Origin of the sequence: Actinoplanes sp. SE50/110, from assembly GCF_900119315.1 — a bacterium.
In the GTDB taxonomy this organism is placed as follows: Bacteria; Actinomycetota; Actinomycetes; order Mycobacteriales; family Micromonosporaceae; genus Actinoplanes.
Genome location: NZ_LT827010.1, coordinates 4239339 through 4295249, shown reverse-complemented (window position 1 = coordinate 4295249; position 55911 = coordinate 4239339). Strand labels below are relative to the sequence as shown.

General features: G+C 69.4%; 57 protein-coding genes (2 of these 57 running past the window's edge). 37 read left to right on the top strand and 20 right to left on the bottom strand.

The features are described from left to right. The 5 genes in view from ACSP50_RS18845 to ACSP50_RS18825 are tightly spaced (each overlapping or abutting the next) and all read right to left on the bottom strand, a layout consistent with a single transcriptional unit that may run on beyond the window. Positions 1–1891, bottom strand: the 5' portion of a protein-coding gene (locus ACSP50_RS18845; RefSeq protein ID WP_014690841.1) for a cellulase family glycosylhydrolase. 590 nt of this gene lie to the left of the window's left edge; 1891 of the gene's 2481 nt are visible here — the first part of the coding sequence; the start codon lies at positions 1889–1891; its stop codon lies beyond the left edge, outside the window. Next, a complete protein-coding gene (locus ACSP50_RS18840) occupies positions 1888–4281 on the bottom strand; it encodes a glycoside hydrolase family 2 protein (RefSeq protein ID WP_014690840.1) in 2394 nt (797 codons plus the stop codon). The genes ACSP50_RS18845 and ACSP50_RS18840 overlap by 4 nt, the downstream gene beginning before the upstream one ends. Continuing rightward, positions 4278–5183: a carbohydrate ABC transporter permease gene (locus tag ACSP50_RS18835; RefSeq protein WP_014690839.1), complete on the bottom strand. Its 906-nt coding sequence runs from the start codon at positions 5181–5183 to the stop codon at positions 4278–4280. Before ACSP50_RS18835 ends, ACSP50_RS18840 begins: the two co-directional genes overlap by 4 nt. Then, on the bottom strand, positions 5180–6115 hold the full coding sequence (locus ACSP50_RS18830) for a carbohydrate ABC transporter permease (RefSeq protein ID WP_014690838.1): 936 nt from the start codon (positions 6113–6115) through the stop codon (positions 5180–5182). The genes ACSP50_RS18835 and ACSP50_RS18830 overlap by 4 nt, the downstream gene beginning before the upstream one ends. Then, on the bottom strand, positions 6112–7425 hold the full coding sequence (locus tag ACSP50_RS18825) for an ABC transporter substrate-binding protein (RefSeq protein WP_014690837.1): 1314 nt from the start codon (positions 7423–7425) through the stop codon (positions 6112–6114). The genes ACSP50_RS18830 and ACSP50_RS18825 overlap by 4 nt, the downstream gene beginning before the upstream one ends. Before the next feature lie 176 nt (positions 7426–7601). Between ACSP50_RS18825 and ACSP50_RS18820 the strand changes: the two genes are divergently transcribed. The 5 genes from ACSP50_RS18820 to ACSP50_RS43415 all read left to right on the top strand — a co-directional run bounded on the left by ACSP50_RS18820 (position 7602) and on the right by ACSP50_RS43415 (position 13477). After that, positions 7602–8759 carry an ROK family protein gene (locus ACSP50_RS18820; protein ID WP_014690836.1) on the top strand — a complete coding sequence of 386 codons (1158 nt, stop codon included), beginning with the start codon at positions 7602–7604 and terminating at the stop codon, positions 8757–8759. A gap of 14 nt (positions 8760–8773) precedes the next feature. Further along, positions 8774–9625 (top strand): LacI family DNA-binding transcriptional regulator, encoded by an 852-nt coding sequence (locus ACSP50_RS18815; protein ID WP_043511692.1) that lies wholly within the window; start codon positions 8774–8776, stop codon positions 9623–9625. A 31-nt stretch (positions 9626–9656) separates the two neighbouring features. Further along, the gene (locus tag ACSP50_RS18810; RefSeq protein ID WP_014690834.1) at positions 9657–10856 is read left to right on the top strand and encodes an AGE family epimerase/isomerase; all 1200 of its coding nucleotides are present in this window, start codon (positions 9657–9659) and stop codon (positions 10854–10856) included. Then, positions 10853–11779: a carbohydrate kinase gene (locus ACSP50_RS18805; protein ID WP_014690833.1), complete on the top strand. Its 927-nt coding sequence runs from the start codon at positions 10853–10855 to the stop codon at positions 11777–11779. The genes ACSP50_RS18810 and ACSP50_RS18805 overlap by 4 nt, the downstream gene beginning before the upstream one ends. A gap of 438 nt (positions 11780–12217) precedes the next feature. Next, the gene (locus ACSP50_RS43415) at positions 12218–13477 is read left to right on the top strand and encodes a ricin-type beta-trefoil lectin domain protein (RefSeq protein ID WP_231956972.1); all 1260 of its coding nucleotides are present in this window, start codon (positions 12218–12220) and stop codon (positions 13475–13477) included. Positions 13478–13554: 77 nt separating this feature from the next. Here ACSP50_RS43415 and ACSP50_RS18795 read toward each other — a convergent pair whose 3' ends face one another. Continuing rightward, entirely contained in the window at positions 13555–15714 is a 2160-nt protein-coding gene (locus tag ACSP50_RS18795; RefSeq protein ID WP_172898775.1) for a LamG domain-containing protein, read from the bottom strand. Between the two features lie 273 nt (positions 15715–15987). Between ACSP50_RS18795 and ACSP50_RS18790 the strand changes: the two genes are divergently transcribed. Beyond that, on the top strand, positions 15988–16665 hold the full coding sequence (locus ACSP50_RS18790; protein WP_043511687.1) for a hypothetical protein: 678 nt from the start codon (positions 15988–15990) through the stop codon (positions 16663–16665). Between the two features lie 72 nt (positions 16666–16737). On the opposite strand, the gene ACSP50_RS18785 is transcribed toward ACSP50_RS18790, so the two are convergent. Further along, positions 16738–17436, bottom strand: coding sequence for a hypothetical protein (locus ACSP50_RS18785; RefSeq protein WP_014690829.1), 699 nt, complete (start codon positions 17434–17436; stop codon positions 16738–16740). Positions 17437–17609: 173 nt separating this feature from the next. Beyond that, complete coding sequence (locus tag ACSP50_RS18780; RefSeq protein ID WP_157432785.1) at positions 17610–18080, bottom strand: S24/S26 family peptidase; 471 nt, start codon at positions 18078–18080, stop codon at positions 17610–17612. Positions 18081–18431: 351 nt separating this feature from the next. On the opposite strand from ACSP50_RS18780, the gene ACSP50_RS18775 reads away from it, so the two are divergent. From ACSP50_RS18775 to ACSP50_RS18745, 7 genes are all read left to right on the top strand, one after another. Next, a complete protein-coding gene (locus ACSP50_RS18775) occupies positions 18432–19052 on the top strand; it encodes a hypothetical protein (protein WP_043511682.1) in 621 nt (206 codons plus the stop codon). Between the two features lie 114 nt (positions 19053–19166). Continuing rightward, the gene (locus ACSP50_RS43410; RefSeq protein ID WP_080127908.1) at positions 19167–20240 is read left to right on the top strand and encodes a hypothetical protein; all 1074 of its coding nucleotides are present in this window, start codon (positions 19167–19169) and stop codon (positions 20238–20240) included. 68 nt (positions 20241–20308) lie between these two features. Continuing rightward, positions 20309–21829 carry a GGDEF domain-containing protein gene (locus tag ACSP50_RS18765; RefSeq protein WP_155123549.1) on the top strand — a complete coding sequence of 507 codons (1521 nt, stop codon included), beginning with the start codon at positions 20309–20311 and terminating at the stop codon, positions 21827–21829. A gap of 104 nt (positions 21830–21933) precedes the next feature. Further along, a complete protein-coding gene (locus ACSP50_RS18760) occupies positions 21934–22392 on the top strand; it encodes a hypothetical protein (protein WP_080127907.1) in 459 nt (152 codons plus the stop codon). 131 nt (positions 22393–22523) lie between these two features. After that, positions 22524–24698, top strand: a complete 2175-nt coding sequence (locus tag ACSP50_RS18755) for a chromosome condensation regulator RCC1 (protein WP_155123548.1) — start codon at positions 22524–22526, stop codon at positions 24696–24698. A gap of 472 nt (positions 24699–25170) precedes the next feature. Further along, positions 25171–26601 (top strand): glycosyl hydrolase, encoded by a 1431-nt coding sequence (locus ACSP50_RS18750; protein WP_197688159.1) that lies wholly within the window; start codon positions 25171–25173, stop codon positions 26599–26601. Positions 26602–26762: 161 nt separating this feature from the next. Beyond that, complete coding sequence (locus ACSP50_RS18745) at positions 26763–28271, top strand: GGDEF domain-containing protein (protein ID WP_014690821.1); 1509 nt, start codon at positions 26763–26765, stop codon at positions 28269–28271. Positions 28272–28342: 71 nt separating this feature from the next. Here the strand turns inward: ACSP50_RS18745 and ACSP50_RS18740 are convergent, their stop codons facing one another. Continuing rightward, positions 28343–29521: an ROK family transcriptional regulator gene (locus ACSP50_RS18740; RefSeq protein WP_014690820.1), complete on the bottom strand. Its 1179-nt coding sequence runs from the start codon at positions 29519–29521 to the stop codon at positions 28343–28345. Between the two features lie 81 nt (positions 29522–29602). Here ACSP50_RS18740 and ACSP50_RS18735 point away from each other — a divergent pair, with 81 nt between their 5' ends. The 6 genes from ACSP50_RS18735 (at position 29603) to ACSP50_RS18710 (ending at position 35356) form a co-directional block, all read left to right on the top strand. Further along, entirely contained in the window at positions 29603–30430 is an 828-nt protein-coding gene (locus ACSP50_RS18735; protein WP_014690819.1) for a LacI family DNA-binding transcriptional regulator, read from the top strand. 189 nt (positions 30431–30619) lie between these two features. Beyond that, positions 30620–30802, top strand: coding sequence for a hypothetical protein (locus ACSP50_RS42015; protein ID WP_155123546.1), 183 nt, complete (start codon positions 30620–30622; stop codon positions 30800–30802). Positions 30803–31000: 198 nt separating this feature from the next. Further along, entirely contained in the window at positions 31001–32122 is a 1122-nt protein-coding gene (locus tag ACSP50_RS18725; protein WP_014690817.1) for a sensor histidine kinase, read from the top strand. Beyond that, a complete protein-coding gene (locus ACSP50_RS18720; RefSeq protein WP_014690816.1) occupies positions 32119–32769 on the top strand; it encodes a response regulator transcription factor in 651 nt (216 codons plus the stop codon). Before ACSP50_RS18725 ends, ACSP50_RS18720 begins: the two co-directional genes overlap by 4 nt. Before the next feature lie 143 nt (positions 32770–32912). Next, positions 32913–34556, top strand: a complete 1644-nt coding sequence (locus tag ACSP50_RS18715; protein ID WP_014690815.1) for an aminotransferase class V-fold PLP-dependent enzyme — start codon at positions 32913–32915, stop codon at positions 34554–34556. Between the two features lie 110 nt (positions 34557–34666). After that, complete coding sequence (locus ACSP50_RS18710; RefSeq protein WP_014690814.1) at positions 34667–35356, top strand: alpha/beta fold hydrolase; 690 nt, start codon at positions 34667–34669, stop codon at positions 35354–35356. A gap of 9 nt (positions 35357–35365) precedes the next feature. Here the strand turns inward: ACSP50_RS18710 and ACSP50_RS18705 are convergent, their stop codons facing one another. After that, complete coding sequence (locus ACSP50_RS18705; protein WP_043511678.1) at positions 35366–36121, bottom strand: ElyC/SanA/YdcF family protein; 756 nt, start codon at positions 36119–36121, stop codon at positions 35366–35368. Between the two features lie 90 nt (positions 36122–36211). Here ACSP50_RS18705 and ACSP50_RS18700 point away from each other — a divergent pair, with 90 nt between their 5' ends. From ACSP50_RS18700 to ACSP50_RS18685, 4 genes are all read left to right on the top strand, one after another. Then, the gene (locus ACSP50_RS18700; protein ID WP_014690812.1) at positions 36212–36745 is read left to right on the top strand and encodes a GNAT family N-acetyltransferase; all 534 of its coding nucleotides are present in this window, start codon (positions 36212–36214) and stop codon (positions 36743–36745) included. After that, the gene (locus tag ACSP50_RS18695; protein ID WP_014690811.1) at positions 36742–37170 is read left to right on the top strand and encodes a pyridoxal-phosphate dependent enzyme; all 429 of its coding nucleotides are present in this window, start codon (positions 36742–36744) and stop codon (positions 37168–37170) included. The genes ACSP50_RS18700 and ACSP50_RS18695 overlap by 4 nt, the downstream gene beginning before the upstream one ends. Before the next feature lie 44 nt (positions 37171–37214). Beyond that, on the top strand, positions 37215–37940 hold the full coding sequence (locus ACSP50_RS18690) for a hyaluronoglucosaminidase (RefSeq protein ID WP_099344112.1): 726 nt from the start codon (positions 37215–37217) through the stop codon (positions 37938–37940). A gap of 91 nt (positions 37941–38031) precedes the next feature. Beyond that, positions 38032–38226: a hypothetical protein gene (locus ACSP50_RS18685; RefSeq protein WP_014690809.1), complete on the top strand. Its 195-nt coding sequence runs from the start codon at positions 38032–38034 to the stop codon at positions 38224–38226. Between the two features lie 46 nt (positions 38227–38272). Here the strand turns inward: ACSP50_RS18685 and ACSP50_RS18680 are convergent, their stop codons facing one another. Both ACSP50_RS18680 and ACSP50_RS18675 read right to left on the bottom strand, forming a co-directional pair. Next, positions 38273–39970, bottom strand: a complete 1698-nt coding sequence (locus ACSP50_RS18680) for an endo-1,4-beta-xylanase (RefSeq protein ID WP_014690808.1) — start codon at positions 39968–39970, stop codon at positions 38273–38275. A gap of 137 nt (positions 39971–40107) precedes the next feature. Continuing rightward, positions 40108–40308 (bottom strand): hypothetical protein, encoded by a 201-nt coding sequence (locus ACSP50_RS18675; protein WP_014690807.1) that lies wholly within the window; start codon positions 40306–40308, stop codon positions 40108–40110. On the opposite strand from ACSP50_RS18675, the gene ACSP50_RS42010 reads away from it, so the two are divergent. Next, positions 40307–40498 carry a hypothetical protein gene (locus tag ACSP50_RS42010; protein ID WP_099343810.1) on the top strand — a complete coding sequence of 64 codons (192 nt, stop codon included), beginning with the start codon at positions 40307–40309 and terminating at the stop codon, positions 40496–40498. The genes ACSP50_RS18675 and ACSP50_RS42010 overlap by 2 nt on opposite strands. On the opposite strand, the gene ACSP50_RS18670 is transcribed toward ACSP50_RS42010, so the two are convergent. Continuing rightward, positions 40476–41015, bottom strand: coding sequence for a restriction endonuclease (locus tag ACSP50_RS18670; protein WP_052311628.1), 540 nt, complete (start codon positions 41013–41015; stop codon positions 40476–40478). The two genes, ACSP50_RS42010 and ACSP50_RS18670, sit on opposite strands and share 23 nt — an antisense overlap. Positions 41016–41590: 575 nt before the next feature. Here ACSP50_RS18670 and ACSP50_RS18665 point away from each other — a divergent pair. Beyond that, complete coding sequence (locus ACSP50_RS18665) at positions 41591–42328, top strand: hypothetical protein (RefSeq protein WP_231956971.1); 738 nt, start codon at positions 41591–41593, stop codon at positions 42326–42328. A 291-nt stretch (positions 42329–42619) separates the two neighbouring features. On the opposite strand, the gene ACSP50_RS18660 is transcribed toward ACSP50_RS18665, so the two are convergent. Together ACSP50_RS18660 and ACSP50_RS18655 are read right to left on the bottom strand one after the other, a co-directional pair. Then, complete coding sequence (locus ACSP50_RS18660; RefSeq protein WP_231956970.1) at positions 42620–42967, bottom strand: VOC family protein; 348 nt, start codon at positions 42965–42967, stop codon at positions 42620–42622. A gap of 3 nt (positions 42968–42970) precedes the next feature. Continuing rightward, positions 42971–43744, bottom strand: a complete 774-nt coding sequence (locus ACSP50_RS18655) for a GyrI-like domain-containing protein (protein WP_014690803.1) — start codon at positions 43742–43744, stop codon at positions 42971–42973. 89 nt (positions 43745–43833) lie between these two features. On the opposite strand from ACSP50_RS18655, the gene ACSP50_RS18650 reads away from it, so the two are divergent. Next, positions 43834–44616, top strand: coding sequence for a TfxG immunity protein against TfxA peptide (locus tag ACSP50_RS18650; protein ID WP_014690802.1), 783 nt, complete (start codon positions 43834–43836; stop codon positions 44614–44616). A 9-nt stretch (positions 44617–44625) separates the two neighbouring features. Here ACSP50_RS18650 and ACSP50_RS18645 read toward each other — a convergent pair whose 3' ends face one another. From ACSP50_RS18645 to ACSP50_RS18635, 3 genes are all read right to left on the bottom strand, one after another. Next, entirely contained in the window at positions 44626–45060 is a 435-nt protein-coding gene (locus ACSP50_RS18645) for a VOC family protein (RefSeq protein WP_014690801.1), read from the bottom strand. Between the two features lie 34 nt (positions 45061–45094). Then, positions 45095–45547: an SRPBCC family protein gene (locus ACSP50_RS18640; RefSeq protein ID WP_014690800.1), complete on the bottom strand. Its 453-nt coding sequence runs from the start codon at positions 45545–45547 to the stop codon at positions 45095–45097. Positions 45548–45657: 110 nt separating this feature from the next. Then, a complete protein-coding gene (locus ACSP50_RS18635; RefSeq protein WP_197688158.1) occupies positions 45658–46209 on the bottom strand; it encodes a TetR/AcrR family transcriptional regulator in 552 nt (183 codons plus the stop codon). A gap of 63 nt (positions 46210–46272) precedes the next feature. On the opposite strand from ACSP50_RS18635, the gene ACSP50_RS18630 reads away from it, so the two are divergent. The 3 genes from ACSP50_RS18630 (at position 46273) to ACSP50_RS42005 (ending at position 48278) form a co-directional block, all read left to right on the top strand. Continuing rightward, positions 46273–47091 (top strand): alpha/beta fold hydrolase, encoded by an 819-nt coding sequence (locus ACSP50_RS18630; RefSeq protein ID WP_014690798.1) that lies wholly within the window; start codon positions 46273–46275, stop codon positions 47089–47091. Next, on the top strand, positions 46985–47530 hold the full coding sequence (locus ACSP50_RS18625) for a GNAT family N-acetyltransferase (protein ID WP_231956969.1): 546 nt from the start codon (positions 46985–46987) through the stop codon (positions 47528–47530). The genes ACSP50_RS18630 and ACSP50_RS18625 overlap by 107 nt, the downstream gene beginning before the upstream one ends. A 559-nt stretch (positions 47531–48089) precedes the next feature. Continuing rightward, positions 48090–48278, top strand: a complete 189-nt coding sequence (locus ACSP50_RS42005; protein ID WP_155123545.1) for a hypothetical protein — start codon at positions 48090–48092, stop codon at positions 48276–48278. A gap of 237 nt (positions 48279–48515) precedes the next feature. On the opposite strand, the gene ACSP50_RS18620 is transcribed toward ACSP50_RS42005, so the two are convergent. Beyond that, on the bottom strand, positions 48516–48995 hold the full coding sequence (locus ACSP50_RS18620) for a hypothetical protein (RefSeq protein WP_014690796.1): 480 nt from the start codon (positions 48993–48995) through the stop codon (positions 48516–48518). Between the two features lie 99 nt (positions 48996–49094). Here ACSP50_RS18620 and ACSP50_RS18615 point away from each other — a divergent pair, with 99 nt between their 5' ends. The 3 genes from ACSP50_RS18615 to ACSP50_RS18605 all read left to right on the top strand — a co-directional run bounded on the left by ACSP50_RS18615 (position 49095) and on the right by ACSP50_RS18605 (position 51847). After that, positions 49095–49709 carry a TetR/AcrR family transcriptional regulator gene (locus tag ACSP50_RS18615; RefSeq protein ID WP_014690795.1) on the top strand — a complete coding sequence of 205 codons (615 nt, stop codon included), beginning with the start codon at positions 49095–49097 and terminating at the stop codon, positions 49707–49709. Positions 49710–50059: 350 nt separating this feature from the next. Further along, positions 50060–50575 (top strand): DUF4265 domain-containing protein, encoded by a 516-nt coding sequence (locus ACSP50_RS18610; RefSeq protein ID WP_014690794.1) that lies wholly within the window; start codon positions 50060–50062, stop codon positions 50573–50575. 378 nt (positions 50576–50953) lie between these two features. Then, positions 50954–51847: a hypothetical protein gene (locus ACSP50_RS18605; protein WP_155123544.1), complete on the top strand. Its 894-nt coding sequence runs from the start codon at positions 50954–50956 to the stop codon at positions 51845–51847. Here the strand turns inward: ACSP50_RS18605 and ACSP50_RS18600 are convergent. Next, a complete protein-coding gene (locus ACSP50_RS18600; protein WP_014690792.1) occupies positions 51791–52300 on the bottom strand; it encodes an NUDIX domain-containing protein in 510 nt (169 codons plus the stop codon). The two genes, ACSP50_RS18605 and ACSP50_RS18600, sit on opposite strands and share 57 nt — an antisense overlap. Positions 52301–52355: 55 nt before the next feature. Here ACSP50_RS18600 and ACSP50_RS18595 point away from each other — a divergent pair, with 55 nt between their 5' ends. The 5 genes from ACSP50_RS18595 to ACSP50_RS18575 form a co-directional block, all read left to right on the top strand. Further along, on the top strand, positions 52356–52913 hold the full coding sequence (locus ACSP50_RS18595; protein WP_014690791.1) for a hypothetical protein: 558 nt from the start codon (positions 52356–52358) through the stop codon (positions 52911–52913). Between the two features lie 47 nt (positions 52914–52960). Then, the gene (locus ACSP50_RS18590) at positions 52961–53521 is read left to right on the top strand and encodes a DUF1697 domain-containing protein (protein WP_014690790.1); all 561 of its coding nucleotides are present in this window, start codon (positions 52961–52963) and stop codon (positions 53519–53521) included. Positions 53522–53646: 125 nt separating this feature from the next. Beyond that, positions 53647–54180: a PadR family transcriptional regulator gene (locus ACSP50_RS18585; protein WP_014690789.1), complete on the top strand. Its 534-nt coding sequence runs from the start codon at positions 53647–53649 to the stop codon at positions 54178–54180. Beyond that, the gene (locus ACSP50_RS18580; protein WP_014690788.1) at positions 54177–54860 is read left to right on the top strand and encodes an ABC transporter ATP-binding protein; all 684 of its coding nucleotides are present in this window, start codon (positions 54177–54179) and stop codon (positions 54858–54860) included. Before ACSP50_RS18585 ends, ACSP50_RS18580 begins: the two co-directional genes overlap by 4 nt. Beyond that, on the top strand, positions 54857–55911 hold the 5' portion of the coding sequence (locus tag ACSP50_RS18575) for an FtsX-like permease family protein (protein ID WP_014690787.1). 1132 nt of this gene lie beyond the right edge of the window; the window shows 1055 of its 2187 coding nt (coding positions 1–1055); its start codon is at positions 54857–54859; the stop codon falls past the right edge of the window. Before ACSP50_RS18580 ends, ACSP50_RS18575 begins: the two co-directional genes overlap by 4 nt.

The window sequence follows — 55911 nt, the reverse complement described above, 5'->3', positions numbered from 1 at the left end:
GCCCGTGTGCCGGGGTGTGAGTGGTGGTGGCCAGCCCGGTCGCGGTGAGCACCGGGTCGCTCAGGTCGGGATGCCGCGAGACGGTGAGTGTGTAGTAGCCGGCACCCGCCGACGGTTCCCAGGCGAAGGCCTCCGGGCCGATCACGTCGGTGGCTCCGGCGGCCGGCGCGGTCACCCCGAAGGCCGCGGGCCGGCCGGTGATCGGCGCGGGGTCGGCCGCCCAGAACGTCGCACCGGTGATGCCGGCGCGCCCCCGTCCGGTCCAGAGGACCCGCACGTGGGCGGAGCCGGCCGTGGCCGCCGTGACCGAGTCCCGGTCGGCGTGCGACCCGACGGTGCGCCAGATCACCCCGTCATCGGAGACCTGGATCGCCAGATCGTGGTGCCGGTCTGCGGCAATGTCGAACCGCACCTTGCGGGTTCCGGCGTGCTGCCAGCTCACCCAGGCGGGCCCGTTGCCGGTCGGCCGCACGGTGGCGTGGTCGGTGCCGGGGTGAATCTCCACGCCGGTGTGGCCGCTGGTCAGGCCGAAGCTCTCCAGCGGGTCGACCAGCACGGTGTCGGTGGCGCCGACGTACTGCGGCTGCGACCGCCGGTTGCCGGCAACAACGCGGTACCAGGCGTTGCCGGGCGCGGTGAGGTCGGTCCACGGGGTGTCGTCGTCGGTGAGCAGCCCGTTGTAGGCGGGCTGCCAGGGGCCGCGCTCGGTCGGCGCGCGTTCCACCCGGTAGCCGGCGGCGCCGGCGGCGCCGCGCCATTGCAGGACATTGAGGCCGCCGCGCTTGTCGATCGCAGTGATCAGCGGGGTACCGGCGGGCTGCTTGGGGATCGAGGCGCCGAGGGCTTTCGCGTACGCGATCTGCGCCTGGTTGGCAGCGGTCATCCGCGCGTCGTCGCCGGGGTAGTGGAAGGTGAACCCGTCGTCGTGCTGCACGAACCCGGAGCGGTCGTGGTGGCCGAACAGCGACCAGGACAGCATCCCGGTGACGTTGCGGTCGGTGACCAGGGGGTCAAGCAGGGCACTGCCGGCGGCGGTCGAAGCGTACTCCCCGGCGATGTAGACCTTGCCGGCCGCGGCGACGGTGGCCGCGTCGGCTTGCACCTTGGCCGCGGTCGGCGGGTAGTAGTGCACGTCGACGATGTCGACGGCGGCGGCGCCGAGGGTGTCCGGGTCGATGTCGAACCGGCGGCCGGCGGCGATCAGTTGCCGGGGTGCCCAGCCGGCGAAGGTCGCGGCGTTGGCGCCGATCCACTCCGGGGTCATGCCTTCCAGCTCGTTGCCGAGCTCCCATGCCATGATCGTCGGATCGTCGATGTAGCGCTTGCCGGTGAGCGGGTTGACGTGCTGCATCACGTGCCAGACGTAGGCCTGGTAGTCCGCGATGACCCGGGGGTCGGTATAGAACGCGGCGTCGGGCAGCCCGTACGGCTTGGTGAAGTCGGCGTGCCCGCCGTGGTAGTACGCCCAGTTGTCGGTGAGCGGCAGGATCAGCCGGATGCCGGCCTGACCGGCGTACGCGATCGCGTAGTCGATGGTTTTGAAGGCGTCGTCGTTGTAGCCGGTCTCCTTCGACGGCAGCAGCGTCTTGGGGTGGCCGGAGGACACCAGCATGTGTGACCGGATGACGGTCATCCCCATGCCCTTGGCGGTGTCGATCGCGTCGCGGATGCGGAAATAGGTGGGGTAGTCGATCCCGCCCACGTTCTCGTCGAGGCCGAGCCAGTAGGCGTTGGTGCCGGCGAAGCGGAACGGCTTGCCGTTGAGCCGCAGTTCCGCGCCGGCGCGGGTGACGAAGCCCTGACGTGGTGGGGTGGCGTAGGCGGCGGACGGAACGGTGAACACGCTGGTCACGAGGGTGAGGACGATCGTCGCGGCACGCAGCAGTCTCAATTCTTACCCCGGTTCAGGACGGAGGAGAGGTCGGTGAGCACCCACGGGGTTTTGACCAGCGTGGGGTCGAGCTCGATCGGTGCGCGGACGTGGAACACAGTGGACTCGCCGGCCAGCAGGGTGACGAAGCCGCGGTCGACGGTGGCTTGCGGGTGGATCCGATCGGGCTGCAGCAGCAGGTCGCGGGCCAGCCCGACGGCGCGCACGTGCACGTCGAGACCGCCCGGGACGGACTCGACGTCGATGGTGAGCGCCGGGTCGTCGGACGAGTATTCGGTGGGGAACCAGAGCGCGCGAGCGTCGTCGAGTCGAGCCACCAGCACCTCGCCGACCAGGTCGGCGGGCACCGGGATCAGGGTCACCGATCGCGCGGCCACCGACACGTGCTGGACGGTGGAGGCGAGCACCGCGCCGCCGGTGTCCTGCCGCTCGATCAGCACGGTTCCGGTCCACGCGGCAGGGTGGTCGTTGAGCACCGCCACGACCAGGGCACGGTCACGGGGCTGGATGGTGAGCGCGCGCGGGGCGTAGAGCTCGTGCAGCGCGTGGTAGAGCGGCTTGTGTCGGCCTGCGCCGTCGATCGCGGCCCACGAGGTGACCGGCCACAGGTCGTTGAGCTGCCAGAGGATGCTGCCGCCGGTGTGCGGCCAGTGCGACTGCCAGTGCTCAACCCCGGTCCGGATCGCACGGACTTGGTTGAGCTGGGTCAGATAGTGCCAGGCCTCGACGCTCAGCGATGCCGGGTCGCCGAAGTGCGGGGCGAGGCCGCGGGCCAGTTTGCCGTTGCCGTCCTCGGCCTTCTGGTGGTGCAGCACGCCGGGCGAGTCGGGCAGCATCGGCTCGTCGGAGACCGCGTCGCGCAGCGTCGTCCACGCCGGCGGCGCCTGCCAGCCGAACTCGGCGACGAACCGCGGCGTCGAGTTGCGGTAGTTGAGGTAGTCCTCGCGGTTCCACACCTCCCAGGAGTGGAAGGTGCCGTGCTCGGTGTCGTTGGGCGCGTGGTCCCAGGAGCCGGACCAGGGGCTGCCGGCCTGGTAGGGCCGGGTCGGGTCGAGCTCGGCCACGATCTCGGGCAGCGTCTCGAGGTAATAGCGGGAACCCCAGGTCTCGTACTTGCCGTCGGCGTTCCACGGCATGGCCAGGTGCAGCCACAGGTTCTCGTTGTTGCCGTTCCAGGTGATCAGGCTGGGGTGCGGGGCGAGGCGCGCGACGTTCTCCCGGGCCTCGGCGACCACCTCGGAGAACAGCGGCTCCTCCTCGGGATAGTCGGCGCACGCGAACAGGAAGTCCTGCCAGACCATCAGGCCCAGCTCGTCGCAGACCTCGTAGAAGTCACGGCTCTCGTAGAGACCGCCACCCCACACCCGGATCAGGTTGACGCCGGCGTCGGCCGCCTCACGCAGCCGAAGCTCGTAGCGCGCCCGGGTCATCCGGGACGGGAAGATGTCGTCCGGGATCCAATTGACGCCCTTGACCAGGATCGGCGCGCCGTTGAGGTGGAACACGAACCCGCCACCGGTCTGGTCGATCGCGACCGTGCGGAACCCGGTACGGCGCTGCCAGCGGTCCAGCACGGTGTCGCCGTCGAGCAGCTCGACGCTCAGCTCGTAGAGAGCCGGTTCGCCGTGCCCGCGCGGATTCCACGGCGTCACCGCCCCGGCATCGACGATCGCTTGCGCGACCGTTTCCCCATCCCGGATCTCCAGTACGGCGATCTCGTACCCGTCGAGCAGCACCCGCGCGTGCAGATCGCGATCTCGGGTCCGTTCGACGCCGACGGTGAGGTCGAGCCGGCCGAGGCCGTCGGCGTAGGTGGCGAGAGGGCGGACCTCGGCGAGGCGGGCTGTGCTCCAGCCTTCCAAGCGGACCGGGCGCCAGATGCCGGCGGTCACCAGCGTCGGCCCCCAGTCCCAGCCGAAGCTGCAGGCCATCTTGCGGATGAAGTTGAACGGCTCGGGGTACGCGTTGTCGCGCGCGCCGAGCAGCTCGCGGACCCGTTCGGCCTCGGTGTAGGCGGACTCGAACCGGACGGCCAGCGGCCGCGGATCACCGTCGAGCAGATCGGTCACGTCGTACCGGAAACTGCGGTGCATGTTGCGGGAAGAGCCGAGCGTGGTGCCGCCGAGTTCAACGGTCGCGACCGTGTCGAGGCCCTCGAAGACCAGGTCGATCCGTTCGTGCGCAGGCCCGGTCCAGGCCACCTCGCGGCGGTAGGTCCAGTCGGCGCGGCCCACCCAGGCAACCGCGTGCTCGTTGTCGTCCTGGAACGGGTCCGGGATGCGACCCGCGGCGAGCAGGTCGGTGTGCACGCAGCCGGGCACCGTGGCGGGGAGGTCGACGCCGTCGCCGTGCAACTCCCAGGAGCCGGCCAGGTCTTGCACTGAGGTCATTTCGTGGCTCCCGCGGTGATGCCGTTGTAGATGAAGCGCTGCAGCAGCAGGAAGATCACCACGGTCGGGACGATGACGATCATCGTGCAGGCGGCGATGGTCTCCCACTGCGCTCCGTAGGGGCCCTTGAACCGGAACAGCGCGGTGGAGATGACACTGAGGTTTGGTGAACGCAGATAGAGGAAGGGGATGTAGAACTCGTTGTAGATGGCGATGCCCTTGATGATCACGACGGTGGCGATCGCCGGTTTCATCAGCGGCAGGATCACCTTGCGATAGATGGTGAACCGGCCGGCGCCGTCGATCATCGCGGCCTGGTCCAGGCTCTGCGGAATCGACTGCATGAACTGGATGAAGATGTAGATCGACACGATGTCGGTGCCCATGAACAGCACGATGGCCGACCATGAGGTGTTGACCAGGCCCATCGACTTGACGATCTGATAGGTGGCCACCTGCGTGGTCACTCCGGGCACCAACGCGGCGACCAGGAACAGGCCCAGCACCAGGCGCTTGAAGGGAAAGACGAAACGACTTATCGCGTACGCCGCAAGCGTGCCGATCGCGACGGTGCCGGTCAGCGACACCACCAGGATGAAGGTGGTGTTCCAGAAGCCGCGCAACATGTCCCCCGCGGTCCACGCGGTCGCGAAGTTGTGGAAGTTCAGCCAGTTGTGCGGCGGCGTGAGCGGGCCGGTGCTGTTGTACTCGACGTGCGTCTTGAGCGAGGCGAACAGGACGACCACCAGCGGGATCAGTACCACCAGCGACGCCAGTACCAGGGAGACGTATTTCGCGGTGGTCGCCGTCCGGGCGACGGCCAGGTCGCGGCCGCCACCGCGCTTGACCGGGGCCGGCGGCCTCGGGGACGCGTGCCGGGGTGTGCGGGTCGCAGTGGTCACGACAGGGTCACCTCCTCGTCGGGCAGGACCCGGCGCTGCACCCAGGTGATCAGCAGGACGATCAGCAGCAGCACGACCGCCATGGCCGAGGCCAAGCCGATCTGCCGGAACTGGAACGCCGTCTGATAGGCCTGGACGACGAACGTGCGGGTGCCGTTCGCGCCGCCGGTCATGATGAACGGGATCTCGAAGACGCTGAGGCTGCCGGAGATCGCCAGGATGAAGGAGAGGCTGATGATCCGCCGGATGCCGGGCACGATGATGTGCCGGAACTGGTGCCACCGGTTCGCCCCGTCGATCTCGGCGGCCTCGTAGATCTCGCCCGGGATCGACTGGATCGCGCCGAGGAACAGCACGAAGTTAAGCCCGGTGAACCGCCACACCGAGGTGCCGGCCAGCGAGATGTTGGCAATGTCCGGGTCACCGAGCCAGAGCTGGGTGTGCCCGCCGAGCCCGACCGCACCGAGCAGCGTGTCCAAAGTGCCGTCCGGCTGGAACAGGTAGAGGAACACGAAGCCGACCGCGACCCCGTTGAGCAGGTACGGGAAGAACAGGATGCCCTTGAACAGATTCTTGAACCGGACCTTGAACGAGAGCACCACCGCGAAGTACAGGGCGATCGCGATCTGCGCGAACGACGCGACGAAGTAGTAGAGGCTGATCAGGAAGACGTGCCAGTACTGCTCGTCGGTGAACACCCGGACGTAGTTGTCCAGGCCGACCGGGTCCATGGTGACGTCCAGGCCGTCCCACTTGTGGAAGCTGTACCAGATCATGTTGCCGACCGGCACGTACGTGAAGACGATCAGCAGGATCAGCGCCGGCGCGACGTACACGTAGGGGGTCTGCCAGAAACGGCGCCGGCGGGGCTTGCCGGCCGCCCGGCCCGCCGTGGTGGCGGGCCGGGCACCGGGAATGACCTGGCTCGTCACTTCATGACCTGGCTCTGGGCGGCACTCCACCGCTTGTTCAGGTCGGCGAAGTAGGACTCCTTGTCACCCTTGGCGGCGCCGCGCGCGATGTCGACCAGCTTCTGCCGGTAGATCGGGCCCTTCAGGTCGATCTCCGACGTCCGGATGATCTCGTCCTCCTTGCCGGCGTTCGTAGTGGCGGCCGGCACCTCGATCAGCTCGACGCCGGTGGCGGTGAACTCCTGCAGGCCCTTGGGTAGCGGCTGGGAGACGGCCGGCGGGATGGCCTGCTGGTCGGCGGCGAAGCCGGACTCGTTGACGAAGAAGTCGAGCCAGGCCTTGGCGGTCGCCTTGTTCTTGGAGTTCTTGCTGACCGCGGCGAGCTTGTCACCGTCGATGGCGGTGTGGAACTTGCCGCCGGTCTGGTACGGGAACGGCCAGAAGCCGATGTCGGCCGGGTCCGCCTTGGCACTCTTGGCGGCTTCCTGGATCTGCGGGACGGCCCACGAGCCGAGCAGCATGGTCGCGACCTTGCCGCTGGCGAGCATCGGCTTGGAGCTCTCCCAGTTGGTCGTCAGCGGGTCCTTCTCGCTGAGCTTGTTGTGCACGATGTCGTAGAGCAGGCTGTCGGTGATGTACTGGATCTTCCCGGGCTGCCAGGGGCTGGCATCGGCCGGGAACTTCTCGTTGATCTCCGGGTCGCCGAGAACGGCCCGATAGCTGTTCCACTCCCCCAGTGGCCAGCCGTCCTTGTAGTTGGTGTAATACGGGATCGCACCGGTCTTGGCGGCGATCGCCTTGAGCCCGTCGACGAACTCCTCCGGGGTCTTCGGCGGGGTGGTGATCCCGGCCTGCGCCCAGATCCGCTTGTTGATCACGAAGCCCTTGGCGATGCCGCCGACCGACAGTCCGTACACCTGACCGTTGTAGGTGGCCGGGCCGAGGAATCGGTACTTGGCCTTGAGCTCGTCCTGGGTGCCGAGCGGCTCGAAGAACTGGCTGTACTGGTCGACGGCGGCGGTGCCCGGGATCATCAGCACGTCGCCGTAGTCGCCGCTGCTGAGCTGGGTGGTCACGTCGTCGTCGTAGTTGGTGACGCCCTGGAAGGTGACCTTCGTACCGGGGTACTTGGCCTCGAACTTCTTGGCGTATTCCGGCAGCGTCGTGCTGACCAGGTCGGTCCGGTTGGTCAGAACAGTGATGTTGCCCTTGATGTCGCCGGAGAAGTCGCCGCTGGTGCCGGTGTCGTCGCTCGCGCCGCCGGTGCACCCGGCGGTGAGCGCCAGGGCCGCGACCGTGCCGAGGCCGAGGAACGTCCTTCTATTGATCATGCCGATATCCGTCCTGCTGGATCAGCTCGCTGTGGAGCGCCCAGCATGAGACGGACGTTACGTCGGTGTCAAGATTAGATTATTAATTTATTCGGTGCTGTAATCTGACCGTCTCGTGCGGGAGCGGTTCTCCCTCCGCGCCGCGTTCGGGACAGAAAACGGAGGTGGCGCGCCCCATGGCACGTCGAGAAGCGCCCGCCGCGGGGCCCGGAAGCCGCGCCCTGATCGTCGACGTCATCCGCTCCGCGGTGACCATCAGTCGGGGTGAGCTCGTCGACCTGACCGGCCTCACCCAGCCGTCGATCTCCAACATCGTGCGCGAGCTCATCACCGACGGCATCATTCACGAGATCGGCTCGCTCGACTCGGCGCACGGCCGGCCCCGCAAGCTCATCGCGATCAACCCGGCCAACCGCTTCGGCATCGGCTTCCACCTCGGCCCGGAGACCGTCACCTGCGTCGCGGTCGACCTCACCGGCGGCGTGGTCGGCCGCGAGGTCGTCCCCCTGCTACCCGATGAACCGTGGCACGCCGACCGGCTGGCCGACCGGTTCGAGCACTTCACCGCCGGTCTCGACCTGCCCCGGGACCGCATCGAGGGCCTGGCCGTCGTGGCGCCCGGCGCCTGGCCGCCCGAAGTGCGCCCTGGCCTGGTGGACCGCATCGGGGTGCCGGTTCTCGTCGAGAACGACGCGGCGGCCGCGGCGCTCGGCGAGTTCTGGAGCCGCCGGGTCTCCCGCGACCAGGTGTTCGGCTGCGTCTACCTGGGCAACGAGATCAGCGCCGGGCTGGTCTTCGGCGGCGCGCTGTTCCGCGGCGCCAGCTTCGGCGCCGGAGCGTTCGGCCACATGTCGATCCACCACGAGGGCCGCCCCTGCCCGTGCGGCAACCAGGGCTGTCTGCAGCAGTACGCGTCGACCCGGGCGATCGTCGAGGCTGCCCGCGAATTGCCGGAGCTGCGGGCCCGGCTGCCCTTGGACGGCACCGAGTCCGCCGCGTACGAGGCGATCGCGCGGGCCGCGGTCAACGGCGACACGGATGCCTATGCCGTACTGGATCAGGCGGCCGGGTGGCTCAGCACGGCCGCGACCTCGGTGGTCAACCTGCTCGATCTCGGCCGGATCGTGCTCACCGGGCCGGGCGTCGCGCTCGCCGGATCGATCTTCGCCCGCCGGCTGCGCACCCACCTGGACCGGACCGCGCACTCCCGGCACCAGCACAGCGTGACCGTCGAGATCTCCGCCCAGCCCCGCGACGCCGCCGGTATCGGTGCCGCGGTGCTCGTCATCCAAGCGTCCGTCGCACCCGGCCACACCCCAGGACGCTCCTCATGAGAAACATTCCCAAGATGGAGGAACCAGTGACACCACGGCCACGGCGCGTCGGCCTCGTGCTGGCCCGGGCCTCGCAGGTGCTCGGCGAGGAACCGTACTACCACGAATTCATCGAGGGCCTGGAACGGCTGCTGATCCCGGCCGGAATCTCGGTGCTGGTCAAAGTGGTCACCGACCACGCCGCTGAGAAGGCCACCTACGAGCAGTGGTCGGCCGAACAGCGAGTCGGCGGCGTCATCATGGTGGACCTCAGCCCCGGCGACGACCGCGTCGAGCTGGTCCGCAAGCTCCGCCTGCCGGCCGTCGTGATCGGCGACCCGTCCACCGCGGACGGGCTGCCCACCGTCTGGACCGACGACGCCGGATCGGCGCGCGAAGCGATCCGCTTCCTCGCCGACCGCGGCCACACCGTCGTCGGCCACGTCAGCGGACCACGCTCGCTCGCACACACCCAGCTGCGGCTCGGCGGCTTCCAGGCCGAGGCTGCCGCCCGGGGCGTCACGCTGATCGGTGCCGAGGGCGACTACTCGCAGGAGTCCGGCCGGGTCACCACCGCCCGATTACTGGCCGCGCATCCGGTCCCGCCGACCGCGATCGTCTACGACAACGACGTGATGGCGCTCAGCGGACTGGAGACGATGATCAAGCGGGGCCTCCGCGTCCCCGGCGACCTCTCCGTCGTGGCCTGGGACGACTCCGCGCAGTGCCAGCTCGCCCGGCCGGCACTCTCCGCGATGAGCCACGACGTCGGACGGATCGGCGAGATCGCGGCCACCGCCGTTCTCGACGCGATGCGCCAGAACTCGGCAGACAACGTCTATGAGGCGCCCCAGGCCCACATCGTCGAACGCGACAGCACCGGCTGACCGCGCTTCCCGCTTGAAGGAGCGACCTGCATTGAGCACCACACCTCCGGCGGACACCGTCCAGCGTCTGCTCGACTTCGGCCGTGCCTTCCCCCATCCGCTCGGCGGCGCGGCCTGGCTGCGGACCGACGGAACCCCCGATCTCGACGCACCCGTGCACACCTGGATCACCGCCCGGATGGCGCACGTCTACAGCCTGGGCGACCTGCTCGGCGTACCGGGAGCCGGTCCGCTGACCGACGCCGCGCTGGCCGGCCTCACCGGCGTTCTAGCTGACCGCGAGCACGGCGGCTGGCACCCCTCGGTCTCCCCGGACGGGCTGCCAGCCGCCGGAAAGTCGTGCTACGACCACGCCTTCGTCGTCCTGGCAGCGTCGACCGCCACCATCGCCCGGCGTCCGGGCGCGCCGGCCCTGCTGACCAGGGCGCTCGACACTCTGGTGCGCCACTTCTGGGACCCCGTGCACCAGATGTTCGCCGACGCCTGGGACACCGGCTGGCAGCGCCTCGACGACTACCGGGGGCTGAACGCCAACATGCACGCGGTCGAGGCGATGCTCGCCGCGTACGACGCCACCGGGCGGACAGACTGCCTGGACCGTGCGCTGGCGATCAGCGAACGAGCCGTCAGCCGGGGGCGAGAACACGGATGGCGGCTGCCGGAACACTTCGACGCGCGATGGAACGCGCGGCTGGACTATCACCGGGATCGGCCGGACGACCCGTTCCAGCCGTACGGGGCGACCGTCGGGCACGCGCTGGAATGGTCGCGGCTGATCTTGCACCTGGAAGCCGCGCTGGGCCCGGCGTCACCGGACTGGCTGCTGCCGGCCGCTCGAGCCCTGTTCGCCCGGGCGGTCGAGGACGGATGGGCGGTCGACGGCGCACCCGGCTTCGTCTACACCACTGACTGGGACGGCACGCCCGTGGTGCGGCAACGGATGCACTGGGTCGCGGCCGAGGCGATCGCGGCCGCGGCAGCGCTGCACACACGTACCGGCGAAGAGGATTTTGCCCGGTGGTTTTCGATCTGGTCGGACTATGTGCGAGGGAACTTCGTGGACGTGCAACAGGGCTCGTGGTGGCACGAGCTGGACACCGACAACCAGCCGGCCGCGACGACGTGGTCCGGCAAGCCGGACCTCTACCACGCCGTGCAGGCGATGCTGCTCCCCCGGGCGCCGCTCTCCCCAGGTCTCGCCGCGGCGTGCGCGAACGGAGCGGTCCGATGAGGCGATTCCTGGTCGTCGGCGAGTCCATCCTCGACGTCATCTCCGACGAGCAGCGGGAACTGCCCGGCGGCAGCCCGGCCAACGTGGCGGTCGGGCTGGGCCGGCTCGGCAACGACGTCGGCCTGTGGACCCACCTGGGCGCCGACCCGGCCGGTGACCTGCTGCGCGCGCACCTCACCGGCTCGGGCGTCGACCTGCTGGCACCGATCGCCGGAGTGACCTCCCGGGCGCTGGCCGCAATCCAGCCGGACGGGTCGGCGCGCTACGACTTCGCCGTCGAGTGGCCGCGCTGGCCGGGCGGTCCGGCACCCGCCGAGACCGCTCGGCATCTGCACACCGGGTCGATCGCGGCGCTGATGGCACCGGGCGGCGGCGACGTCGAGCGGTTGCTGGTGGACCGCCGGGACGCCATGACGGTCAGCTACGACCCGAACATCCGGCCGGCGCTGATCGGCGACCCGGACGACTGCCGCACTCGAGTGGAGTCGATCGTCGCCGGATCCGACGTGGTAAAGGCCAGCGACGAAGACCTGGCCTGGCTCTACCCCGGCATGCCGGCGCTCAACGCGGCCCGGCACCTGCTCGCCCTCGGACCCGCCCTGGTCTGCGTGACCCTGGGAGCCCAAGGCGCGCTGGCGATCGCCGGGGAGGTCCAGGTGACTGTCCCGCCGGTGGCCGTCAGCGTCGTTGACACCGTCGGGGCCGGGGACGCCTTCATGTCCGGGCTGCTCGACGGACTGGGGGAACGAGGGCTACTCGGCGCCGCCGCCCGGCCACGGCTGCACGCCATCACCGGCGAAGACCTCCGAGCGGTGCTCAGCCATGCGGCTCTGGTCGCGGGGCTCACGGTTGCGCGGGCCGGCGCCACCCCACCGACCAGGGCGGAGCTCATGGTCAGAAATGAGCGAGCCTCAGCGACTTAAATTATTTAATAGCGCATTGACAGGTCCGCCGCGCGGCCCCATGATGAGTCCGCCAGGAGCTGCCTCGGTGGGCGGGGACCGCTGTAGGCCAGGCCGCCAGCCCCGGATCACACCCGCGGCCCGGCCCGTTGGAACATCACCCGGGGCCTGGATGGCAGCCGCCGGGCCGCAAGCGACCTCAATGCCGCACCCCCCCCGTCCACCACGTCCTGAGGCGTGGCGCTCCGGCGCGCATCGCACCGGAGCGCCGGGGCCGTCGTGGACATCGCGACGAGCCAGCTCGTCTTACAGCGTTCAGGAGACCGTCACGTGAAACGCCGACCAGTCCTTGTCACCCTCTCCGTCCTGTTGGCCGGCGGCGCCGCAGTCGCCGTGACTCTGCCGGCATCAGCCGCCGCCACCGGTGCCCTTACCGGCCTGGCGGGCAAATGTGTCGACGTGGCCGCAGGGGGCACCGCCAACGGCACCAAGGTTCAGCTGTGGACCTGCAACAACTCCGCTCAGCAGCGGGTGTCCGTGGCGGACGACCGTACCATCCGGGTATTGGGCAAGTGTCTGGACGTCACCGGCGGCGTCAACGCCGACGGGACCAAGGTGCAGCTGTGGGACTGTTTCGGTAACGCCAATCAGCAGTGGGTCTACAACAGCGCGACGAAGGACATCGTCAACCCGGCGACCGGTCGGTGCCTCGACGCCGCCGGCCAGTCCAGCGCGGATGGCACGCCGTTGCAGATCTGGACGTGCAACAGCCAGACCAACCAGGACTGGGTACTGCCCGGCGGCGGTGGACCAGTCACCCCATCGCCGTCGGCCAGCGGGGCGGCCTGCAACCGGACCGTGCAGCCGGGCGAGCGCACCATGCCGGTCAGCTTCGCAGGCAAGCAATACCAGGTGGCCGTCTACGTTCCGGCGGGCGCTCAACCCGGCACCCGGCTTCCCCTGGTCATGAACCTGCACGGCTCCGGCGGCACCGGATCCGGTCAGCTGCAGTACAGCAACATGAAGCCGACCGCCGACGCCAACCAATTCCTGATCGTCGCACCCAGCGGGGCGATCCCCAATGCCAGCGGCTTCGCCTGGAACGTGCCCGGTGTCGGCACAGCGCCGGCCGGGGCACGAGACGACATCGGCTTCCTCGAGCAGGTGCTCACCACGGCGACCTCGACCCTGTGTGCCGCTCCGACCCGCGTCTACGGCGCCGGATACTCCGGAGGCGGCCGGATGACGTCGGCGTTCGCCTGCGCACGACCGGACCGGCTGGCTGCCATCGCCCCCGTGGGCGGGCTCCGCGCCGGCCGGCCCAACCCGCAGAACACCGCGCAGCCGGATCCCGCCTCCTGCAACCCGGCCCGGCCGGTCCCGGTGATCGCCTTCCATGGGCAGCAGGACACCACCAACCCGTACCCGGGCGGCGGCTCCGAGTACTGGCAGTATTCGGTACCGGTCGCGCAGGCACGGTGGGCGGCGATCAACCGGTGCACCACCGGTCCGACCACTGCCCCGGTCACCACCCACGTCACAAGAACGAACTACCTCGGTTGCGCCAACGGCGCCGACGTCGTGCTCTATTCGATCAGCGACGGCGGTCACACCTGGCCGGGGACACCGGTCTCCAACGGAAACGGCAACACGACGCAGGAGATCAACGCCAACACGCTGATGTGGCAGTTCTTCCAGCGCTTTCAACTGCCGGCCTGATTCCTCTGGGCGCGGAACTCCTCACGACCGCCCGCCACTGTTCGTGAGGGGTTCCCTCCGGTACCGACGCCCGCTGGTCACCGATTGGCGTTGAAGTCCCGCGAAACCTGCAGAGCGGTCAACTCGGTCTGGTAGTAAGCCACCTCGTCGATCATGCCGACGAAGTAGTCGTGGCCCGGACGGTTCGGCCAGCCGGTGAGGTGACCGCCGCCCCAGCGCCAGAAACCGGTGTAGTTCCCGCCGGCCGTTCCCGTCGCGTCGGAGGCGACCAGCGCACCGTCCAGATACAGCCGGATGCCGTTGGCCGGGCTCATCGTGGCCGCCACATGGTGCCAGTTCTTCCAGGTGGCCGCCGACCCGGCGTACGCGGCGGTGACGATCGTGCCCGCTTTGTTGACACCGAAGACCAGGCGTTGTGCGCTGTCGATGTAGACCATCCGGTCGGTGGTGTAGGTGGGAAAGAACGACGTCTGGTCGGCGTTGAACGCCAGGATCTGCCCGCCCCGGTTGTCCGAGCCCTTGAACCAGCACTCGATCGTGAACGTCGTCGGGTTGGTGAACGAGATCGGGTTGAAGCCACTGCCCGACCCGTTGAAGGCGACCGCGGTGTTCCCGGCCTGCCCGCCCAGCGGACCCTGCAACGCGCCGCTGCCACCGGCGGTCATACCGGTCGGGATGGTTCGCCCGTACTTGTAGAGCTGGCTGATCTGATTCGGCGTCAACGCCGCCTGGTAGGTCCGGACATCATCGATGCTTCCGGAAAACGGGTTGGCCCAAGCGCCGTAGTTCCGCGACCGGCCGATCTGCAGCCGATTGGTAATGGCCCATTCGACGGCGTCGGTGCGCGCGGTCGTGCCGCTCTGCACCCCGTTGACGTACAACCGCAGAAGATCCGCCGCGTCGTCGTACACTCCGGTGATCATCTGCCAGGCGTCTTTCGTCGCCACCGCCGCTGACTTGGCGCCCGCGGCGTTGGAGGCGGAGTTGTCGTTGTCCCACATCGCCAACTCCCAGCGGTCCGGTGCCGCCTGGTTGTACTTCAATTCGAAGGCAGCGGCGTTGCCACCGTTCTCGCTGAGGATCGCGCGGGTGATGGTGGCTGCCGTCGACGGTAGGTACACCCAGGCCGAGACGGTGAAAGCCTGATCGGTGGCGACAGCCCGGCTGTTGCTCAGCGCGGCAGCGCCGGACCCGTCCAGCGTCAACGCCCCTCCCCACCAGCCCCCGGGGTTCCAGGTGGCGGTTCCTGAGGTGCTGCCGTCGTTGGCGTTGCCGGAGCTGTCCGCGACACTGGTGCCGCCGGTTTCGTCGAACCGGTAATGAACCGTCGGCGCCTCGGTCGACATGCCCAGGATGTCGGTGCTGGTTACCGCGGACTGATAGACCCGGACGTCATCGATCCGGCCGAGCCAGTACGCGGTCGCCCAGGCGGTGTTGTACCAGGTTCGCCCCAGTTGGAGAGTGCCCGACGGGGTCCATTCATTGGCGTCGGCGTGGGCGGCGGTGGTGGCCGACGCGACCCCGTTGACGTAGAGCGTCAGCAGGTTCGACGCGTCGCTGTAGACCCCGGCGAGGTGCGTCCAGGTGTCGAGTGCCGGAGCACCGCTGCTCTTGGCGGCGTCCGGCGTCGGGGCGCCGATGTTCGACTGCGCCATCTCGAATTCCCACTTGTCGTCCGAGTCATCGAACTTGAGCAGGAATGCGCTGGTGGCCGATCCGGAAAGGCTGACGACGGCGCGGTCTTGATTGTCGGCCCCGGTGGGCAGGTAGACCCATGCCGAGACGGTGAAGTCCGTGGTGACGCTGATGCCCGCCCGCGCCGCGTCGGCATGACTCGCCGTGCCGTCGAAGCTCACGGAGCTACCGGGGTGGCCCGCCACTGTCGTGGTGCCGCTCAGCGTTGCGCTGTTGCCGTTGCCGGACTCGTCGGCGACCGCCGAGCCGGCGATGTCCTCGAAGTCGTACCAGGTGGCCGGGCCGTCGGTGCGCCCGTCGTAGGTGCCGGTCCGGGTGCCGTTCGAGCTGGAGTCCGCCGCGTTCGACGTCGCACTGGAGGTCTGCGCCTCGGCCAGCCGGTGATAGAAGTACGCGCCGTCGTTGCTGATCGTGGTGGGATAGTCAGGAAAGCTCGCGGCGGCGCTGAAAGTGTTCGTCCCGGTTGCGGTGGAATCGGTGAACACGGCCCGCACGAGACGGAAATCGGCCAGACCAAACGCCAGTGCCAGCACGGCGAACACGGCGACCACCCGAGTGCCCGCGCGGACGATGCGGCCTCTTACCCGATCTGCTGGCATCGCTTTCCACTTTCCCGGGCACCCCTCGGACGTGCGGCTTCCGAATCCTCGGCATGTGGATCGGAAATTTGGTAGAGGGTGGAACCGAGGGACTTTCGCCATTCAGTCTAGGTGCCGAGCCACCGGTGATCCGGGCGTTTCTCTCATCCGGCGCACGGCGACCCGTGAGAATGGGGGTGACCCACTTCTCCGCGGAACGGCATGATCTGGCTATCCATGGGCTTGCACCAGAAGAGCGTGCGGCGGGCGCGACGGCGTCGCTGGCCCCTGCGGTTCTGGCTGATCGGCATCCTCGTCGCCGTCCTGGCCACGGTGCGGTCGACGAACGCCGTCTTCACCTCGCGCAGCAGCAGTACCGGGAACAGGCTCGGAGCCGGCACGGTCGCCATCACCGACAACGACGGCGGATCGGCTCTGTTCAGCACCGCGTCGCTACTGCCCGGCGACAGCGCCACCGTGTGCACGGGCGTCTCGTACACCGGATCGGTGACGTCCGCGCCGATCCGTCTCTTCGTCGACAAGACGGCCGCGCAGGAGTCCGACAGTGGAGCTGTTTACGGTGCGTGGGCGGACAGTACCGCCTCGATGATGGACGACAACCTCACCATGCGGATCGAGGTGAGCAGCAACGACCTGGCCGCCAGCCCCGGAAGCAACTGCAACCCGGCAGGTGTCGGCTCCTTCACCGACGTCGCCGGAACTTTCGGCACGAACATGCGTACGCTCATCGCCACCAACTACGATTTCGCCACCGGCCTGGTCTCGCAGTGGGGCACCGTCGTCCCGAACACCTGGCGGGTCTGGCGGTTCACGTACACCTTCTCGCTCGCCGCGACTGCCGCCGCGCAGAGTGATGGACTGAAATGCGCCTTCACCTGGGCGGCGCAGAAGTGATCAGCCGCTGATCGGGATGTCGACCGGCTCCGGTGGCGAGCGCCACCGGAGCCGCTCACACCTCACCGTCGACTACCTCTGGGCTTCCCACATGGCAGTGAACTCGACACCGTCGCCCTGAACGTTGTTACCGGCGCCGGCGCCCAACGTGTAGGTGAACCGGTACGACCGGTACTTGCCGTTGCCCATGGTCGGCACGGTGTACGACGTAGTCGCACCCCATGCGCTCTTGGTGCTGATCAGCGTCCGCAGGTTGGTCCCCGCCGCGATGACGTCGCCGAACGTCCCGGTACAGACGCTGCCAGGGTCGGTGGCCAGGTCCGCGTTGTTCACCTCCACCTGCAGGGTGACATTGTCGTCCATCTCCGCTCCGCCCGCGACAGCGCTCTGCCAGGCGTTCCATGTGCCGCTTCCGGCGTCCATCTCCTTCGCCTGCGTCGCGCCGTTGGGAAAGTACAACGCGACCGAGGTGGGAGCCAGAGTGCCGGTGTACCCGACCCCGATGCACACCGAGCGCGACGCACCAGGCGCCAGAGCCGTGTCGCCTCCGACGGTGGAGAACATCGCCGCACCGCCGTTGTTGACGTCGATGGTGACCGTACCGGCACCGATCCGGTTGCCGGAGCTGCTCGTCGTGGCGGAGAACGTGGCGTGCGAGGACTGCCAGACCACCGCCGCGCAGGCGATCACACCGACGGCCACTGCAATCCCGCGGTGGCGACGATGCCTCTCGACCGATGCGAAGGTCGCTTGATTGCTCTGGCGGCCCATCAACACCCCTTTCAACCGTCTCCTTGAGCGGCCACCCCCTGTGACCCTCGGCGTCAAGTTCGACTCCTCGCCGGATCCCCTCGAGTTTCGGGTAAGTGCAGTTGGGTTGCGGACGGGTTGAAGGGACAGCAAAGCGCTTCGACGGCGCCTGCGTAAGGCCGGATCCGAAGCTTCTACTCCTCCGCCGAGGTCTGATCGGGCACAGTGTCTCGCGTCATCTGGGGGCGCCGCGGCTGCCAGACGACAAGGAACAGCAGCAGGAAACCGGCCGCTACCACCGGCACGAACCGGCCTTGCTGCACCCAGAGGAACGGCAGGCCGATGAACGGGACGCGCAGCCGCGGAACACCACGCAGGCTCTCCAGCGTTACCGGCGTACTGTCCGGCGACGCGTTGGCATCGCCCTTGAGGATCATCCGGCCGTCAGTGTCGTATCGCATCAACCGGTGCATCAGGAGTTCATCGGGCAGTGCCGGATCATCAACCAGAACGACCCGTCCGGGCTTCACCCGCGACCGGGGATCGTCCGGCACGGGCGCGGCGACGACCACATCGCCCGGGCGGATGGTGGGAAGCATCGAACCGGAGACCACGACCGTGGGTTTCCATCCCAGCAGCGCCGGCGCGACGGAGATCAGCAGCATCCCGAACAGGCAGGCGACCACCGCGTCCCGGACGTCGGACAGCAGATTGACCGCCCGGAGTCGTCTGCGCTCTCGGGCGCCGGCACGATCGCTGGGCAACGCCGCAGACCACGGACGCTTCAGAGAGACACGCATCTCCTGCCCCTTTGTTCAGGCTCCTCAAGTATCTTCGGCGGCCTCCCCGGCACGCCTGAGCCGACACCGTCGCGCACCGGAATCCTCATCAGGGCTCGGCGCCGACCGATACTCGCGGGCAGCCACACAGGCCGGCGATTCGCGTTCCGGTCTGGTGTTTTTCCCCCGACAGCGAGGACGACCGTGAACTGGACCAGGCGACTACGAGCCCCCGGCGTGACCGCCCCGCTCGCGGTGCGGCCGGAGACATCGCCGGTCGCCGATGTGCGGCCCCGCGCCAAGCTTCCGGCAGCCCTGGTGGCGGGCATGGTGGTGTCCGCCGGGTTGGTGTGGCAGGCGAGCCACGCCTCGCTCGAGGACACGGTCACCAACCAAGGCGACTCGTGGCAGTCCGGCATTGTGGCACTGACCGACGACGACAACGGTGCCGCGTTGTTCACCAGCTTCGGGACCGACCTGGCGCCCGGAACCGGATCGACGAAATGCATCGCGGTGACCTATGCCGGCGACGTCGCGGCCGACGTCCGGCTCTACCTTGCCCGGCTCGACGACCACGGCGAAGAGCTCGACACGTTGCTGACCATGAGGATCGACATCGGGTCCGGCTCGTCCTGCGCGTCGCCGGGCAACTGGACGCAACTGAGCGACACCGACCTTCGTGCCACCGCGAATTCCGCCGGGACCTGGGCTGCCGGATTGACACCCGGCGCGTGGAGCCCATCGGGTGACCAGCCGGAGACGCGTCCCTATCGCTTCATCCCCACCCTCGCCGACGACAACGCCGCCCAGGGCGACCAGGTCGAGCTGGACTTCGTCTGGGAGGCACACAGCACCTGAACGACCGGGTGACCGGCGCTCATTAAGATCAGTGCGGAAAATGCCGACAGGAAGGCTGTGACCCGGCCGGACCGCCCGCCGCACCCTTCGCTTCTGCGGCGAGGGATCGGCGCGGTGCTCGTGGCCGTCATCGCGGTCGCGACCGCCCTGCTGCTCCAGCACAAGCACACCCGGACACCCGCACCGCAGGCCGATCGGGTCCTGGCGTCCATGCCGCTCACCGGAGCCGCACTGACGGCGGGCTCGAATGCCCCGCTGTTCGACGTGCGACGGATGGCGCCGGGACACCGTGTCGAGCGCTGCATCGTCATCGCCGCCGCCTCGGGGGGCTCGGTCGTGCGATTCGGTGCCAGCGGAGTGTCCGGTGCGCTGGCACCGTGGCTGCGGGTGGAGGGCACCATCGGAACGGGGACGTCGCGGGACTGCAGCGATTTCGCGGCCGACGCCACGTCGTTCTACACCGGCTCCATCGCCGCGCTGGGCAGCGCGGGAACGGAGGGCGTACCCACCGGCTGGGTTCCCGGGCATGCCGAGAGCCGCACCTTTCGCATCGCGGTCGAGGTCGCCGACGATGCCCGCGCTGCGGGTTCGTCGGCGCTCGCCACGCTGACCTGGCGATCGCAGGCTCCGGGGGTGACGCCCACGACCGGTCCGGGGACGAGTGCGCCTTCCCTGCCCGGTACTTCCAGCGCGGCCCCGACCACCACACCGCCGACCACCACACCGCCGACCACCACACCGCCGACCACCACACCGCCGACCACCACACCGCCGACCACCACACCGCCGACCACCACACCGCCGACCACCACACCGCCGACCACCACACCGCCGACCACCACACCGCCGACCACCACACCGCCGTCCATCACGGCGCCGGCTGCCGCACGACCATCCGACTCGGCCGTTCCGCCGGCGGGTGGTGGCTTGCCGTCGGGGACGGTGCCCGGTGACTCCATGGCGGCGGCTCCCTGCCCGCCGACGACCGCCGCCCGGGTGGGCGATCTCCTGGCCGGAGTGGCCCGCTTCTCCTGGCTCGCTCTGCTGCTGTTGCTGCTGGTCCTGCTGTTCCTGCTGGTGCAGGACCGGCTGGACCGCGGCGATCCGAAACTCGCGCACGCTCCGCTGTACGGCGAGCCGCACCAGGCCTTCCCGGACAACGGCTCGATCCCGTGGAGGACGCAGTGACGCTCCAGCCTCATCCCTCGCGGTTCGGCTTGCTGCCGTTGGCGGATCGGATCAGATGGTCGACCTCGTTGCGGCTGGGTCTCGCCGCCATGGTGGCCGCGTTCTGGATCTTCCTGCCGGGCCAACGCCGCACCGACGGGAAGGATCTGTTCGCCGTCGCGCTGCTGTGCGCCTGGGCGACCGTGCTCACCGTCGCGGCGCCCCGGGTCGGCCGCAGGATGGCCATCGTGGCGGTCAACATCGCCCTGCTCGTCGACGGGCTCGGCCTGGCGACAGCCCTGCACGCATACGGCGGCGTGAGCGGACCGATCAGCGTCCTGATGGTGCTGCACGTCTGCGGGGTGAGCCTGCTGACATCGTTTCGGTCCGGCGGCAAGGTCGCGGTCTGGCATGCCCTGCTGGTGTTGTGCGTGCTACAGGCGGAGCAGGTCGGGCTACTGACCGTCAAGCAGCCGGCGCCACTACCGATGGCCGGGTACGTCACTTTTGTCGCCCTGCTTGGTGCCGCGGCCTTGGCCACCTCGCTGTACGCCGCGCTCAATGAGCGCGAACTGCGCCGCCGACGGTACGACGCAGAGGTGCTGCGGAGCCTGGCCGTGCATCTGGAAGCCAGCAACGACCTGGGCGAGATCGCCGCGGCGTTGACCCGCCTGGCCGTCGAGGATCTACTCGCCGTCCGCGCATTGGTAGTCATCGAACCCGCCTCGGACGAGGAGGGTCGTGGGCTCCGGTTCGTGGAGAAGGGATGGCCGCCTCTGCCGGCCGCCCTGGACACCGGCAAAACGGCGCATGCTCACGGGTCGCTGCTGGCCGACACTGAAGCGGGCCCCGTGCTCGTCCGCAATCTCGACAAGCAGCGGGATTCCTACGTCGTCAGCCGGCTGCCCGGCGCGGAGCGCCTGGCCGTGCTGCCCATCCCGCTCGGGCCGGCGGGGCGCGGTCACCTGGTCCTGGACATGGGCCGGAGCAAGCGCGTCGAGCACCGGATGATGTCCACCCTGATACAGGCGACCGCGCATGTCGGGCTCGCGCTCACCCGCGCCGGACTCGTCGAGCGGCTGCGGCTGGCCGCCGAAACCGACGGCCTCACCGGCGTCGCCAACCGCAAGTTCTTCGACGCGGCCCTTGCCCAGCACATCGACCACGCCATGCGCACCGGTGAGCCGTTGGCGGTGACGCTGGTCGACCTCGACTTCTTCAAAAAGGTCAACGACACGTACGGGCACCAGACCGGCGACGAAGTCCTGAAAGCCGCGGCCGCCGCACTCAGGAGCACCGCCAGGGAGGGCGATGTGGTGGCCCGTTATGGCGGGGAGGAGTTCGCCGTCATCCTGCCCGGCGTACCGGTCGACGATGTCTGGCAAACGGCCGAGCGATTCCGCAACGCGGTCCGCACCTGTCCGGCTCCTGTCCCCGTCACGTGCAGCATGGGTATCGCCAGCCTTCCTCCTGGCGGGGTGCCGCCCACCGTACTGCTCGAGGCCGCCGATCAGGCGCTCTACCGGGCCAAGGAAGCCGGCCGCAATCGCGTGGAGATCGGCCACTTCACCGACGAATCGCTCGGCACGGCAGTGGGTCGGGGGCATTGATGGGTGCGGCACCGCCTCTGCGACGCCGGCGCCGCACAACCTGCCTGTGGGCGGCCGGGCTGCTGACCGCTGCCGGAATGGTCGTGCAGAGCTCCCGGGCAACGTTGACCAGCACCACCTCGAGCGGCGGTAACAGCCTCTCGGCCGGGACCGTCGCGCTGTCCGACGACGACAGCGCAGGCGCGATGTTCTCTGCCACCGGCATCAAACCCGGTGACAACGGGCAGAGGTGCATCACGGTGACCTACAACGGTACCGTCGCCTCGCTGGTGAAGGTCTATGCCGCCACCTCGATCAGCACTCTCCATCCGTACCTTGACATGGTCATCGAGCAGGGCAACGGTGGCTCCTTCGCGAACTGCGGTGGCTTCACCGGGTCAGCGATTTACACCGGGACGCTCAGTGCGCTGGGGACCAGCTTCGCGGGCGGTGCCGGCACGTGGGCTCCCGCCCTCAGCGGTAGCACGCAGGTCTACCGGATCAGCTGGACTCTCCTGGACAACTACGCCGCCCAGAGCAAAGCGGCCATCCTTGCCTTCACCTGGGAGGCACAGAGCACGTGAACCGCGTGGTACGCCTCTACTCCAGGCGTCCGGTGCCGGCATGCGTACAGAAACGACCGATGCGCATGAAGTGGGCGTTCAGGGCGAGGGTCAGCCTCACCCGCCGACCGGCGTGCCGCATGCTGGCGACGATGACGGCGCTGGTTCTGCTCCTGGCGGTACCAGCGTTCACCTGTCGCCGCGTCCGGGCAGTCTTCTCGGCCACCACAGCCAACTCCTCCTCCTTCACGGCAGCGGCAAACTTCGACGCCGGCCAGATCTGGGCCAACGGCCGGGCACTCGGCAGCCTGGTTCCGGCGCAAGTGGGCACGGCCACCTGGGCTCAACTGACCGACGGCACCTTCCACAACTGCGGCATTCAGACCGACGGGACCCTGTGGTGCTGGGGATCGAACACCAGAGGGCAACTCGGGCAGGGCGACACCACCTACCGGTACGACCCCACCAAGGTCGGTTCAGCCACGTGGACCCAGATCTCGGCCGGCTATGAGCACACCTGCGGCATCCAGACCGGTGGCACCCTGTGGTGCTGGGGTTCCAGCTTGTGGGGTCAGCTCGGCCAAGGCAATCAGACGAACCTCAGCACACCGGCCCAGGTGGGTTCCGCGACCTGGAGCCAGGTCTCCACCGGCGGTTATCACACCTGCGGGATTCAGACCGATGCCTCGCTGTGGTGCTGGGGGTACAACGAGCGGGGCCAGACCGGCAATCCCGCGACCCTGACCGACCGGGACGTGAGTCCGTTCAACGTGACGTCCGTGGCCGGGCCGTGGCGAGCGGTGACCACCGGCTCTGGCCACACCTGCGCCGTGAAGACCGACAACACCCTGTACTGCTTCGGCGACGGCGGCGACGGCCGGCTCGGAAACAACAGCACGGCCAACAGCGTCGCCCTCCAGCAGGTGCCCGGCACGACGTGGCTCACGCCGTACGCCGGGCGTAACCACACCTGTGCCACCAAGACCGACAACACTCTGTCGTGCTGGGGACGCGGCACCTCCGGTCAGCTCGGCGACGGCACGTGGAACACCTCCCTCACCCCGGTCACGGTGGCCGGGGCGGCGACCTGGAAGTCGGCCGGCGGCCGCACCGTCTCCACCTGCGGCCTCAAATCCGACGACACCATCTGGTGCTGGGGCGACAACTTCGCCGGTCAGCTCGGCGCCGGGGACCAGAACGCGCGCAACAGTCCCACCTCGTCAGGTGCCCTCACCTGGGCTTCGCTGGCCTCCGGGTTCGGATCCCAGGGGACGTGCGCGATCCGCAAGACTCTGAACACCCTCTGGTGCTGGGGCTTCACCCATCACCAGTCGAGTACGCCGGTGGCATACCCGGGGACGACCTACACCGCCGTGGCGGCCGGCAACGACTTCGCCTGTTCGGTGCGTACGGACGGGACGTTGTGGTGCTGGGGGCCCAACGACGTCGGCCAGGCGGGATGGAACCTGCCGTACGGATATCCCAAGCAGGTGACCGCCGCGACGACCTGGCGGACAGTGACCGCGGGTGACCGCCATGCCTGCGGCACCCAGACCGACAACACGCTGTGGTGCTGGGGATATGCGTCCTCCGGCCAGACCGGCCAGAACAACACCGCCACGCAGACCGTACCGGTACAGGTCAGCCAGGCACCCGCCACCTCGTGGAGCGCCATCTTGTCGGCCGGCGACAACCACACCTGCGCCATCAAGACCGACAACACCCTGTGGTGCTGGGGGAACAACTCCGCCGGCCAGCTCGGCATGGCGGCGGGAGACACCACGAACCGGCTGGTTCCCGTCAAGATCGGCTCTGCCACCTGGAGCGCGGTCGCCGCGGGCGCCCAGCAAACCTGCGGGATCCAGACCGACGGGTCGCTGTGGTGCTGGGGCAGCGGCGCCAACGGCCGCCTCGGTCAGGGTGACACCACCGGCTATCAAGCGCCGAAACAGGTTGGGACACTCACAACGTGGAGCAGGGTCACGGCCGGCGGCGGCCATGTCTGCGCGATCCAGACCGATGGCACACTGTGGTGCTGGGGCCTGAACAGCTCCGGTCAGCTCGGCGTGGCCGTCGGGGACACCACCGACCGGCCCTCAGTGACCCGGGTCGGGACCGCCACGTCCTGGAAGTCGATCAGTGCCGGGCAGGGACACACGTGCGGCACCCAGACGCTACGCACGGTCTGGTGCTGGGGCCAGAACGGGTACGGCCAGCTGGGACTGGGCGACACCATCAACCGGACCGTGCCCACCCAACTGGCGGGGATCAAACGCCGGCCGATCACGTCAGGCTCGGCGGCGAACACCACCTACGCGATCGAATGAGCCGGCCTTCGCGCGACCGCCGGGCTAAGCGGGTCTCGCGCTCCGAACGGCATCTTGCCGCACTTTGCTGTCCGCGGCGTCGGCTGGAGTGCTAGTAATTTTCGACTTTTGCCCGAGTTGTGGCAGCAGGAACGACGCGGTCAACTTCAGGTCTTCCATCGGCGTCAGCCGCCCCGAGGAGAACCTCCATGTCGTCACCACTCGGCTCACGCCCGGCCGCCATCACCCTGTCCCGGCCCCGACGTACGGACTTGGCAAAACCTTAAATTAATAATCTTAGCCTTGACGTGTACACATGTAGCTTCCATGCTGGCTGCGTCCTACCGGAAAGACCCCTCCCCCCGCACGCCGGCGGATCGCCGCGACGATGTCCCCGTGGGTGGACGTCCGTTGCCACGCCACCCCCTCCGGCCCGCTCTCATGGAGTCCTCCCTTGACGAGAAAGACCCGTTCTCGCCGCGTCATCGCGGCCGTGACGTTCGCTGCTGCGGCGGCGGTGCTGGGCACCGTGATGCTCCGTCTACCAGGAACAGCGAGCGCGTTCTCCGTGACGTCGAAGGCCACGGTGATCAGCTACCTGCAGTCGATCACCGGGAAGAACATCATCTCCGGGCAGCACAACAAGGAACCAGCCAGCAGCCCGACCCAGTACACCCAGCAGGCTCGCGCCGCGTCCGGGCAGTTCCCTGGCCTGTGGGGCGGCGACATGATGTTCAATCCCGCGGACGTCGCCAACCGGCAGACCGTGATCAATGAGGCGAAGACCCAGTGGGCGGCCGGTTCGATCGTCGCTTTGACCTGGCACGCCTGCTCCCCGACCGTCGCCGCCACCTGCGCCTTCGACGGCGGGGTGAAGACCAGCATCACCAATGCGCAGTTCACCGAGATCGTCACCCCCGGCACCACCCTGTACAACACGTGGCGCAGCCGGATGGCTGCCGTCGTCCCGTTCCTCAAGCAGCTCAAGGACGCCGGCATCCCGGTGCTGTGGCGACCGTTCCACGAGATGAACGAGACCTGGAACTGGTGGGGCGGACGGCCGGGCGCGAACGGCGGCGCCAAGATCTACCAGCAGATGCACGAGTACTTCGACAGCCAGGGCCTGGACAACCTGATCTACGTGTGGAACGTGCAGGACAATCCGACGGCCAACTGGGCTCAGTACTATCCCGGCAGCAACTATGCCGATGTGGTGTCCCTCGACGCCTGGTACAAGAATTATCCATCGGCGGCCGACTACGCGCAGATCCAGTCGATCGCGGGTACGAAGCCGATCGCGATCGCCGAGATGGGCAAGGTGCCCACCGCGGCCTTCCTGACCAGCCAGCCCAAGTGGGCCTACTTCATGATCTGGTCCGAGCAGCTACTGGGCAGTAATACCACCGCCGAGATCCAGAGCGCCTACGCGAACGCCCGCGTCCTCAACCGCGGCCAGATCACCATCGGATCCGGTGGCGGCACCGCCGCCCCGGCCACCACCGCCCCGAACACCGCGCCTGCGGCCGCGGGCGCCACCGGCAAGATCCGCGGCGTGCCCAGCAAAAAGTGCGTCGATGTCACTGCGGCCGGCACCGCGAACGGCACCGCCGTGCAGCTCTACACCTGCGACACCGGCGGAAGCGCCCAGGCGTGGACCCGGGCCGCCGACGGCACCGTGCGGGCTCTCGGCAAATGCCTCGATATCACCGGCGGTGTCAACGCCGACGGGACCCGGCTGCAGATCTGGGACTGCACCGCAAACAATCCCAACCAGCAATGGCGGTACAACGCCACCGCGCAGACCTTGGTGAACCCGGCGACCGGAAAGTGTGCCGACGCCGTCGCGGAAGCCATCGCCAACGGGACCCGGCTGCAGATCTGGACCTGCAACGGCAAGGCCAACCAACGCTGGGCCATGAGCTAGACAACGGCCCAGGAGATCCTGCCCGGGGCGGGATCGACGCGGTAACCGAGCGTCGATGCCGCCCCGGACCTGTTCGCCGGCGCCAGTCGCCGATCCTCAGGTCCGCCCGTGCCCAACCGATGAGAAAGCATCGTCAGCCGTGCCGGGTTCGAGGAGAACGAATGATCGCGACAAGCCTGGCCATGATGAGGCATCGCTGGTCGCGGTCGGGCCTGCTTCCCAAAGTCCGCGGCCTGTTCCTGATCAATCTGCTGGTCAGCGTGGTGACCACCGTGCAGCAACTCGCCTTCGTCAGCACCACCAACGGATTGATCCGTACGGCATCCGGCATGAGCATGCTCTGGCTGGGCGCCTCGGCCGTGTACGGCTGGCGCCGGCAGCGGCTGTCCGCCGTCACCGAGCCACTCGAATGGCTCGTGGTGTTGTTCGCGGGCATCGCCATCGGCCGCGTCAATCCGGCGCTTGCCTCGTTCTACGCCGTGCTGGTGTTCCGTCCGCTGTACGGCACCCGGTCCAGCGCGGTGACTCGCCCGCTGATGGCGGTCGCCGTGCTGGCGATGCTGCCGGTCGTCGTCGCCGCGACGGGTGGCGTGAGCGAGCTGGACACGCTGGTCCAGATCCCCGGCGTCGTCATCATCGCTACCGTCACCTTCCTGCTGGGCAACGCGCTCGCCGGTCAGCAGCGTGCCGAAGCCCGGCAGCAGGCGCTGATCCGTACCGGAACGGCCCTGAACGCCCTGGACAAGCGTGAGTCCGTCCATGCCGAGGCGGTAGCGGCCGGACTCGCCCTGCTCGGCGACAGCCCTGGCTACTGCGCGATCGTCGTGTGCCACGACGGGACACCGCGGGTCGCGGCATTCCAGGGCACCACCCGGGAATCCCTTCCCGGCACCTCCGTCCTGTCGTCCGACGACACCCTGCGGGCGGCTTTCGCCGATCAGCCTGACTCCGCGACCGATCAGCGGGTCGGCTCGGTGAACGACGAGCTGCTGCTGCCACTGCACGGTAAACGCGGGATCAGCGGCCTGCTCGTGGTGGGCGCGGCGCGCGGCGTCCGCAAGGAGGCTCGCGCCGACCTGAGCACGCTCGTCAACCAGGTCGTCTCCAGCCTCGACGCGGCGCAACTCACCGCCGAACTGGTGCAGCGAGCCAGCTATGACGCGCTGACCGGACTGGCGAATCGCGCCCTGCTGCACAGCCGGCTCGACGCGGCCGTCGCCGCGACCGGCCCGGACCGCCCTCAGGCCGCCGTGCTGCTCATCGACATGGATGGCTTCAAACAGGTCAACGACACGCTCGGCCACCATGTCGGCGACGGCTTGCTGATCGGGGTCGGTGACCGGCTGCGCCGCGTCGTCCGGGACGTCGACACCGCGGGGCGACTCGGCGGTGACGAGTTCGCGGTCGTCCTTGCTGGTGTCACCGGCGCTGAGGAGGCTGTCGCGGTCGCGGAGCGCCTGCTGCACACCCTCGATGAGCCGTTCGAGGTGGCCGGCCACCTCGTGGTGGCCCGCATGAGTATCGGTATCGCGCTGGCCGGCGGCTCGCGCCAGGTCGACGGCGCGGATTTGTTGCGCGACGCCGATGCCGCGATGTACACGGCGAAGCGCCGTCAGACCAGCAGCTGGCAACTGGCTGACGAGCGGAGCCCGCACGCCGCGTTGACCTGAGAAGGATCCGCGGGCGCCGGGGACGACGGGACAGCGCCGACGTCTCCCGCCGGGTGGATGCCCGGCCGGGCTCAGGCGTCGTTCGTGGCGGGCAGGCCGGCGGTGTGCCCGGGCGCGATCGACGCCTGCACGACCAGCGCCGCCGCGCCGATGCCGGCCGCATCGCGGGGCTGCGCCGACAACTCGACGACGACCTCGTGGCGGTGCCGGGCATGGGCGGTGCGGGCCAGCGTTTCCCGCAACCGCCGGGCGTAGATCGAACCGGCGATCGCCATGCCCGGCCCGGTCAGCACGACCCGGCCCAGGTCGAGCAGATTGACCATGGAGGTGACCGCCACGCTCAGGTAGCCGGCCGCCTGGTCCACCACAGCGAACGCATCGGGGTCGCCGCTGACGGCGGCGCGCGCGATCGCGTCGTACGCACCGAAGACGCTCTGTTGCTCCAGCGCCAGGCCGGCGGCACGGGCCGCGTCCACGGTCGCCACCATCGACGCATAGCGCTCAACACAGCCACGGTTGCCGCACGGGCAGGGCAGCCCGTCGTACGCAATCGACATGTGTCCGAGCTCGCCGGCATCGAAGCTCGCGCCGCGGTGCAGAGCGCCGCCGAAGACCAGGCCGGCGCCGATCCCGGACGACAGGTAGACGCTGCCGAACGCCTGCTCTCGCGACACCCGCCGGCTCCAGAACTCGCCCAGCGCCGCGGCCGCCGCATCGTTCTCCACCAGCACCGGTATACCGAGCCGCTCAGCCAGAACGGCGCGCACCTCGGTCCACGGCGGGACGGTGGCCTCGTCGCCGGGACGGACGGCAGGCGTCACGATCGCCAGGCCCTCGATCCGGTCACGGGCCAGGTCCAGATCGGCCATGAAGTCGTCGAACCGCTCGGTCAGCTGCTCCGGCAGGTCCGCACCGTCGAACGGAACCACCTCGCGGCCCACCACCCCGCCGGTCAGATCGATGGCCACACACGTCAGCGTGTCCGGTCCAAGTTGAAAGCCGATCCCGAACCGGCTGGCTGCGGTGATCGCCAGCAGTCTGCGAGGCTTGCCGCGCGCCGAATCGGCCGAGCCGGTCTCGTGAATGACACCGTCCCCGATCAGGTCGCGCACTATGTTGGAGATCGACGGCTGGGTGAGACCGGTTCGCTCCGCCAACTCCACCCGGCTGATCGACACCGCCGACCGGACCACGTCCACGATCAGCGCGCGGCTGCCCGGCCCGGCAACGGAGGTTTCTCGACGTGCCATGACGTAAGGATTCTCCGTTTCGCGTGCCACCGGTTGTCAGGCGATACCGTACCTGTCGGCGAAACGAGTGCGGAGGAATCGGTGACGCAGGCACAACGGCGGGTCGGACTGGTTCTCGCACGAGCCTCCCGGGTGCTCGGCGAGGAACCCTACTACCACGAATTCATCGAGGGACTGGAGCGCGTCCTCACCCCCGCCGGCGTCTCCGTGCTGGTCAAGGTCGTCACTGGTCGGCCGGCAGAGAACGACACCTACGACCGCTGGGCCGAGCGGGGCCGGGTCGACGGCGTCATCCTGGTCGACCTCGCGCCCGACGACGAGCGGGTCACGCTGGTACGGCGGCTGAACCTGCCCGCGGTGGTGCTCGGCGACCCGTCGACCGCATCCGGGATGTCGACGGTGTGGACTGACGACGCCGGCTACGCCCGCGAGGTGGTCCGCTTCCTCGCCGAGGGCGGGCACCGGGTGATCGGGCACATCAGCGGGCCGCTCATCTTCGCCCACAGCCAGCTGCGCCGGCAGGGGGCGCAGGCCGAGGCCGCGGAGTTGGGCGTCACACTGGCACAGGCCGACGGCGACTATTCGTACGAGTCGGGCCGCGCCGCGATCGCCGAACTCCTCGCCGGGAAGCCCACCGCGGTGTTCTGCGACAACGACCTGATGGCTCTGGCCGTGCTCGACGCGCTTCGGGAACGCGAGATCGCCGTTCCCGCGGACATGTCAGTGGTCGCTTGGGACGACTCCGCGCTGTGCCAGCTCGCCACTCCAGCCCTGTCCGCGATGAGCCACGACGTCGTCCGGGTCGGCGAAATCGCCGCAAACGCCATGCTCGACGCGATCACCGGCAAACCACCGACGGTCTACCAGGTGCCGTACGCCCACATCGTGGTGCGCGACAGCACGAACTGAGCCGGCTCTCGACGCCTCATCACGCTCTCCTGGGTCGAAGCGAACCTGACCCACCCCGATCGCCTGCTCCCGGTAGCCGATCAACTCGTCGACGTTGTCAACGTCCTGGAAGACGGAGTCAGCGTCCAGGATCAGCAGCACGATCGCGCCTTCAGGGTGGGCGCCGACCCAGTAGCGGGTGACGAAGACATGGCCTTCGCCCTCGTCGGCGTCCGCACCGTCGAGCTGCTCCAGGAGGCGGTCCAGCAGCGATCCGACGCCTTCGGTTTGCAGCGGGTCGAGGTGTGTTGCTTCCGGGGCGGGTTCAGCCCCTTCTGCGGCGGCGCTCGCGCCGTAGTGGCGCGGCATGTCGGCCGACGACCAGCCGAGTAGGAGCATCAGGTCACCGGTGTTGCCGCCGGCCCGGTGCCACTCGTGGGCATAGTTGTGCCGCCACCGGTGCGCGTGCACATGCGCTGGTCGATGCGACAGCGTTCCTGATCCCCCGGAACAAGGGGGCGTCGGGGTCGGACAAAAGGCTTACGTCCGCGGGCTGATGTCCGGGCGATCTCAGCTCCCTACGATCGGGCCATGACTCGCTGGGCCTACAGGGCGCTGGACGGGGCCGTGATCGTCGCGTACCCCCTCCTCATGGTCGTCGCCGTCCGAAGCGTGCAGGTCAACGACGACGGATTGCGCGTGCTCTGGCCGGCGGTCGTCACCCTGCTGCCCGCCGTCCTGGTCGGACGCCGGCCGGTGACCGCGCTGCTGCTCATCCTGGTCGGCACGGTGTTCGGATTCACGGTGATCGGGGCCGGCGACTCGGCTTTCGGGCTGCGGCTCATCACCGCGTTCGGCGTCGGGGCGGTGGCGGCCGCACGCCGCACCCGGGTGGGCGTCGCTGCCGCGGCCGTGGCATGGGTCGCTCTGGTCGGTGGCGAGATGTCCGGGTGGATGATCGCCACCGGCGAACCGGTCATGGAACGGGTCCAGGACGCACTCAGCGCCGCACTGCTCACCTTCGACGCGCTGCTGGTGGCCGTCGGACTGACCGTCGGGCTGCTGCTGCGGCAGCGACGCGAACATGCCGGGGCGATCCGGGCGCGGGCCGCCGAGCAGGCCATCACCGAGGAGCGGCTGCGGATCGCCAGGGAGCTGCACGACTCGGTGGCCCACCGGGTCGGGGTGATCGCGCTGCAGGCGGGCGCCGCCAACCGGGTGTTCGAGACACAGCCGGCGCGGGCCCGGCAGGCGATCGGGGTGGTGGAGAATTCCAGCCGGGAGGCCCTGGCCGAGCTGCGCCGGATGGTGGGCGGTCTGCGGTCCGCGGACGGTGCGATGCCGGGCGCCGGGCTCGCCGGCCTGCCCGACCTGGTCGCCGCCACCGCCGAGGCGGGCGTGCAGGTGGAGGTGCTGTGGCTGCCGACCGACCTGCCGGCCGACATCGACCGGTCGGCGTTCCGGATCGTCCAGGAGGCGGTGACCAACGTGGTGCGGCACGCCGGGGTGCAGGCCTGCCGGGTCACCATCGAGCAGGATGCGGAGATGCTGACCATCGAGGTGACCGACGAGGGCCGCGGCGGGACCGGCGTGCCCGGGCACGGGCTGGCCGGGATGCGGGAACGGGTGTCGCTGCTGCACGGCGAGTTCGAGGCCGGGCCGCGTCCGGAGGGCGGTTTCCGGGTCTTCGCCCGGCTGCCGGTGGCGGCATGACGGTCCGGGTCCTGCTCGTCGACGACCAGCCGCTGATCCGGGCGGCCCTGCAGATGGTGATCAGCGAGGCGCCCGACCTGGAGGTCGTCGGCGAGGCCGGCAACGGCGGCGAGGCGGTCCGGCTGGCGGCCGAACTCCGTCCCGACCTCGTCGTCATGGACCTGCGGATGCCCGGCATGGACGGCATCGAGGCGACCCGCCGGATCGCCGGGCAGACCCGGGTGCTGGTGCTGACCACCTTCGACGACGACGAGAACGTGCACCGCGCCCTGCGCGCCGGGGCCAGCGGCTTCCTGGTCAAGGACATGGCGCTGGACGACATCCTGGACGCGGTGCGGGTGGTCGCGGCCGGCGACGCGCTGCTCGCCCCCGGCGTCACCCGCCGCCTGCTGCAGGAGTTCGCCCGCCGCCCGGCCGTCGCGGCGCCCCGCGCCCCGGAGGGTCTGACCGACCGCGAGGTGGAGGTGCTGGCGGAGGTGGGCCGGGGACGCTCCAACCCGGAGATCGCCGCCGACCTGCACATCACGGTGGCGACGGTGAAGACCTACGTCTCCCGGCTGCTGGCCAAGCTGGGCGCCCGTGACCGCATCCAGCTGGTCATCATCGCCTACGACGCCGGCCTGGTCACCGCCCGCGACGCCGCCTGACCCGGACCGCCGTCGCCCGACCCGCGGCATGCCGCGAAACGACCGTTCGAGGCAGGCTGCGGCCGGTTCAGGGCGCGGAGTCCGATTCGTTTCGCGCCGGATCGTGGATGGTGTTCATGTTTGCCGGCCGGGAGGATCTTGGCATGGACGTAGCCATCTTGCAGCGGATCCGCCAGGGCCTGATCGGCGCCGGCGTGATTCTCGACGGGCCGTACGGGCCGCGGCGTACCACGCATGCGGACTACACGGCCTCCGGCCAGGCGCTCGATTTCATCGAGGATTTCATCCGGTTCCGGGTGCTGCCGAAATACGCGAACACCCACACCGAGGCGTCGGCGACCGGCGCGCAGACCGGGTGTCTACGGGAGGAGGCCCGGGCGCTGGTGCACCGCAGCGTCGGCGGCGGGCCGGACGACGTGGTGCTCTTCTGCGGATCGGGGGCGACCGCGGCGGTCAACAAACTCGTCGGACTGCTCGGCCTGCGCATTCCGGAGAACCTCGATGAGGTGTACGGGCTGTCGCCGCTGATCCCGCGGGCCGAGCGGCCGGTGGTGTTCGTCGGGCCGTACGAGCACCATTCCAACGAGCTGCCGTGGCGCGAGTCGATCGCCGAGGTGGTGCCGATCGGCGCCGACGCGACCGGGCACGTCGACCTCGCCCAGCTGCGGGCGGCCCTGGAACGCCACGCCGACCGCCCGCTGCGGATCGGCAGTTTCTCGGCGGCGTCGAACGTGACCGGCATCCTGACCGACGTGTCCGCGGTGTCCGCCCTGCTGCACGAGCACGGCGCGCTGGCGGTGTGGGATTACGCGGCGGCCGGGCCGTACGTGCCGATCAGCATGGCCGACAAGGACGCGGTGTTCCTGTCGCCGCACAAGTTCGCCGGCGGCCCGCAGACCCCGGGCGTGCTGGTGGTCCGGCGGCAGCTGATGACGAACCGGGTGCCGGTCGTGCCCGGTGGCGGGACCGTCGCGTTCGTCGACCCGACCGGCCACAAGTATCTCGACGACCCGGTCGCCCGGGAGGAGGGCGGCACCCCGGCGATCGTCGAGTCGATCCGGGCCGGTCTGGTCTTCAAACTCAAGGACGAGGTGGGTGCCGAGGTGATCGGTGCCCGGGAGCACGAGCTGTGGCAGCGGCTGCTGCGGCGCTGGGCCGGCGTGCCCGGCATCGAGATCCTCGGCGATCTGCGCGCCGACCGGCTGCCGATCGTGTCGTTCCAGATCCGGGCCGGCGACCGCTACCTGCACCACAACTTCGTGGTGGCGCTGCTCAACGACCTGTTCGGCATCCAGGTCCGGGGTGGCTGCTCGTGCGCCGGCCCGTACGGGCACCGCCTGCTCGGCATCGACGACGCGCACTCGCGGGAGTTCCAGACCGAGATCGCGGCCGGCTGGGAGGGCATCAAACCGGGCTGGGCCCGGCTGAACCTGGGCTACTTCATCTCGGACGCGGTCGCCGACTATCTGATGGAAGCGGTCGCCCTGATCGCCACCCACGGCGACCGGATGCTCGCCGACTACCGCTTCGACCCGCGTACCGCCAAATGGTCGCATGTGAATGCGGCGCAGCCGCGGGTGCATCTGAGTGACCTGCGGCTGGGCGACGAGATCCCGGGTCCGGCGCCGACTCTCGGCGAGGAGGTGCTGCCGTCGCACCTGGCGCAGGCCCGGTCCCTGATGGAGTCCCGCCCGGCGGCCGTCGACGGCGACGGGCACGGCCTGCCGCCCAGCTTCGAGAAGCTGCGCTGGTTCCTGCTGCCCGCGGCATGCCTGGCACAGCACTGAGCTCGGCCGGCCGGATCCCGCTGTTCCGGGGGATCCGGCCGGAGCCGACGGATCAGTGCGGGTAGGCAGGTCGCTGAGCGGATCGCGCCACCGGCGGGCACAATCGGGCGATGGATCTACTGCTGCTGCACGGGCTGGGTGCGACCGGCGAGGTCTGGTCGGGGTGGGATCCGGTGCTGCGGGATCGGTGGCCCGGCCGCTGGCAAGCCCCGGACCTGCCCGGCCACGGTGCCGCGGCGGAGTTGGACGAGTACACGTTCGACGCGCTCGCCGAGGCGCTGCTCCCGCTCGTCGACCCGGCCGGACAGACCGTGGTGCTGGGACATTCGCTGGGCGGGGTGGTCGCGCTGGCGCTGGCCGCCCGGGTGCCGGTGGCCGCGGTCGTCGGGCTGGGCATCAAGGTGGAGTGGACCGACGAGGAACTCGCCCGGGCCCGGGGGCTGGCCGGGCGGCCGGTCGCCTGGTTCGACACCCGGGAGGAGGCGCTCGCCCGGCACCTGCGGGTGTCCGGCCTGGCCGGGCTGGTCGCCGACGATCCGGGCGGGATCCGTGCCGACGGCGGCCGGTGGCGCCCGGCCCTGGATCCGCGTGCCTTCGGCGTCGGCGCGCCCGACATGGCCGGGTTGCTCAGCCGCTCCTCCGGGCCGGTCCTGCTGGCCCGCGGCGAGCACGATCCGATGAGCACCGGCGAGCAGCTGGCCAAGCTGGGCGTGCCGGTGGCGACACTGCCCGGGCTGGGCCACAACGCCCACGTGGAGAACCCCGCACAATGCTTCAGCCTGCTGGCGGCGTACCACTGAATCGGCCGGTCAGGCCCACCGCTGATCGGCGACCCGGGGCGCCGCCACCCCGGCCTCCCGCAGAGCCGCGAACGCCCGGGTGACCTCGTCCGGCACGTCGACGTGGGCGATGAACCCGCGCCCGGCCGGGCCGTATTCGGCGAACCGCGGGATCTCCCCCATCAGCAGCGCGACGTACCGGTCCACCGGCCACATCCCGGCCGGCGGCGACCGGAACCCGAACTCACCGTCGATCAGGTCGACCGTCGTCCGGTGCGCGGCGAAGTTCACGATCTGCGCGCCGGGCGCGTGCCGGCGGAACCCGGCGTCCATCCGCCGCTGCATCGACGCGTCCTGGACGAGCAGGATCCGCCGGTGCGGGACACCGCGGGCGGCCAGCAGTGCCAGCGCGTTGCGCACGTTGCTGCCGCAATTGGTCGACTCGTGCTCCAACAGGTCGGCGTGAACGCCGTACCGCCGCCGGAGATAACGATCGAACAGGCCGGCCTCGCTCAGCGCCGGCACGTCATCCCCACCCAGGTGGGAGCGCATCGCCGCGCGCAGCACGTCGGAGGAGTGGCCCTCCCCGCCGACGATCATGAAATGGTCGGCGACCCGGTCGGTGATCGCTCGCGCGAACAGGTCGCCGCCGGCGAGGATGCTGCCACCGAACAGGATCGCGACATCCACCGGCCCGAGCGCCTCGCGGCTGAGCACACCGACATCGCGCACCGCGCAGAAGTCGGCGAGGGTGGTGAGGTGCGCGACGTCGCGCGGGCTCGGCATCAGCCCAGTGTGCCCCTCCCGCATCCGCCCGGGGCGCCGGCCGCGCCGCCACGTACCTCAGGCGTTCTCCGGGTCGGCGAGAATGACGCCATGCCCACCATCGAGACCGCCCGGCTCACCCTGCGCGAGTGGCGCGACGAGGACCTCGACCCGCTCGCCGCGATGAACGCCGACCCGGAGGTGATGCGCTACATCCTCGACGGCGAGGTCCGCGACCGTGACCAGAGCGCCGCGGGCCTGCAGAAGATGATCCGCGACTGGCGGCAGCAGGGTTTCGGCCTGTTCGCCGTCCAGGTCCGGGACACCGGCGCGCTGATCGGCTGGGCCGGGCTCGCCGTGCCGACCTTCCTCCCCGAGGTCCTGCCCGCGGTCGAGATCGGCTGGCGGCTGTCCCGCGCCGCGTGGGGGCACGGCTTCGCCACCGAGGCCGCCACCGCCGCCCTGCGGTTCGGCTTCGACACGATCGGCCTGGACCGGCTGATCAGCATCCGCCACGTCGAGAACGTCCGCTCCGCTCGGGTGATGGCCAAGCTCGGCCTGCTCCAGGAGTTCGAGACGGTCATCCCGGGCTTCGACCAACCGGTCGCGGTCCACGCCCGGTCCGCTGTGCCGCGCCTGGGATGAGCGCCGTGCTGTCCCCCTTCCCGGCCCAGGTTGGTGCCGGAGCAGACGACGGGCTGCCCCGGCTGCTCGTCGGGCAGCCCGAGCGCTGGGCCACCATCGCCGACACCGTCAACGGCGTCGACCGGGCCGGACGCGGTGAGCGGGTGCCGACCGTCGCTGAAGGGGCGGCCATCGCCAGCCCCGTACGGCTGCCGGAGGCCGTCGAGGCCCTGCGTCGCTGTGGCGGCGCGGCAGTCGCCGTTGCCGAGGAACAGATTCACGGTGCGGTCCGCGCCTTGGCTACCCGCGGCCTGTACGCCGAACCGACCAGTGCCGTCGCGGCGGCCGCACTCGACCACTTCATCGCTGACGGCACCATCACTCCTGATCAGACGACTGTGGTCGTGCTCACCGGCTCGGGGCTGAAGTCGGCCGACAAGAGGTAAAGTGCACGGGCATCGACCAGGATGACGGGGGAACATCTATGGCCATGGCACGCAGGCTGTTCTTGGGAAGCTTCACCGCCGGGGCGGTAACGGTCGCACTGGGTGAGTCCACCCCAGCCGCTGCCGAGACGACCACCACGACGTTTCCGGGACCGGTGGTCGCGCAACGCTTCAGCACGGACTCGACGATCGAGTCTGCATATTTCAAGACCACGTCGGTGACCGACAACGCGGTGACCGTCTATCAGGCCGCCGCCTCGGGCAGAGGCGTGGCGTTGAACGTCGTCTCCGACAATCCCGAGAACTCGGCCATGTATCTGGAGGGCACGGAGACCGGCCGCGGGACGCTCAAGATCACCCATCAGGGCTACGACGACGGCTCGGATCGCAGCGCCGCCGCGCTCTCGATCGACCTGCGGACGGCGGGGACCGCCGCGCAGGGCATCTACCTGACGGCGACGAACGGGCCGACGACGGGCAGCCTGATCGCACTGCGCAACAACCCCGGCCGGGATGACTTCATCGTCACCGGTGCCGGACGGATCGGTATCGGGGTCAACCGGGGTGACACACCGCGCGGACAGGTGCACATCGTCCAGCAGCCGGGAGTCCCCGCAGGAGTGTTGATCGAGGGCGTGGTGCGGATCGCCAACACCGCCACCGTGCCCACCTCTGCCGACTCGTCCGGTGGGGGAAATCTGTATGCGGTGAACGGGGCGCTGATGTGGCGGAGTGCCAACGGCAAGGTCACGCAGATCGCCTCGGCTTGAGCGGTCCCGAGGCGGATCTCGGCTTAAGCGGTCCCGAGGCGGATCTCGGCTTGAGCGGTCCCGAGGCGGATAGAGAAGAGGTCAGGCGCGAATGCAGTTGACGGCAGATGAGCTGGTATCCGAATTCCACGATGCGGTGATGGAGCTGTACTTCGCGCGAAAGCGCATCGTGGCCCTAGAGGCGGAGATCCTGGCCTTGAGAGCGCAACTCGACACCGGCGAACGCGAGTGCACCGCTGATGCCGCTGAGGCGTCGACGACGCCACAGGAATCCGCGAGCCGCTGACTTCGCGGACGCGTAGGGGAGGTGCGGCTGGCCGGTCCGGCCGACCTCAGCCGCGCAGGACCCGGGTCAGGGCGGTGAACGCGGCCTTGGGCGCCAGGTTCCGGTCGAAGATCAGGTCGTCACCGAGCTGGGGTGGATAGGTGCCGGACTCGGTGGTGGACCCGTACCGGTCGCTGACCCCCCAGGTGGTGTACGAGGTGCAGTTCGGGGCGGCCAGGCAGGCGGTCAACGCGGTGGCGTACTGCTCAGCCTGCCCGGCCGCGGCATCGCCGTACACATCGATCTCGGACACCCGGGCCGACAGCCCGAGCCGGGCCAGGTCCGCGAAGTGATCCTGCAGGACGGCCGCGGTGACCCGGTCGCCGGCCTCGTGGATGTGTGCCTCGAACCCGACCCCGTCGACCGGCACCCCCCGCTGTTTGAGCCGGCCGACCAGACTGAGCAGCGCGTCCCAGCGCTCACCGTCGGCTTCCAGGCCGAAATCGTTGAGATACAGCTTGGCGCCGGGGTCGGCGCTCCGGGCCGCCACGAACGCCTTGTCGATGTACGTCTCCCCCATCGCCTGCTGCCACAGGTGCCGGCGCAGCCCCGCTCCCCCGTCCTCATAGTCCTCGCCGTCGGGGGACAGCGGTTCGTTGACGACGTCCCATTCGGCCACCCGGCCGCGGTAGTGACCGACCACGGTGCTGATGTGATCGAGCATGATCCGCTCGCGCCGGTCGGCCGGGGTGTCCTGCATCCAGCGCGGGTTGGCCTCGCCGAAGACCAGGGTGTGAGCGTGTACCGCGATGCCGTTGGCCGCCGCGAAGTCGACCAGCAGGTCGCCCCCGGTGAAGTCGTAGCGGTCCGGCTGCGGGTGGACGAACTGCGGCTTCATCGCGTTCTCCGTGGTCAGCATGGAGAACTGGGCGGCGGTCAAGCGCCGGTACCCGTCGTCGGCCAGCAGCGGCTCGGCGGCCACTGCGGCGCCGATGGGCAGCGCCCGGCGGGCCGCGGCGAGCACCCGCAGCGACCCGGGCTCGGGCGCCGGTTGCCCGAGCGCCGGGGCGTCGACGACGGTGACGCTGCCCCCGTCCAGCCCGGCGGCCCGCAACGAGGTCAACGTCCAGCCGGCCGGCCCGCCGCCATCGACGTCGGCGCCGAAGAACACCCGCCCGGAACTGAACACCCCAGGGTCGGTGACGGACAGACCGGCGTCCCCGAGCCGGACCGTGAGCCGCCCACCCGCCCGGGTGACGGTTATCGTGGCCGCGCCCGGTGCGGTCACCGTGGTCCGGCGGCGGACCGCCGGATCGTCGCCCCGCCCGTCCCAGACCGCCAGGCGCAGCTCCCCGTCGGTGACGGTGACGGCCAGACCGGGCGGGTTGTGCCGCCACTCGTCGTAGACCACCGGCACATCGCCGTACAGGCTGAACACGGCCGCCCGGCCGGCCGGGCGATCCACCCCGGCGATGATCTCCATCGGGCCGCGCACCGCGAGCCGCGGCCCCCGCAGATTGACCGGCGGGTCGGGTTGGCCGCCGGAGCCGTCCTGCCGCACGATCCGCTCGCCCAGGCCGACGATCCGCACCCCGCCGGGGCCGACGGTGGCCCCGGCGAAATGCGTCCAGTCGTGGCCGGTGAGGACATCGACGGCGGTATCGTCATCGAGCGTTGCGTCGTCGCCGGCGCTGACCGCCACCCACCCGCCGGCCACGACCGCCACGACCGCGACCGCCAGCCAGGCCCGAGGGTGCATCCGCATGCCTGTTCCCACCAATCAGAAGTGAGCTCGACGCGAACGGTGAGACCGTTGCCGGTGCGGCGTTCCTGCAGCGGTTCACGGACCGCGGTGAAGACCTCCCGGGGGCGCGTCCGTTGAACGCCCCAAGGGTGCTGGGCTCAGCTCTGCACGGTGATGTGCTGGTGACCTTCCACAACGGCCTGCTGGTCAGCCTGCACGGTGATGTGCTGGTGACCCTCCACGACGGCCTGCTGGTCAGCCTGCACGGTGATGTGCTGGTGACCGGCAGGTGCGGATGCGACCGCGCCGATGGTGGCGGCTGCCGCCAGCAACACGGCCGTCAGGCGGAACTTCGACATGTCTTCTCCTTGGTCGGGGACCGCCACGAGGCGGGACGCTGATCGTAGTCATTCCAAGCTCGGTGGCAGCCGTCCCGCCCGCCGCAGCGTCAAGCCGGACAAGGGCTACTGCCGGCTCGACTCGGTCCGGGACTTCTGGTTCGGGTTCCCGTCGATGCTGCTGTTGTTCACCGTCGCCCGCGGTCGCTGAGCACTGCGGGCGCGACGCCGGTGGCGATCCACCGGGCCAGCACCGGCCGGTCCACCAGCGTGATCCGGCACTGCCGGGCAACCTGGAGGGCCGGCCCGGTCGGGCGCCCGGTGGTGACCAGCAGCGCGACGTCCGCGCCGTGAATGTCGCGGGCGGTGCCGGCGAAGCGCTGCACGTCCGGACTGGGCAGGTTCCCGGCGTAGCGCTTGCACTGCACCACCAGGCGCCGACCATCCGGCGTCCGGGCGGTGATGTCGGCGCCCATGTCCCCCGCGCCGCCGCTGACCCGCACGCCGCGGCAGTCGCTCTCGCGGAGCAGCCGCGCCACGTACTGCTCGAACTCCGGGCCGCTCATGTGGTCGGTCACCGCCACGTCGCGCTCGTGGGCCGCGAGCCGACTCATCGCCGACCAGCTCAGATACGCCCACGCCCCGCCACCGGCCAGCACCAGTGCGGTCACCACCGCGGTCACCACCGCGGTCAGGACCAGGTGCTCGCGGACCACCTGGGCCAGCAACCCGACAGCCAGGAGACCACCGGCCGCCGCGGCCAGCGCAGCACCGTCGCTGATCCTGCTTCTTCTACGGCGCCTACGTCGAGCCACCCCAGACCCCCTGCCCCACTGTTCGCATACCGATGCATACGCAATGTAGTGAACGGGTGCGACAGAAAGACATCGCCGCGTGCCCGCTTTCGTCAGGTTCCATTAACCGCCCGTGACACTTGGCATGCCGTACGTCAACGGGATCAGGCAATTCGGCCCAGAGCGGCTCGAAGTCGAAATCACCAGGATTCTCTGACCAGCGCACCTCGAAAGATCAGCAGTTCCACCACTTCCGGAGGACTTGACCACGGTGTCACCGCCGAGTTTTTTTGACGGTTTCCAGACCCTTGGAACAGCACGTTGAACAGGGAAGATGCCGCGTGTCGCGGTCGGTTTCAGGTAACCGGTTCAAAGAACGTGTTGAACCGCTGCGGCGCTCGGCTCCGTACAGGTTCACGTTCGGCACATCGACGCCTCAAGGAGTGATGATGAGAACGCGCTCATACCAACGGAACCTGGGCAACGGCACGCGGCGAAAGGTGGCCGGCGTGGTCATTGTCGGGGGCGTCCTTGCGGCGGCCGGTTTGGCGGGAGTGCAACTCGCGTCGGCCAGCACCACCCCGCCACCGCCCAAAGCAGCCGCGAACGCGCAGCAGGCGCAGGGCGGCAATGACGCGACACTGGCGTCGGCGCAGGCGCTGGAGACGGCTTGTGACACCTTCGCGGCAGATGCCGCCGGGGCTAACGGCCAGAACGCCGGCAACCAGGGTGCCGACAATCAGAATGGCGACAACGCCCAGAACGACCAGAACGCGGGTGACCAGGGCGCGGCCGGTGGTAAGGCGGCCGGCAAGGATGGCGCCAAGGCGGGTGCCGCGGCCGGCAAGGCGGCATCCGACGCCCGGAACAAGAAGATCGCGAAGAAGTGGGCGAAGGCGATGGCCGAAGCCAACAAGAAGCGTGGCAAGTCCGGCAAGAAGGGCGGCAAGTACGGCCAGAACGGGAATGCGAACCAGAACGGGAATGCGAACCAGAACGGCAACGCCAACCAGAACGGCAACGCCAACCAAGGCGCCGCGAACGCCGCGGTGACTTCGGCTCAGGCATCGCTTCTGCAGGCGTGCCTGGCGCTGGCCGACGCCAAGGCTGTGGCCGGCATCTCCAACAACAACGGCAACGGCAACAACGGCGACCAGACCGCCGACCCGTCCGCCAGCGCCACTGCCGACCCGTCCGCCAGCGCCGGCGCCGACCCGGCTGAGTCCGACTCCACGGCCGCCAACTAAGACCGATCCTTCGGCACCGACCACGGATCCGGGGAACGATCACAACCGGCGTCGCCGGGCGCGGGCACGCACTCGGCGACGCAAGGCCTTCCCGTCGATCTGATCCGGAACGGACAGTACGACCGACGGCCGGCACCGGGATCACTCCGGTGCCGGCCGTTTCCGCGCTGTCGCTGTACGCGAACGTCCAGGCCACACGCACCTCAACGCCAACCGGACCTTCAGCCACATCAGCGGCCTGCCCATCACAGGAACGGCACGAAGGCTCGTCGAACTGGTTGAACGGGAGGATCAGGCCACACAGAACTCGTTGCCGGACGGGTCCTGCAGGGTGACCCAGTGCTTGCCGTACTCCTGGTGTTCGGACTGGACGGTCGCGCCCAGCTCGGCCAGGCGTTTCACCTCAAGCTCCCGGTCGTCGGCGTTCAGATCGAGGTGGCAGCGGTTTTTCGCGGCCTTGTCGTCGGGCACCTTGAGGAACATCAGGGTCGGCCCGGGCTCCGCGGCGCCGATCGTCGCGAAGAACGGGTTGGCGCCGGGGTCGACCGGCCGCCGCAGGGCCTGCGCCCAGAAGCCGGCCAGCGCGGTGGCGTCGGCACAGTCGAAGGTGATGTTGGCGAGGGCGAGCACGGGTGTCACTTCCTAACGGGAAACGGGCCAGCAGATTTCGGTGCGGAACTCTTCCTCGGGGACGCCGTCCCCTGGTCCGACCAGGTAGCTTTCGCGGACCGGGCCGGTGATCGCGAGGCCGGTGCGGGCCAGCCAGGCGCCGAGCGCCCGGTAACCCTCCGACATGTTGTAGTAGGGGCCGACGAACTCGGCGACCGCGAACCGGCCGCCCGGTAGGGTCGTGTCACCGTTCGCCGCGGGCACGTAGGCGATGATCGGGCTGGGCTCGTCGCGGAACTCCGGTGGGAAGATCGCGCCACACGGGCCGGTGGCGATCGCGCGCGCGGTGAGCTCCGCATACGCCTCCCCGAGGAAGTCGGCGAACTGGTCCTCACGGGCGTCACGGGTGAGGGTGAACGCGGTGATCGGCGGCAGGGTCCGGGCGGTCACCTCGGCCGGGGTGATCGCCACCGGGTCGTCGAGCAGGTCGCCGGTGATCCGCAGCATCCGCTCCAGGCGGGCCTGCCGGTCCAGCAGCCGCCGCCGCTGTGCGGCCAGCACCCGGCGGGTCACCTCCGGGTCGCGGGCGGCCAGGATGACCCGGATGTCGGCCAGTGGCAGGTCCAGCTCGCGCAGCTGCCGGATCGTCGCGGCGTCGCCGAGCTGCGCGATCCGGTATCCGCGATAGCCGGTGCGCTGATCGACCACGGCCGGCTCCAGCAGCCCGTTCTCGTGATAGGCCCGCAGCGTGTTGGCCGAGATCAGGGTGGCACGGGAGAACGCGCCGATCGGTAGTAGGTCGTCCACCGCCTCAGTCTCAACCTTGGCCCAGGGTGAAGGTCAACCGCCGGATAATTCGCTGTCGCCGCCTGTCCGGGGACTGGTAGACCTCGGGGATGACCGAGAAGGCTCTACCCGGCGGGAACATCACCGGCGCCGTGCTGATCGACGGCGTGGTGCACAAGCCGGCCTCGCCGTGGACACCGACCGTGCACGCGTTCCTGCGTCATCTGGAGGCGGCCGGCTTCGACGCCGCGCCGCGCGCCCTCGGCTTCGACGAGCGGGGCCGGGAGATGCTCAGCTACCTGCCCGGCGAGACGATCGGCGGCCGTGTGCCCTGGCCGGCGTGGGTGTCGTCGGACGCGATGCTGGTCCAGGTCGGCCGCTGGCTGCGCCGGGTCCACGACCTGACCGCCGGCTTCGTGCCACCCGAGGGCGAGCGGTGGTTCGTCGGCGGCGAGCTGCGGCCCGGGCTGGTCGTCGGTCATCAGGACGCGTCACCGTTGAACGCGGTCGTCGACGGCGACCGGCTGGCCGGCTTCTGCGACTGGGACATCGCGAGCCCGTCCGTCCCGGAGTGGGATGTGGCGTTCTCCGCGCTGACCTGGGTGCCGCTCGCCGCCCCGCAGGACGGCACCCCGCTGACCGAGGATGACCGGCGGGACCGAGCCCGCCGATTCCACCTGCTGCTCGACGCGTACGGCTATGCCGAGGACCGTCGTGCCTTCGCGACCGCGGTGCCGCAGCGGGCCCGCAAGCAGGCCGCCGTCATCCGTCACCAGGCCGCGTCCGGCGACCCGGCATCGACCGCGCTGCTGCCCATCGCCGACCTGTTGGACCGCTCCGCGGCCGACGTCGATGCGCTCCCGGAGGGCTTCTGGATCAAGGACCGGATTTAGGCGGATCCGTTAGTCGAGGCAGAACTCGTTGCCCTCGATGTCCTGCATGACCAGGCACGACTCGTTCTCGCCGTCGGCGAGCAGGAGCCGGAACCGCTTGGCGCCGAGCGGTTCGAGCCGGGCGCACTCGGCTTCGAGGGCGGCGAGGCGCTCGTCGCCGACCAGGCCGGTGCCCACCCGGACGCACAGGTGCACCCGGTTCTTCACCACTTTGCCCTCGGGGACGCGCTGGAAGTACAGCCGCGGGCCGACCCCGTTCGGGTCGCTGCAGGAGAAGCCGGCGTTGCGTTTCTCCGCCGGCCGGCTCGCGTTGTAGTCATCCCAGCTGGCGAAGCCGGCCGGCGGAGCCGGTGGGACGTAGCCCAGCACCTCGCACCAGAAACGGGCGACCCGCTCCGGGTCTGCACAGTCGAAAGTCACCTGAAACTGTTTGACCGACGCCATGGATCAACCATAGCGCCGGTCATGACACAGTGGATCAGGAAACGTCGCCGCGCCATCCGCCGGTGGCGGTGCCCCGCTCCTCGATGAACTGCTTGAACCGCTTGGCGTCCGCCTTCACCTGGTGGCTGTCGACGCCGACCGCGCTGCCGACCTTCTCGACGAAGCCTTCCGGCTCCCAGTCGAGCTGGATGGTCACCCGGGTCTCGGTGTCGCTCAGCCGGTGGAAGGTGACGACGCCGGCGTGCTTGGTGTCACCGCCGGTGCTGTGCCAGGCGACCCGCTCGTCGGGGTGCTGCTCGGAAATCTCCGCGTCGAACTCGCGGATCTGACCGCCCACCTTGGTCACCCAGTGGGTGTGGGTGGCGTCGGTCTGGGTGATCGATTCGACGCCGTCCATGAACTTCGGGAAGTCCTCGAACTGCGTCCACTGGTTGTACGCCGTGCTGACGGGCACGTTGACGTCAACGGACTCGGTCACCGTAGTCACGATGTTCTCCTTCGCTCGGGATGATCGGGAACTACCCGTCCCCGATCGCCCCAAACACCCTGCGTCGATTTGCGCGTCGAAATTTTTCCCGTTGACGACGGGCAGACGGGTCACCTGTCGAGCAGGCGCCTAAGCGCGCGCCGTGACGCCGGCAGGGGACGGCCGGCGTCGAACTCCAACGCGGAGATCTCCCGCACCATCGCGACCAGCAGCTGAGCCGTGGCTTCGACGTCCTCCCAACCCATCGCCTCGAGGTCGGCGAACCCGCCTTCGGCGAGGCGCTCGCGCCGTGCGGTCATCGCGCCCTGCTCGGGGCCGGAGCGCACCTCGAGCGAGAGGGCCTTGGCCCCCCGGTTCTGCAGGGAGATGTCGAGATAGACCTCGAAGGCGCGAAGGAGCCGCTCGGCTCCCCTGGGCAACCCCGCCACGGCAGCCGCCATGCCGGCCTCGACGCGGGCGTGGAAGCGGGCGTGCAGGGCGTCGACGAACGCGGACCGGTCCTTGAAATGCACGTAGAAGGTGCCCTTGGCGACGCCCGCCTCCGCCACCACCATGTTCACGCTGACGCCGCTCAGCCCGTGCCGCTCCGCCAGCGCGGCGCCGGCATCCAGCAGCGCCTCGCGGGTCTGCGGAGCTCCCGACATGGGCAGGTCCTGTGTCACGTCGAGAGTTTAGACCGGACGATGGGTGACCGACCGGTCGGTCACCGTGTTACGGTCCATGCCATGCCCCTCCTCGACACCGCGACCGGCCGGATCGCCTACGACGCGCGCGGGTCCGGTCCGGCCGTCGTCCTGCTGCCCAGCGGCGCCCACCACCGGCGCGACTACGACGCCTTGCGGGCCCTGCTCCCGGACCGCTTCCGCAGCATCGGCATCGACTGGCCCGGCCACGGCGAATCCCCCGCCGGCAGCCGGGCAGCGGATGAACCGCATCTCGCCGACCTGGTCGAGCAGATCCTCGATCAGCTGGCTCCCGACGGCGCGGTCCTGGTCGGCAACTCGATCGGCGGTAACGTGGCCGCGCGGACCGCCGCCCGGCGCCCCGCCCTCGTCAGGGGCCTGATGCTCGTCGACAGTGGCGGCTTCGAGCCACCCCGGCTGCACAGTCGCATGTTCTGCGCGCTGATGGGTCGCCCCTGGTTCGCGCGAGCGGTCTATCCCGGCTTCTCCCGGTGGTACATGCGCTCCCGCACGAGCGCCGACCGGCGGGCACGCACCGACGCGATCGCCACCACCCGCACCGCCGCGGGACTGACAGCGGTCACGCAGATGTGGCACAGCTTCACCCTGCCGGAGCACGATCTCCGCGGGCTGGCCGGACGGATCACCGCGCCGACCGTCGTGGTCTGGGGCCGGCACGACCCGGTGCTACCTCTCGCGGCCGCCCGGAACGCTCACGCCCTCATCCCGGGTTCCTCGCTCGTCGTGATCGACAGTGGGCACTCCCCGCACACCAGCGACCCGGCATCGGTGGCCGCGCACCTCGTCCCCCTTCTCGACGCGGCATTCCCCGCGAAAGGTCCGAGCACCACCCGACAGTAAGGATCCGCGCACCTTCCCGGCAGCGATACCGAGCCGGCATGGCGATCACCCTCATCCCACGGTTCCCGGTGGACGACCAGAGCTCAGCACCCTGCACGCCCGCGCCTTCAACGCCGACCCCTCGGCCATCCGCCCGTGGTCCCGGCGACTCTCCCGGCACGCCCTCACCTGGATCGGCGCCTTCGACGACGACCGGTTGATCGGTTTCCTTCAGGTCTGCTGGGACAGCGGCAGCCACGCCTTCCTCCTGGACACCGCCGTCGACCCGGACCACCGGAGCCAGGGCCTCGGCGCCGCCCTGGTGCGGGCCGCCACCGCCGAGGCCCGCGCCGCCGGCTGCGAGTGGCTCCACGTCGACTTCGAACCCCACCTCGAACACTTCTACCTGGACCGCTGCGGCTTCCGCCCGACCCCGGCCGGCCTGGTCCACCTCGCGTGATCGGCACCCCGAGGCAGTGTCAGCTGCCGCCGTCAGGTGTCGGTGTACTCGATGGAGCGGCTCTGGCAAGATTTTCGTGGCGGGAGACCACTAGAACGGGGAATTGAGGCAAGCGCGGCTTTCCGGCGATCCTGACGATATGTGGTGTTGAGCTCTCCGATCTGCTGCCGCATCTGGCTACTGTCGTTGGCACCGCGGTCGAAACGACCGGTCCTGTGGTAGTCGTCCGGGCCCGCACCCGGATGGAGGAGGCGTTTGCCTGTACCGGCTGCGGCAGGGTGAGTGATCGGGTCGATAGTCGGTATAAACGCTGGCTGGCCGATTCGGCGATCGGCGGCCGTCCGGCCCAGATCGAGCTGCAGGCTGGCGGACCCCATCGATCATCACCGAGGTAGCCGCGCCTCCGCTTAGCAGGCGGCGTTGCGCAGCGGCCCGCGCGTTATCTCCGGCAATGGAGTGCACTTCGACCCGGCCTACCCAGTGCGCCGACTTTATGCGTCATCCGAGAGCATCGCCGGACGCTGTCGCCCACGGGCTGTGCTCGTCGCAGAATCAGGTAATGAACGCACCTGATCGAACCGCTTTCACCAAGCGCGGCGCGGCAGTCACCGGGCTCGCGGCCTCGGTGGTCTTCACGCTCGCTGTTGGCGGCTCCCAGCATGAGTGGACCACCGGTTTGATGACCGGCACTGCAGTCGGCACCTTTGTCTTCGCCTCCCACTGGTTCGCAGCGCGGCCGCGCTGCTGATCTGGCAGCGGCTGGCAGCACGTACGCCCGGACATCATCAGGCCCGGGCGTCGAGCGCCTTGTCGGCGGCATGAGAGCGCGTCTCGATTTGGGCGGTGCGTCATTTGCCTCGTGCCGGACCGGGCGACGTCGAGATGGCACAGAGGCCGATTTTATTCGACACCATCGTGATTCTGGATTTTGCGCAGCGGTAGGGCTGGGTTGGAGTAGTAAGCCAATCATCCGCGAGGTTGGGTATCAGTCTGACGCTCGGATCTTCTCTGCAGCGCCTCTGAGTAACCCCGGTGCCAGGCGGCGGTGGATGGCCGACAGCGGGGGCCAGACGCCATGTCCCACACGCTGGTCGTAGCGCACGAAGGTCCCCAGCGACACCTGCCCGTCTGTTGCTTGGACGATGAGGTTGCAGCTCAGAAACCAGGAAGCAGCCTGGAGCCGGATCCAATCTTCGCCGTGTCCGGTGATCTGCCAGCCGGCAACGGTGCCCGTCGATCGTCCTCGGGTAAGCCGCAGCCCGAGAAGGCCGCGCCAGATTAGTTGGGCGCTCACGCTCGGAGTGTCGCCGAACATGGCGCGGGCCCACTGCTCGGCTGTGGCCGCGACCTGCGTGGAGAGGGTGAACTGATCGGCGTAGTCGATGGCTGACAACGAGCTGAGGGCGCGGACACGCCCTGAGACCTTGCGTGTTCCGACCGTGCCGACGATCGAATCTGAGGTCATCGCATGCCCCCGATCTTGTATACGATGCCGTACATCACAAAGGTAACTCCATCTATACGGTGGCGTATAGATGGAGTGAGGTGTTGGGCGGGACATACCATGGGCACGACACGCACACCTCGCGACAGGTGGATCGAAGCGGGACTGCAGGCGCTGGCCGTCGGCGGCCCGGATGCCGTCCGCATCGAGGTCCTGGCCAAGAAACTCGGCGTCACGAAAGGCGGGTTCTACGGCTTCTTCGCCGATCGCGACGCGCTTCTGAGCGCGATGCTCGACGTCTGGGAACGCGAGAGCACCGACGAGGTGATCGACCATGTCGAGCAGGAGGAGGGCGACCCCAAGACCAAAATCCAGCAAGCGGGACGACTCACCTTCTCCCACGATCGCCTACTGCCCATCGACCTCGCCATCCGCGACTGGGCCCGACGCGACGAGGCAGTCGCAGCCCGCCTACGGCGAGTCGACAACCGCCGTTTCGCGTTGCTTCGCGAGATGATCGGTACGTTCTGCTCCGATGCCGATGAGGTCGAAGCGCGCAGCCTGCTCGCCTTCTGCGTGGCAATCGGCGAGCACTTCCTCGCCGCTGACCACGGTAGCCGCACCCGAGCCCAGGTCCGCGCCCATGCCGCTGACTTGATCCTCAACCGCCATACAGCCGGCACGACGCCGTCTGACGCATCAGCGAGGGTTGACAGAAAGCCTGGTCACGAGTGAATGGCTCGTCCCGCATCTCCGTCCTGAGAAACGGCTGACGCTGTTCTCCACCGCAAGCCGCAGGGGCGCCGAACGCACTCACATCGGCCATGAGCGTGCGCCGCTACCCCAACAGCCGAACAGACGAGGCGGTCACGCGCCGCTACCAAAGGTACTGGGCAGATCTCCATGTGAGGCCGGCTGAGGCCGCCCCTGCTCGGAGCCGGTCCGGCTTCGTCGTGGCCCGCGCCGCGACCGACTAATGATCTCCCGCCACGAAAATCTTGCCAGAGTCGATGGAGCGCAGAGCTGAGTACGTCTGATCTTGCATAGCCGGCCTGACTCGCCGCGCTGTTCGCGGCGGATGGATCATGTTTGTCGTGACAGCTTCGGATCTGCATGAGCGGCCCTCGGGTGACCTGATCAAGATCTGGTTCAAGTTCGTGCCGCGTGAGGGCTGGTTGCCGTATGACACAGAGGGTCTGTGGGCCACTCAGTTGGGCGAGGACACGGCCCGGGTGGCAAACGTGGCGTTCCTGCAGAACGGCATCGCGCAAGGTGACGTGGTGCGCTTCCAGACGAATGAGGATGGTTTCCGCTGGGCGACGGACCGGGTGGAGGCGTCGGGGCACTGCGTCATCCGGATCCTGCCGGTACCGTCGGGTCCGCTGGGCCGGAGTGCGTCGGCTGTCCAGGCTGCGTTCGCGCGTTTCGGGTTGGGCGGGGAGGTGTTCAGCGCCGAGTTGCCGTTCGTGGCCTTCGACGTTCCTGCCGATGCCGATTTCGGTGAGATCCAGCAGGTGCTCGCAGATGGCGAGTCGCAGGGCTGGTGGCACTTCGAGGTCGGTTGTGGGACCGACCGCTGGTGGAGCTCAGCGGCCTCCTGAAAGAGATCCTCTGCACGTTCAGCCGTATACGGCTCTGCCCTCTTGGTACTGCAACGGCACTCGGCGGACGGATCGACGATCGGCTCGTTGAATGGTGCGAGACGAGTTCGAGGTTGATCAGTGATCGGATGAGCTGGACCGGTTGCATGCCCGTTTCGCTGACCGGTTCACACGGCCGGAAACCGCAGCGGCAGGCCTGTCAGTATCTGTCCGGTCTGGTCGTCGGCATCGATCGTAAGAGTGGCCGGACTCTCGCGGACCGAGCCGGTGATCTATTGCCGGACGGGATGCGGAGGCTGTTGCGATGGGCCGTTTGCGACCCGATGCAACGACGACGTGGTCACCGTCGACACAGGCCGGGCCGCGTACGATGACGGCGTGCCTGAGCGATCCTGGGAAGTCGAACCCGGTTCCGGAGTCGGTCCGCTGCGGTTCGGCACCTCGCGCGGCGAGTTGCACGCGCTTCTGGGGCCGCATCGGGCGTTCCGGCGCAGTCCCGCGTCGGATCTGACGGATCAGTTCGAGGCGGGCGGGCTCATGCTCACCTGTTCCGAGGACGAGGGTCTCCACCTGATCGAGATCCCCGACCCGGACGGCGTTCACTACCGGGGTGTGCGGCTCAGCGGCACGGTCACGACGGTGCTCGCGGAGCTGCGGGCAGCGGGCGTCGAGCTCACCGCCGACGACAGCGGCTGGCTTTTCGCCGACGGCGCGGTCGGGCTGTACACGCCTTCCTCGGAGCCGGACGCCCGGGTCGAGGCGGTGACGATGTTCGGACCGGGGCACGAGATGACCGGCGAAATCGTCTTCTTCCCGGCCGGGTCCGAGGCGATGCCGCCCGTCTCGTCCTATGTCGTCACACCAGGTACGGGTGTCGGCCCCATCACCCTGGGGATGCACCGGGACGAGGTGCGGCGCCGGCTGAACGGCGGCCTGTGCTTCCGGAACGCGGCCGGCTCGCGGGAGCCGGAGCAGGACGAATTCTTCGAGGATCACCTGACGGTCCGCTACGGCCCCGATCTGCTCGCCGTCCACATCTACGTGAACCGGGCGGACGCCGTGCTCCTCGACGGAATCAACCTGATGCCGACGCACCCGCTGACCATCGAGGATGTGCGCCCACTACTGATCCGGGCGGGCCGCACGCTGGCCGAGCGGGAGGCCGGGATCGATATCGTCGGCACCGGCGTCGAGATGCGGACGATGGGCCCGCTGTCATCCGGCTACGGACCGCTTCCGGTCGCCTGTGTCGCCGTCGCCCTGCAGCCCTGAACCGACGGCGCCGCCGGAGACTCCGTCGAAAAGCCGCCCGAGCAGGGCCGACTGCCCGGCGGCCAGTACATGCCCCTGTGCCAGCGGGAGCCAGTAGCACTCGAACCGAACCGGCGTGCCGTCGCCGTCGCCGCGTTCCTCGGTGAACCAGCGCTCCGGGACCTCCGGCGCGTCGACCGTCAGGTGGAAGAAATGCCGCACGTGGACGGCATCGGCGTACGGCCGCATGTCGAATTCACTCACCCCGAGGTATCGCTCGACGCGCAGCCCCGGCAAACCGGTCTCCTCGGCCGCCTCGCGCACCACGGCCGCTTCGGGCAACTCCCCGGCGCGCACGGTCCCGGCGGGGACCTGCAGCCCGGACTGATCGAAACTGACATCGTCCACGTGCAGGAAGACCAGAAGCCGACCCTCTCGAACGACGTAGGCGACTACCTTCTGCGGTCTCAGCACCGACGCAGCCTACGGCCTCGGCGCCGTGGTGGCGGGGTTTGGGCACTCTGACGACATGGAGACTTCAGCCCTTGCCACGGTCATCCCCCTCGTCGGCGTCGCGTTGGGGGCGGTCAGCACCTTCTTCGGGCAGTACATCGCGCTCCGGGGTCAGCGCCGCGACCGGCAGGAGGAGCTGATCGCCGCAGCCAGAGCCGAGACTCGGCGAGCGATCCTCAGCTTCCTGTCGGCGGCGCAGGATGTCGAGCGGGAGGTGAGTCGGATGAAGCGGGGGCTCGCCAGGCGCGATGAGATCGCCGATGAGCTGATCGGCGACCTCTGGCTGGCGAAGAAGACACTGGAGCTCGTCTCGAGCCCGGAGCTGTCGCAATGCGCCCATGACTACACGTCCGTGCTGGAGTCCCTGGTGTGGGACAGCGTCTCCTCCTCCGCCGTCCAGGAGAAGCGCGAGCGGCGATGGAGGTTCATGGAAGCGGCACGACATGAGGTCGGCGCCGGCGTGCGGTCGATCGATCGATGGTCGGTTTCCGAGCGGCTGAGCGGCAAACCGCTGGCGCCGGGGAACAGCTCTCCGACAGCTTCGGTGGAACGCGAGGGCGTCCAGCCGTCGTGAGCTGATCACGAGCGCAACCGGCGCCTGCCGGCCGTAGGATGCCCGGGATGACGACCTTCCTGGTTCTCTTGCGCGGCATCAATGTCGGCGGCAAGAACAAGGTTCCGATGGCGGATCTCAGGACGCTTCTCGGCGAGTGCGGTTTTCTCGACGTCTCGACGTTCATCGCCAGTGGAAACGTCATCCTCACCTCGGACCGGGACGCCGGCCAGGTGGCGGCCCGGATCGAGGCGGAGCTGCCCGAAGCCTTCCCGCTCGACAGCGAGCTCGTCAAAGTCCTGACCCTGACCGGCGATCAGCTCCGCGCTGTCGTGCGGGACCGCCCAGCGGGTTTCGGCGACCGCCCGGACACCTATCACAGCGATGCGATCTTCCTGATCGGCCTCGAGGCCGCCGAGGTCATGCCCATCTTCCATCCGCGCGAGGGCGTCGACCGCGTCTGGCCCGGAAACGGCGTCGTCTATGCGCAGCGTCTCAGCGCCCAGCGCACCAGGAGCCGGCTGAGTTCCATGATGGCCTCGCCCCTCTATCGGTCGATGACCATTCGCAGCTGGAAGACGACCGTCACGCTGGCGGAGATGCTGGACGCGCGGACAGCGCGCCCCTGAACTTTGCCGGCTCGGCTGCAGGTGGACCACCGGCAGCCAGGCCGCGTGGTCCACCACGCAGAACCCCGCACCGCCGGACGCGGCAGGCCTTTCGCGTGTATACACTCGGGGTATACCCTGAGCGCATGAGTGTTCCCTTGACCCTGCTCGGGCTGCTCGAACGGGCCCCGAGCCACGGCTACGACCTCAAACGCGACTACGACACGTTTTTCGGCGTCGGCAAGTCCCTGCCGTTCGGGCAGGTCTACGCGACGCTGAGCCGCCTCACCCGGGACGGCAAGGTGGTGATGGACGAGGTGGCACCCGGTGACGGGCCCGAGCGCAAGCGCTATGTGATCACTGAGCAGGGCGCCACCGAGGTCAACTCCTGGCTGTCCGACCCGGTGACCCCGGAGCCGCACCTGCAGAGCATCCTGTTCACCAAGGTGGTCCTCGCGCTGATGCTGGACCGGCCGGCCGAGGCCTATCTGGACGCGCAGCGCCAGGCGCACCTGGTGCGGATGCGGGAACTGACCGCGGTGAAGCGCTCCGGCGACCTGGTGGAGACGATGCTGGCCGACCACGGCCTGTTCCACCTGGAGGCCGACCTGCGCTGGATCGACACGACGTCGGCGCGGCTCGATGCCCTGCGTACGCAGATCAAGGCGGGCAAACCGTGACCGCCGCGCTGACCGCGACCGGCGTCGCGTTGTCGTTCGGCGCGACGCCGGCGTTGCGCGGCGCGAATCTGGCGGTGGCCGAGGGCGAGATCGTGGCGATCATGGGGCCGAGCGGTTCCGGCAAGTCGACGCTGCTGCACTGCCTGGCCGGGATTCTGGTGCCCGACGCCGGGGAGATCGATTTCGAGGGGGTACGTCTCAACGGGCTGACCGAGGCGGCCCGCAGCGAGTTGCGGCGCGACCGGTTCGGGTTCGTGTTCCAGTTCGGTCAGCTGGTGCCCGAGCTGTCCGCCGTCGAGAATGTCGCGCTGCCCCTGCTGCTCGGTGGCGTCAAGCGGGATCCGGCGATCCGGCAGGCCCGGGAGTGGTTCGGCCGGCTCGGCATCGAGGGGCTGCAGGGCCGGCGCTCCGGCGAGCTCTCCGGTGGGCAGGCGCAGCGGGTGGCCCTGGCCCGGGGCCTGGTCGCACGGCCGCGGGTGCTGTTCGCCGACGAGCCGACCGGGGCGCTCGACTCGCTCACCGGCGAGCAGGTGATGGAGCTGATGGTCACCTCGGCTCGGGAGCAGGGGACCACGGTGGTCCTGGTGACCCACGAGGCGCGGGTCGCCGCGTACGCCGACCGGCTCGTCATGGTCCGCGACGGCAAGGTCACCTCGCCGTCGGAGGTGCCCGTCTCGTGATCAGTCTCGGACTCCGACTGGCGGTGGCCGGCGGCCGCGAGGCGATCACCCGGCTCGTCGTGCTGGCCGCGGCGGTCGCGATGGGTGTCGGCATGCTGCTCGCCACGATCGCCGGGATCAACGCGGTGCACGCGCAGAACATGCGCTACCCCTGGTTGAACAGCGGCGTGACCAGCGTCGCGACCGGCCCGCAAGCGCCCGACCCGGCCATGTGGGCGCTGCGCGAGGACTACTTCCACGGGCATCCGCTCGCCCGGATCGACGTGGCGGTCTCCGGCCCGCACGGTCCCACCCCGCCGGGACTGGCCGCGCTGCCCGGCCCCGGGGAGTATGACGTCTCCCCCGCCCTGGACCGGCTGCTCCGCGACCATCCCGCCGATGAGCTGCGCGACCGGTTCGCGGGGCGGCAGGTCGGGGTCCTCGGCGACGCGGCGCTGCCCTCCCCCGACTCGCTGATCGCGGTCGTCGGCGGCACCCGGGAGGAGGTCGGTCGCATCACGGGGGCGACCGAGATCTCCCGGATGGTGACGATCGCACCGGACAAGTGCGACGGTTGCGTCGTGGGCCTCGGCGAACGGGGCATCGTGCTGACCCTGTCCGTGGTCACGGCCGCTCTGCTGTTCCCGTTGTTGATTTTCATCGGTACGGCGACCCGCCTGTCCGCCGCGCGCCGCGAGCAGCGGTTCGCCGCGATGCGCCTGATCGGGGCCACGCCGCGGCAGATCACCCAGTTCGCCGTGCTGGAGTCCACGGTGGCCGCGGTGACCGGCGCGATCGCCGGCTTCGGGGTGTTCTTCGCGGCCCGCGCCGGCCTGGCGCAGATCCCGTTCACCGGTGAGCCGTTCTTCCCCGGCGACCTGTCGCTGTCGGTCACCGACGTGCTCGCGGTGCTGGTCGGCGTCCCGCTGGCCGCCGCACTCGCCGCCCGGATCGCGCTGCGCCGGGTCCGGATCTCCCCGCTCGGCGTCACCCGCCGGGTCACCCCGAAACCGCCGCGCGCCTGGCGGATCATCCCGGCCCTGCTGGCCCTGGCCGAGCTCGGCTATCTGGT

Excerpts from the sequence above, each read along its gene's own strand:
- ACSP50_RS18630 (WP_014690798.1), top strand. The coding sequence starts at position 46,273 with ATGCCCCTCCTCGACACCGCGACCGGCCGGATCGCCTACGACGCGCGC.
- ACSP50_RS18840 (WP_014690840.1), bottom strand. The coding sequence starts at position 4,281 with ATGACCTCAGTGCAAGACCTGGCCGGCTCCTGGGAGTTGCACGGCGAC.
- ACSP50_RS18780 (WP_157432785.1), bottom strand. The coding sequence starts at position 18,080 with ATGCTGCTGATCTCCGTCGCGCCGGCGCTGCTGGGATGGAAACCCACG.
- ACSP50_RS18610 (WP_014690794.1), top strand. The coding sequence starts at position 50,060 with ATGTTTGTCGTGACAGCTTCGGATCTGCATGAGCGGCCCTCGGGTGAC.
- ACSP50_RS18710 (WP_014690814.1), top strand. The coding sequence starts at position 34,667 with ATGGATCTACTGCTGCTGCACGGGCTGGGTGCGACCGGCGAGGTCTGG.
- ACSP50_RS18790 (WP_043511687.1), top strand. The coding sequence starts at position 15,988 with ATGGGCTTGCACCAGAAGAGCGTGCGGCGGGCGCGACGGCGTCGCTGG.
- ACSP50_RS18715 (WP_014690815.1), top strand. The coding sequence starts at position 32,913 with ATGGACGTAGCCATCTTGCAGCGGATCCGCCAGGGCCTGATCGGCGCC.
- ACSP50_RS18825 (WP_014690837.1), bottom strand. The coding sequence starts at position 7,425 with ATGATCAATAGAAGGACGTTCCTCGGCCTCGGCACGGTCGCGGCCCTG.
- ACSP50_RS42005 (WP_155123545.1), top strand. The coding sequence starts at position 48,090 with ATGAACGCACCTGATCGAACCGCTTTCACCAAGCGCGGCGCGGCAGTC.
- ACSP50_RS18755 (WP_155123548.1), top strand. The coding sequence starts at position 22,524 with ATGACGGCGCTGGTTCTGCTCCTGGCGGTACCAGCGTTCACCTGTCGC.
- ACSP50_RS18595 (WP_014690791.1), top strand. The coding sequence starts at position 52,356 with ATGGAGACTTCAGCCCTTGCCACGGTCATCCCCCTCGTCGGCGTCGCG.
- ACSP50_RS18805 (WP_014690833.1), top strand. The coding sequence starts at position 10,853 with ATGAGGCGATTCCTGGTCGTCGGCGAGTCCATCCTCGACGTCATCTCC.
- ACSP50_RS18615 (WP_014690795.1), top strand. The coding sequence starts at position 49,095 with ATGGGCACGACACGCACACCTCGCGACAGGTGGATCGAAGCGGGACTG.
- ACSP50_RS18695 (WP_014690811.1), top strand. The coding sequence starts at position 36,742 with ATGAGCGCCGTGCTGTCCCCCTTCCCGGCCCAGGTTGGTGCCGGAGCA.
- ACSP50_RS18720 (WP_014690816.1), top strand. The coding sequence starts at position 32,119 with ATGACGGTCCGGGTCCTGCTCGTCGACGACCAGCCGCTGATCCGGGCG.
- ACSP50_RS18680 (WP_014690808.1), bottom strand. The coding sequence starts at position 39,970 with ATGCGGATGCACCCTCGGGCCTGGCTGGCGGTCGCGGTCGTGGCGGTC.
- ACSP50_RS18675 (WP_014690807.1), bottom strand. The coding sequence starts at position 40,308 with ATGTCGAAGTTCCGCCTGACGGCCGTGTTGCTGGCGGCAGCCGCCACC.
- ACSP50_RS42015 (WP_155123546.1), top strand. The coding sequence starts at position 30,620 with ATGGCCTTCGCCCTCGTCGGCGTCCGCACCGTCGAGCTGCTCCAGGAG.
- ACSP50_RS18585 (WP_014690789.1), top strand. The coding sequence starts at position 53,647 with ATGAGTGTTCCCTTGACCCTGCTCGGGCTGCTCGAACGGGCCCCGAGC.
- ACSP50_RS18815 (WP_043511692.1), top strand. The coding sequence starts at position 8,774 with ATGGAGGAACCAGTGACACCACGGCCACGGCGCGTCGGCCTCGTGCTG.
- ACSP50_RS18590 (WP_014690790.1), top strand. The coding sequence starts at position 52,961 with ATGACGACCTTCCTGGTTCTCTTGCGCGGCATCAATGTCGGCGGCAAG.
- ACSP50_RS18690 (WP_099344112.1), top strand. The coding sequence starts at position 37,215 with ATGGCACGCAGGCTGTTCTTGGGAAGCTTCACCGCCGGGGCGGTAACG.
- ACSP50_RS18740 (WP_014690820.1), bottom strand. The coding sequence starts at position 29,521 with ATGGCACGTCGAGAAACCTCCGTTGCCGGGCCGGGCAGCCGCGCGCTG.
- ACSP50_RS18820 (WP_014690836.1), top strand. The coding sequence starts at position 7,602 with ATGGCACGTCGAGAAGCGCCCGCCGCGGGGCCCGGAAGCCGCGCCCTG.
- ACSP50_RS18620 (WP_014690796.1), bottom strand. The coding sequence starts at position 48,995 with ATGACCTCAGATTCGATCGTCGGCACGGTCGGAACACGCAAGGTCTCA.
- ACSP50_RS18725 (WP_014690817.1), top strand. The coding sequence starts at position 31,001 with ATGACTCGCTGGGCCTACAGGGCGCTGGACGGGGCCGTGATCGTCGCG.
- ACSP50_RS18685 (WP_014690809.1), top strand. The coding sequence starts at position 38,032 with ATGCAGTTGACGGCAGATGAGCTGGTATCCGAATTCCACGATGCGGTG.
- ACSP50_RS18745 (WP_014690821.1), top strand. The coding sequence starts at position 26,763 with ATGATCGCGACAAGCCTGGCCATGATGAGGCATCGCTGGTCGCGGTCG.
- ACSP50_RS18650 (WP_014690802.1), top strand. The coding sequence starts at position 43,834 with ATGACCGAGAAGGCTCTACCCGGCGGGAACATCACCGGCGCCGTGCTG.
- ACSP50_RS18705 (WP_043511678.1), bottom strand. The coding sequence starts at position 36,121 with ATGCCGAGCCCGCGCGACGTCGCGCACCTCACCACCCTCGCCGACTTC.
- ACSP50_RS18645 (WP_014690801.1), bottom strand. The coding sequence starts at position 45,060 with ATGGCGTCGGTCAAACAGTTTCAGGTGACTTTCGACTGTGCAGACCCG.
- ACSP50_RS18700 (WP_014690812.1), top strand. The coding sequence starts at position 36,212 with ATGCCCACCATCGAGACCGCCCGGCTCACCCTGCGCGAGTGGCGCGAC.
- ACSP50_RS18785 (WP_014690829.1), bottom strand. The coding sequence starts at position 17,436 with ATGGGCCGCCAGAGCAATCAAGCGACCTTCGCATCGGTCGAGAGGCAT.
- ACSP50_RS42010 (WP_099343810.1), top strand. The coding sequence starts at position 40,307 with ATGTCTTCTCCTTGGTCGGGGACCGCCACGAGGCGGGACGCTGATCGT.